The 44,104-nt window shown below is 44.3% G+C and carries 42 protein-coding genes, 1 tRNA gene, 1 rRNA gene, 1 other RNA gene and 2 riboswitches; of the genes, 32 read left to right on the top strand and 13 right to left on the bottom strand.

Features of this window, described 5'->3' with window-relative positions:
• The first annotated feature begins 484 nt into the window (after positions 1-484).
• From guaB to ACQKMP_RS30390, 9 genes are all read left to right on the top strand, one after another.
• Entirely contained in the window at positions 485-1,942 is a 1,458-nt protein-coding gene (guaB, locus tag ACQKMP_RS30430) for an IMP dehydrogenase (protein ID WP_042183912.1), read from the top strand.
• A 161-nt stretch (positions 1,943-2,103) separates the two neighbouring features.
• The gene (locus tag ACQKMP_RS30425; protein WP_379426162.1) at positions 2,104-3,450 is read left to right on the top strand and encodes a D-alanyl-D-alanine carboxypeptidase family protein; all 1,347 of its coding nucleotides are present in this window, start codon (positions 2,104-2,106) and stop codon (positions 3,448-3,450) included.
• Positions 3,451-3,561: 111 nt separating this feature from the next.
• Complete coding sequence (pdxS, locus tag ACQKMP_RS30420) at positions 3,562-4,443, top strand: pyridoxal 5'-phosphate synthase lyase subunit PdxS (protein ID WP_042123186.1); 882 nt, start codon at positions 3,562-3,564, stop codon at positions 4,441-4,443.
• Between the two features lie 18 nt (positions 4,444-4,461).
• Entirely contained in the window at positions 4,462-5,058 is a 597-nt protein-coding gene (pdxT, locus tag ACQKMP_RS30415) for a pyridoxal 5'-phosphate synthase glutaminase subunit PdxT (protein WP_042183914.1), read from the top strand.
• Positions 5,059-5,131: 73 nt separating this feature from the next.
• The gene (serS, locus tag ACQKMP_RS30410; protein WP_076301054.1) at positions 5,132-6,418 is read left to right on the top strand and encodes a serine--tRNA ligase; all 1,287 of its coding nucleotides are present in this window, start codon (positions 5,132-5,134) and stop codon (positions 6,416-6,418) included.
• A 68-nt stretch (positions 6,419-6,486) separates the two neighbouring features.
• Positions 6,487-6,575 (top strand) — tRNA-Ser (locus ACQKMP_RS30405).
• A 173-nt stretch (positions 6,576-6,748) separates the two neighbouring features.
• Positions 6,749-7,090 (top strand): hypothetical protein, encoded by a 342-nt coding sequence (locus ACQKMP_RS30400; RefSeq protein WP_042183934.1) that lies wholly within the window; start codon positions 6,749-6,751, stop codon positions 7,088-7,090.
• Positions 7,091-7,102: 12 nt separating this feature from the next.
• On the top strand, positions 7,103-7,255 hold the full coding sequence (locus ACQKMP_RS30395) for a small acid-soluble spore protein P (RefSeq protein ID WP_042183936.1): 153 nt from the start codon (positions 7,103-7,105) through the stop codon (positions 7,253-7,255).
• Positions 7,256-7,357: 102 nt separating this feature from the next.
• On the top strand, positions 7,358-8,449 hold the full coding sequence (locus ACQKMP_RS30390) for a hypothetical protein (RefSeq protein WP_042183938.1): 1,092 nt from the start codon (positions 7,358-7,360) through the stop codon (positions 8,447-8,449).
• Positions 8,450-8,557: 108 nt separating this feature from the next.
• Here ACQKMP_RS30390 and ACQKMP_RS30385 read toward each other — a convergent pair whose 3' ends face one another.
• A complete protein-coding gene (locus ACQKMP_RS30385; protein ID WP_042183940.1) occupies positions 8,558-9,127 on the bottom strand; it encodes a GNAT family N-acetyltransferase in 570 nt (189 codons plus the stop codon).
• Position 9,128: 1 nt separating this feature from the next.
• On the bottom strand, positions 9,129-9,614 hold the full coding sequence (gene tadA / locus ACQKMP_RS30380) for a tRNA adenosine(34) deaminase TadA (protein WP_427472525.1): 486 nt from the start codon (positions 9,612-9,614) through the stop codon (positions 9,129-9,131).
• A gap of 441 nt (positions 9,615-10,055) precedes the next feature.
• Here tadA and ACQKMP_RS30375 point away from each other — a divergent pair, with 441 nt between their 5' ends.
• The gene (locus ACQKMP_RS30375) at positions 10,056-12,383 is read left to right on the top strand and encodes an ATP-binding protein (protein ID WP_427472518.1); all 2,328 of its coding nucleotides are present in this window, start codon (positions 10,056-10,058) and stop codon (positions 12,381-12,383) included.
• A complete protein-coding gene (gene rluF / locus ACQKMP_RS30370; RefSeq protein ID WP_042183944.1) occupies positions 12,373-13,074 on the top strand; it encodes a 23S rRNA pseudouridine(2604) synthase RluF in 702 nt (233 codons plus the stop codon). The genes ACQKMP_RS30375 and rluF overlap by 11 nt, the downstream gene beginning before the upstream one ends.
• A 99-nt stretch (positions 13,075-13,173) precedes the next feature.
• Here the strand turns inward: rluF and motB are convergent, their stop codons facing one another.
• Both motB and motA read right to left on the bottom strand, forming a co-directional pair.
• Positions 13,174-13,992, bottom strand: coding sequence for a flagellar motor protein MotB (gene motB, locus ACQKMP_RS30365; RefSeq protein ID WP_042183946.1), 819 nt, complete (start codon positions 13,990-13,992; stop codon positions 13,174-13,176).
• Positions 13,976-14,779 carry a flagellar motor stator protein MotA gene (gene motA, locus ACQKMP_RS30360; protein ID WP_042183948.1) on the bottom strand — a complete coding sequence of 268 codons (804 nt, stop codon included), beginning with the start codon at positions 14,777-14,779 and terminating at the stop codon, positions 13,976-13,978. The genes motB and motA overlap by 17 nt, the downstream gene beginning before the upstream one ends.
• 206 nt (positions 14,780-14,985) lie before the next feature.
• On the opposite strand from motA, the gene ACQKMP_RS30355 reads away from it, so the two are divergent.
• Complete coding sequence (locus ACQKMP_RS30355; RefSeq protein WP_042131745.1) at positions 14,986-15,279, top strand: hypothetical protein; 294 nt, start codon at positions 14,986-14,988, stop codon at positions 15,277-15,279.
• A 228-nt stretch (positions 15,280-15,507) separates the two neighbouring features.
• A complete protein-coding gene (locus ACQKMP_RS30350) occupies positions 15,508-15,795 on the top strand; it encodes a 4a-hydroxytetrahydrobiopterin dehydratase (RefSeq protein ID WP_042123209.1) in 288 nt (95 codons plus the stop codon).
• Between the two features lie 91 nt (positions 15,796-15,886).
• On the opposite strand, the gene ACQKMP_RS30345 is transcribed toward ACQKMP_RS30350, so the two are convergent.
• From ACQKMP_RS30345 to ACQKMP_RS30320, 6 genes are all read right to left on the bottom strand, one after another.
• Positions 15,887-16,243, bottom strand: a complete 357-nt coding sequence (locus ACQKMP_RS30345) for a c-type cytochrome (RefSeq protein ID WP_042183950.1) — start codon at positions 16,241-16,243, stop codon at positions 15,887-15,889.
• Between the two features lie 127 nt (positions 16,244-16,370).
• A complete protein-coding gene (locus ACQKMP_RS30340) occupies positions 16,371-16,856 on the bottom strand; it encodes a GNAT family N-acetyltransferase (RefSeq protein WP_076286894.1) in 486 nt (161 codons plus the stop codon).
• A gap of 255 nt (positions 16,857-17,111) precedes the next feature.
• Positions 17,112-17,603 carry a C40 family peptidase gene (locus ACQKMP_RS30335; RefSeq protein ID WP_042183954.1) on the bottom strand — a complete coding sequence of 164 codons (492 nt, stop codon included), beginning with the start codon at positions 17,601-17,603 and terminating at the stop codon, positions 17,112-17,114.
• Positions 17,604-17,608: 5 nt separating this feature from the next.
• Positions 17,609-17,750, bottom strand: a riboswitch (cyclic di-AMP (ydaO/yuaA leader).
• A 359-nt stretch (positions 17,751-18,109) separates the two neighbouring features.
• Positions 18,110-18,538 (bottom strand): C40 family peptidase, encoded by a 429-nt coding sequence (locus tag ACQKMP_RS30330; RefSeq protein WP_042193080.1) that lies wholly within the window; start codon positions 18,536-18,538, stop codon positions 18,110-18,112.
• A 53-nt stretch (positions 18,539-18,591) separates the two neighbouring features.
• Positions 18,592-18,730, bottom strand: a riboswitch (cyclic di-AMP (ydaO/yuaA leader).
• A gap of 214 nt (positions 18,731-18,944) precedes the next feature.
• Entirely contained in the window at positions 18,945-19,775 is an 831-nt protein-coding gene (locus tag ACQKMP_RS30325) for a hypothetical protein (RefSeq protein ID WP_427472514.1), read from the bottom strand.
• An 11-nt stretch (positions 19,776-19,786) separates the two neighbouring features.
• Positions 19,787-21,793: a M1 family metallopeptidase gene (locus ACQKMP_RS30320; protein WP_427472512.1), complete on the bottom strand. Its 2,007-nt coding sequence runs from the start codon at positions 21,791-21,793 to the stop codon at positions 19,787-19,789.
• A gap of 103 nt (positions 21,794-21,896) precedes the next feature.
• Here ACQKMP_RS30320 and ACQKMP_RS30315 point away from each other — a divergent pair, with 103 nt between their 5' ends.
• Positions 21,897-22,403: a YwhD family protein gene (locus ACQKMP_RS30315; protein WP_042183958.1), complete on the top strand. Its 507-nt coding sequence runs from the start codon at positions 21,897-21,899 to the stop codon at positions 22,401-22,403.
• Positions 22,404-22,504: 101 nt separating this feature from the next.
• Here ACQKMP_RS30315 and ACQKMP_RS30310 read toward each other — a convergent pair whose 3' ends face one another.
• Both ACQKMP_RS30310 and ACQKMP_RS30305 read right to left on the bottom strand, forming a co-directional pair.
• The gene (locus ACQKMP_RS30310; protein ID WP_076286897.1) at positions 22,505-22,978 is read right to left on the bottom strand and encodes an AbrB/MazE/SpoVT family DNA-binding domain-containing protein; all 474 of its coding nucleotides are present in this window, start codon (positions 22,976-22,978) and stop codon (positions 22,505-22,507) included.
• A 202-nt stretch (positions 22,979-23,180) separates the two neighbouring features.
• A complete protein-coding gene (locus ACQKMP_RS30305) occupies positions 23,181-25,241 on the bottom strand; it encodes a transglycosylase domain-containing protein (RefSeq protein WP_427472509.1) in 2,061 nt (686 codons plus the stop codon).
• Positions 25,242-25,465: 224 nt separating this feature from the next.
• Here ACQKMP_RS30305 and ACQKMP_RS30300 point away from each other — a divergent pair, with 224 nt between their 5' ends.
• The 3 genes from ACQKMP_RS30300 to argS all read left to right on the top strand — a co-directional run bounded on the left by ACQKMP_RS30300 (position 25,466) and on the right by argS (position 29,103).
• Entirely contained in the window at positions 25,466-26,650 is a 1,185-nt protein-coding gene (locus tag ACQKMP_RS30300) for a hypothetical protein (protein ID WP_339244220.1), read from the top strand.
• Between the two features lie 327 nt (positions 26,651-26,977).
• On the top strand, positions 26,978-27,421 hold the full coding sequence (locus tag ACQKMP_RS30295; protein ID WP_339248356.1) for a DUF1934 domain-containing protein: 444 nt from the start codon (positions 26,978-26,980) through the stop codon (positions 27,419-27,421).
• Entirely contained in the window at positions 27,418-29,103 is a 1,686-nt protein-coding gene (gene argS / locus ACQKMP_RS30290; protein WP_339244222.1) for an arginine--tRNA ligase, read from the top strand. Before ACQKMP_RS30295 ends, argS begins: the two co-directional genes overlap by 4 nt.
• Before the next feature lie 127 nt (positions 29,104-29,230).
• Here argS and ACQKMP_RS30285 read toward each other — a convergent pair whose 3' ends face one another.
• Positions 29,231-30,400 carry a S8 family peptidase gene (locus ACQKMP_RS30285; protein ID WP_042183970.1) on the bottom strand — a complete coding sequence of 390 codons (1,170 nt, stop codon included), beginning with the start codon at positions 30,398-30,400 and terminating at the stop codon, positions 29,231-29,233.
• A gap of 458 nt (positions 30,401-30,858) precedes the next feature.
• On the opposite strand from ACQKMP_RS30285, the gene rpoE reads away from it, so the two are divergent.
• From rpoE to ACQKMP_RS30210, 15 genes are all read left to right on the top strand, one after another.
• Positions 30,859-31,410 carry a DNA-directed RNA polymerase subunit delta gene (rpoE, locus tag ACQKMP_RS30280; protein ID WP_042183972.1) on the top strand — a complete coding sequence of 184 codons (552 nt, stop codon included), beginning with the start codon at positions 30,859-30,861 and terminating at the stop codon, positions 31,408-31,410.
• 326 nt (positions 31,411-31,736) lie between these two features.
• On the top strand, positions 31,737-33,344 hold the full coding sequence (locus ACQKMP_RS30275) for a CTP synthase (RefSeq protein ID WP_042183974.1): 1,608 nt from the start codon (positions 31,737-31,739) through the stop codon (positions 33,342-33,344).
• A gap of 369 nt (positions 33,345-33,713) precedes the next feature.
• On the top strand, positions 33,714-34,100 hold the full coding sequence (locus ACQKMP_RS30270) for a response regulator (RefSeq protein WP_042123230.1): 387 nt from the start codon (positions 33,714-33,716) through the stop codon (positions 34,098-34,100).
• Between the two features lie 208 nt (positions 34,101-34,308).
• Positions 34,309-35,163, top strand: coding sequence for a class II fructose-1,6-bisphosphate aldolase (fba, locus tag ACQKMP_RS30265; protein ID WP_036679934.1), 855 nt, complete (start codon positions 34,309-34,311; stop codon positions 35,161-35,163).
• Between the two features lie 189 nt (positions 35,164-35,352).
• Positions 35,353-36,606, top strand: a complete 1,254-nt coding sequence (locus ACQKMP_RS30260) for a UDP-N-acetylglucosamine 1-carboxyvinyltransferase (protein WP_042183976.1) — start codon at positions 35,353-35,355, stop codon at positions 36,604-36,606.
• A 163-nt stretch (positions 36,607-36,769) separates the two neighbouring features.
• Positions 36,770-38,122: a transcription termination factor Rho gene (gene rho, locus ACQKMP_RS30255; protein ID WP_042123234.1), complete on the top strand. Its 1,353-nt coding sequence runs from the start codon at positions 36,770-36,772 to the stop codon at positions 38,120-38,122.
• Positions 38,123-38,147: 25 nt separating this feature from the next.
• Entirely contained in the window at positions 38,148-39,425 is a 1,278-nt protein-coding gene (locus ACQKMP_RS30250; protein WP_042183978.1) for a radical SAM protein, read from the top strand.
• Between the two features lie 131 nt (positions 39,426-39,556).
• Positions 39,557-39,754: a 50S ribosomal protein L31 gene (gene rpmE, locus ACQKMP_RS30245; protein ID WP_042123239.1), complete on the top strand. Its 198-nt coding sequence runs from the start codon at positions 39,557-39,559 to the stop codon at positions 39,752-39,754.
• A 116-nt stretch (positions 39,755-39,870) separates the two neighbouring features.
• An RNA gene (gene ffs / locus ACQKMP_RS30240) (signal recognition particle sRNA large type) lies at positions 39,871-40,139 on the top strand.
• A 137-nt stretch (positions 40,140-40,276) separates the two neighbouring features.
• Positions 40,277-42,052: a DNA polymerase III subunit gamma/tau gene (dnaX, locus tag ACQKMP_RS30235; protein WP_379426133.1), complete on the top strand. Its 1,776-nt coding sequence runs from the start codon at positions 40,277-40,279 to the stop codon at positions 42,050-42,052.
• 47 nt (positions 42,053-42,099) lie between these two features.
• Positions 42,100-42,411 carry a YbaB/EbfC family nucleoid-associated protein gene (locus tag ACQKMP_RS30230; RefSeq protein ID WP_042183982.1) on the top strand — a complete coding sequence of 104 codons (312 nt, stop codon included), beginning with the start codon at positions 42,100-42,102 and terminating at the stop codon, positions 42,409-42,411.
• Positions 42,412-42,450: 39 nt separating this feature from the next.
• Positions 42,451-43,050 (top strand): recombination mediator RecR, encoded by a 600-nt coding sequence (recR, locus tag ACQKMP_RS30225; RefSeq protein ID WP_042123249.1) that lies wholly within the window; start codon positions 42,451-42,453, stop codon positions 43,048-43,050.
• A gap of 136 nt (positions 43,051-43,186) precedes the next feature.
• The gene (locus ACQKMP_RS30220; protein ID WP_052404100.1) at positions 43,187-43,438 is read left to right on the top strand and encodes a DUF2508 family protein; all 252 of its coding nucleotides are present in this window, start codon (positions 43,187-43,189) and stop codon (positions 43,436-43,438) included.
• A 43-nt stretch (positions 43,439-43,481) separates the two neighbouring features.
• Positions 43,482-43,739 carry a pro-sigmaK processing inhibitor BofA family protein gene (locus tag ACQKMP_RS30215; protein ID WP_371915754.1) on the top strand — a complete coding sequence of 86 codons (258 nt, stop codon included), beginning with the start codon at positions 43,482-43,484 and terminating at the stop codon, positions 43,737-43,739.
• A gap of 303 nt (positions 43,740-44,042) precedes the next feature.
• Positions 44,043-44,104 (top strand): 16S ribosomal RNA (locus tag ACQKMP_RS30210); the annotation flags it as partial.

Below are 44,104 nucleotides of genomic sequence, written 5' to 3'. Positions count from 1 at the left end.
GCGCCGATGGTACTTGGACCGAAGGGTCCTGGGAGAGTAGGACGTTGCCAAGCACGCAAGACCACTGTTGAGTAATCGACAGTGGTCTTTTTGTTATATTATTGAAGAATTCATTAGGGTTTATTTTGAGATACTACATTAGAGATAGGTGTAAGCATTGGTGATGGGTATGGTGGATTGTATAATTTCACCACTAAATGTCCACTCTGTGCGGACAATAGTCCAATAATTCGCTTACGCGGGAGTCGTTTTTTGAATACCTACTCTGATGATGTAATGTTCTTGACAGTCCAAATGCCCTTTGCTAAGATGGCAATAATATATTTTTGGATAAGCATCTCAAACCTAAATTGAAGATATGAACTTGTTCAACTTCCAGATGTACAGAGTTGTCTGTCGTGAATGGACTTAAAGTCGAAGGTTCTTCTTTTATAAAGTTTGTAGGCGGGTATAATTTAAAAACAACCGAGGAGGAATGACCCAGGTGTGGAAAGATAAGTTTGGTAAAGAAGGTCTGACTTTTGATGATGTGCTGCTGGTTCCGCGTAAATCTGAGGTACTGCCGAAGGAAGTAGATTTGACTACAGTTCTAAGTAAGAATGTGAAGTTGAACATCCCGCTTATGAGTGCAGGTATGGACACAGTCACAGAAGCGGCTATGGCCATTGCTATTGCTCGTGAGGGTGGTATCGGGATTATTCACAAGAATATGCCTGTAGAGCAGCAAGCGGAAGAAGTGGATCGTGTAAAACGTTCCGAGAGCGGAGTTATTACTAACCCATTCTCTCTTTCTGCAGAACATCTGGTATCCGATGCTGAACTGCTGATGGGTAAATATCGTATTTCCGGAGTACCGATTGTAGACAATGACAACAAACTGGTCGGTATTCTGACTAATAGAGATTTACGTTTTATTCATGACTTTAATATTCCAATCAAAGAAGTTATGACACATGAGAATCTTGTGACTGCTGCTGTAGGAACGACACTTCAAGAAGCAGAAGGCATCTTACAACGTCATAAAATTGAGAAATTGCCGCTGGTGGACGAGAATAACGTTCTTAAGGGCCTAATCACAATTAAAGATATCGAGAAGGCGATTCAGTTCCCTAACGGAGCGAAAGATGCACAGGGTCGCTTACTGGTTGGAGCAGCTGTTGGTATCTCTAAAGATACATTTGAGCGTACTGCAGCGTTAGTGAAATCAGGTGTGGATTTGATCGTCGTCGATTCTGCACATGGGCACCACATTAATATTATTGAAGCGGTTCGCCAAATTCGTGAGTTATATCCTGATCTTACAATTGTTGCTGGTAACGTGGCTACAGGTGAAGCAACCCGTGAACTTATTGAAGCTGGAGCTTCTGTAGTTAAAGTAGGTATTGGACCTGGATCTATCTGTACAACACGAGTTATCGCTGGTATCGGTGTTCCGCAGGTTACAGCCATTTATGATTGTGCAACGGTTGCTCGTGAGTACGGAGTTCCTATCATCGCTGACGGTGGAATCAAGTACTCCGGTGAAATCACGAAGGCTATTGCCGCTGGTGCTCATGCAGTAATGATGGGAAGTATGTTTGCGGGTACAGAAGAAAGCCCAGGAGAATCGGAGCTTTATCAAGGCCGTAAATTTAAAGTATATCGTGGTATGGGCAGTATGAGTGCCATGAAACAAGGTAGTAAGGATCGTTATTTCCAGGATGACGATAAGAAGCTTGTTCCTGAAGGAATTGAGGGTCGTATCGCTTTTAAAGGGCCTCTTTCGGATACCGTTCATCAATTGATTGGCGGACTGCGTTCGGGTATGGGCTACTGTGGGACCAAGTCACTCGAAGAACTTCGGAATGACACTTCTTTCATTCGCATCACAAGTGCCGGACTTCGCGAAAGCCATCCACATGATGTGCAAATTACGAAAGAAGCGCCAAACTATTCCGTGTAATGGACTAGAAAGACTATTTTTTGGACAGACAGGACTATTTCGTCCTGTCTGTCTTTTTTTGCGTGTACCCCTGTGTTAGAATAGAACAAGCTATTGATATGAGGTTTAAAGGAGAGTAGTAATCATTGAAGCACAAACAGAAATTTAACGGTAAGCAATTTATGATTAAGACAGTCACAGTAGGTCTACTTTTAAATATGTTAGTTTCCACTCCGCTTCCGGCATTCGCTGAGGAAGGTACGACTACGACAATACAGGCTGGTACTGCAACTAAGACAACTCAGAAAGCAGTAAAGATCCCTTCTGTGGAATCACTGGGTCTAAATTTGAAATCAGCGGTTCTAATAGAACCAACAACAGGTGAAATTCTTCTATCTATGAATGCAGATGAGGCTTTGCCTCCAGCTAGTATGACTAAGATGATGACAGAGTATCTTGTAGCAGAAGCGGTGAAGACTGGACAGCTTTCATGGGATCAAAAAGTCATAGTAGGGGAAAATGCGTCTAAACAGGTTGGATCACGTATTTTTCTAGCGGAAAATGACGAGCATACGGTTGAAGAGCTGTACATAGCAATGGCTGTCGGATCTGCAAATGATGCTACAGTAGCTTTGGCAGAACTAGTTTCCGGATCAGAATTGGAATTCGTAGAGCTAATGAATCAGACTGCCCAGAAGATGGGGATGAAAACTGCCTATTTTGTTAATTCTACTGGATTAGACAAAGCTGACATGCCTAAGAAGTACCGCTCAACTGATAAGAAAGAAAACGTAATGTCAGCGATGGATGCTGCTATTCTTGCCAAATATATCGTTACTGATCATCCTGATTTTAATAGATTTACAACGGTTCAGTCGTATAAGTTCCGTGAACGTGATACCGCACCAATGATTAACTTTAACTGGATGTTGGAAGCTAACAAGAGTATCCAGAATTTTAAGGCTTATGCTTATGAGGGATTGGATGGTTTGAAAACAGGCCATACCGCTAGAGCAAAATATTGTTTTGCAGGTACAGCTGTTCGTGATGGCATGCGTCTGATAAGTGTAGTAATGGGGGCTAATACAGAGCCACACCGTTTTACAGAGACGAAGAAAGTACTTGATTTCGGATTTAATAATTTTGAAATCAAACAGGTCGTGGCCCCTAAAGCAGTGATAGCCGGCAACGAAACCGTGCCAGTTCTTAAAGGGAAAAATAAAAAGGTGTCTGTAGTTACGGATGAAGCTGTTTCGTTTATCGTCCCTAAGGGAACAACCTCCCCTCAAATTAAAACAACTGTTGAAATAAATGATCCAGCAACCTTAGTTGCTCCTATAGAACAATCTGCTAAAGTGGGTAAGGTTACTTATTCCTACCAAGTTGAAGGCATGTCTGATGTTCAGCAGAAGACAGTTAATCTGATTACTGCTGAAGAAGCGGAGAAAGCCGGTTGGTTCAGTTTATTCCTTAGAGCCATTGGAGATTTCTTCGGCGATTTATTTACAGGGATCAAGAACTTGTTCTAATGAATTTAGCATTGAAAATTGCGTTAAATCCGAGTAAGTGGATTGTATATTTCCCTTCATTGGGGTAAAATTACAAGTTAGATTAAGATAGATCATTCGGGGGGCTAGGACATGGAAACTGGAACATCGCGAGTTAAAAGAGGCATGGCAGAAATGCAAAAAGGCGGCGTCATTATGGACGTCATGAATGCAGAACAAGCAAAAATTGCTGAGGCTGCGGGTGCAGTAGCTGTTATGGCATTGGAACGCGTGCCTTCTGATATTCGCGCAGCTGGCGGTGTAGCACGGATGGCCGATCCTACAATTGTAGAAGAAGTTATCAAAGTGGTAAGTATCCCTGTTATGGCTAAGGCTCGTATTGGCCATTACGTAGAAGCAAAGGTTCTGGAATCCTTGGGTGTCGACTATTTGGATGAGAGTGAAGTTCTTACTCCTGCTGATGAAGTCTTCCATATTAATAAACGTGAGTTCACTGTTCCGTTCGTATGTGGAGCTAAAGACTTGGGTGAAGCCTTGAGACGTATTAACGAAGGTGCATCCATGATCCGTACGAAAGGTGAACCAGGAACAGGAAATATTGTTGAAGCAGTGCGTCATATGCGCTTTATCAATAGTCAAATCCGCAAAGTAACTAATTTGTCCAAGGATGAGCTATATAATGAAGCTAAGAACCTGGGAGTTCCTTACGAGCTACTGCTTGAAGTGCATGAGCTTGGTAAGCTGCCGGTTGTTAACTTTGCTGCTGGCGGTGTAGCAACTCCTGCCGATGCTGCCCTGATGATGCATCTAGGTGCGGATGGTGTGTTTGTAGGCTCAGGTATTTTTAAATCGGACAACCCTGAGAAATTTGCCCGTGCGATCGTTGAAGCCACTACACACTATACTGATTACAAACTGATTGCAGAAGTATCTAAGAACCTTGGCGCACCAATGAAGGGGATTGATATTGCAACTCTAACCCCGGCTGAACGTATGTCGGAGCGTGGCCGTTAATAGAGAGAAGGTTGCCGGATGAAAATAGGAGTGCTGGCGCTTCAAGGCGCAGTTACGGAGCATATTGTTAGTATAGAGAAGACCGGAGCAGTGGGCGTACCTATCAAGCGAGTAGAGCAGCTTGAGGAGGTTGATGGCCTAATTATTCCTGGTGGTGAGAGTACAACGATCGGTAAACTGATGCGAAAATATGGTTTCATCGAAGCGATACGTGATTTCTCCAATCAGGGTAAGCCGATTTTTGGAACATGCGCGGGTATGATTATTCTGGCCAAACAAATTGCCGGCGGCGAACCAGGGCATTTGGAGCTAATGGATATTAAGGTGGCTCGGAATGCATTCGGTCGTCAACGGGAAAGCTTTGAATGTGATCTGGAGGTTAAAGGAATTGATGAGCCGGTTCGTGCTGTTTTTATACGTGCACCGCTTATCAACGAGGTAGGCCCGGATGTAGATGTGCTTACAGTCTATAATGATGAGATTGTAACTGCACGGGAGGGTAACCTGCTGGTGTCTTCTTTTCATCCAGAATTGACCGATGATTTCAGACTGCATCAATATTTTGCTGATATGGTAGAGGCTACTAGGCAAGTGCAACAACAGAATCGCATATAAGAACATTCTGACTCTTTCAAAGCTGTAAGCAGCAATTTGAAAGAGTTTAGGCTGTTTTCAGGAGGGAAACTTTGTGTTAGACGTAAAAGTATTACGCAGTGATTACGCTCGAGTTGAACAAGCCTTAGAGAAACGGGGTAAATCACTGGATTTAATTGCTGATTTTCCACAACTTGATCTACGCAGACGTGAATTACTGCAAGAAACAGAAGGTCTTAAGAACCGTCGTAATACGGTATCTGGTGAAGTAGCGAAGAAGAAAAAGAATGGTGAGCCAGCAGATGACCTAATTGCAGAAATGCGTACGGTATCTGACCGAATTAAAGAGCTTGATGACGAAGTGCGTGAATTGGAAGTTCAGATTGCTGAACTTACTATGAGTATTCCGAATATTCCTCATGATTCAGTTCCAGTTGGTAAATCCGAGGATGATAACGTAGAATTGCGTCGCTGGTCGGAGCCAAAGGAATTCGGATTTACTCCGAAATCACATTGGGAGCTTGCGCAGCAGCTCGATATTATTGATTTTGAAGCTGCAGCGAAGGTTACGGGATCTCGGTTTGTTTTTTATAAAGGACTGGGAGCACGCTTAGAGCGGGCGCTTATTAACTTTATGATGGATCTGCACAGTGGTGAGCATAACTATGAAGAAATGCTGCCGCCATACATTGTGAATAAAGACAGCTTGTACGGAACGGGGCAACTTCCTAAGTTTGAGGAAGATCTGTTTAAGTTACGTGATACTGAATACTATTTGATTCCTACAGCGGAAGTACCTGTAACCAACTACTATCGCGAAGAGATTTTGACAGCAGCAGATCTACCTAAGTATCATGTAGCTTACAGCTCTTGTTTCCGTTCTGAGGCGGGTTCAGCTGGCCGTGATACTCGCGGTCTGATCCGTCAGCATCAATTCAACAAGGTAGAGCTGGTGAAGCTTACTACTCCTGAATCCTCTTATGAGGAGTTAGAAAAAATGACAGCAGATGCTGAGCGTGTGCTGCAGCTTCTTGGATTGCCTTATCGCGTACTTGGGCTATGTACAGCTGATATGGGCTTTACATCGGCTAAGACGTACGATTTGGAAGTATGGCTGCCTGAGAGTGGAATGTACCGTGAGATCTCTTCTTGCTCGAATACGGAGGACTTCCAAGCGCGTCGGGCAAATATTCGTTTCCGTAAAGATCCGAAATCCAAACCTGAATTTGTTCATACACTGAACGGATCTGCTTTGGCTGTTGGGCGTACTGTTGCAGCAATTCTTGAGAATTATCAGCAAGAGGATGGTAGTGTTCTGATTCCAGAATGTCTACAACCGTATATGCGCAATGTAAAATCGATCCAACCTAAAACTATTTAAGAAAATAGTTGCTTTTTCTTCGCACCATATGGTACAATTACTAATGCATGTGAAATTTATATGCATTTGGAGAGGTACCGAAGCGGTCATAACGGGGCGGTCTTGAAAACCGTTAGGGTGCAAGCCCACATGGGTTCGAATCCCATCCTCTCCGCCATTCCTTTATGAACTTTAAGAAATAAGCAGATAGAAACCGTCTCCTTTGGAGGCGGTTTTTTTGTTGTGCTTGAACTGGTACAGTTTTAGTTATTGTTTGATGAACCTAGTTCCATTGAGAATAAAAAGATTGATTTCTCCGCAATGTATTAGAGAAGGAGGATGATCATAATTATGGACAGACAATTGGAAGTAGATCAGCATAATCTTGTCTCGGCCTGGCAAGAACGCCTGCCTGCGTTAATGGAGGATGGGGACAGTTTCAATGTACTAGCGGATGATGGTGATCCGAATAGTCTGCTTATTCATTTTAATGCAGCGGGACGTCAAGGGTACTCACTTGATTTTCGTTGCAGGTATGTAGATAGCAGGGAGGTCGCTGTTGATCTGCTTGATGTGGAGCAGAGTGGAATTCATATTGATGAGCATAGTGATGCAGTACAGCTATTAGCACAGCAGTATTCACGACAAATTCACGAATGTGCTCAGGCTCTACAGAATATAACTAATCCTTAGGAGGAATGAACAATGTCAAAGCCAAAAAGTATTCCAGTTCCCGGGGCACAGCCCAACGATGGCCAGCGTAGAAAGGAGCATAATTCTTCTGCACCAGAACCACTTTCTGGCTCTAAAAAGGTGAAGCAGGCTAATCATGTAGACCATCATAATCCGCAAGGATAACAAATAAAAACAATAAGAATTATAAAGAAGTGTTTCTTGATTTTTACAAATAGTTTATGATAAGTGGGGGGAGATTTTTTTACATGGGAGAGGAGAAAAATAATGAACAAAAAATGGGGTTTATCGGCCGCGGCACTGTTGCTTACAGCAGCAGTAATTCTGCCGGGATGTGGAAGTAAACAGGAGGCACCAAAAGAGGCTTTGAAATCAGCCGCTACAAAAGCGACTACGATGTCTTCATATGAGATGAAGAGTAAATTCTCGATCAATGACCTAACCATTGAGACGGCTGATGCTGAATCTGCTGCAATGACCACACAGGTACTCAGCATGCTTAAGAACGCTGATATAACTATTGACGGTGTTTATCAGGCTGATCCAATGCAGACAGAGCTAACTATGGTTCTGAATCTCAAGGGCGATATGAGCATGAGCTTCAATGTCCCTATGGTGATGACCACTGAGAAGTTGTATGTTAAGATTCCATCGATTCCGTTCTTCCCGATTCCGGAGACAATCGTAAATAAGTTTGTAGAGGTGGATCTGAAGGCGTTGGCAGAGCAAGAGGGTGCTGAGTTTAATCCAAGTGCTCTTGATACACAGAAAATGCAAAAGTTCTCTAATGAAGTGATGGACACTGTATTAGCGGAATATGATGAAGGAAAATATTTTAATGAGCTTAGTCCAAAGGAAGCAAATTTACCGGAGGGTGTTGAAGCTAAACAGGTCGTTCAGTTCCAAGTGACGAACGATAATGTTAAAGAAGCAATCACCATCTTTGTGAATAATGCCCTGCCTAAAATCATTGATATTGTGAGCAAGGAAGAATACAAGGATATGCTGCAAATTAATGATGCTGATCTGGCTAAGGCTAAAGAAGAGATCACATCAAGTGAAACTAGAACTGAATTCGATAAGAGTTTGGCGGATCTTGATAAGTATCTTACGATTAATCAGTTCCACTACAATACAGCAATCAATAAAGACGGGTTCCCTGTGTTTCAGGATTTACTGATGGACATTAAAGTAAATGATCCTGAAGATGGCACGAACGTAGCCTTTTCTGTAAATGGAACGGGTCAATATGACAAGATTAACGAGAAGCCAGAGTTTAAGATTGGCATTCCTCAAGGTGATGATGTAATTACAATGGATCAACTAGAGGAGCAATTCGGTAGCGTGGGGACTTATTAATAAGAAGTTACGAGAGAAAGACCCGCATGTTGCGTATGATATACGCCCATGCGGGTCTTTTTTTATTAGAAGAATAAGATTTTTAATCCTGAACGAGTCAGTAGAAAGTTATTTGTGTTCATCCGGCAGCATATCTTCGGCTAATATTGCATAGGTTTGATGATCCTGCCACTGGCCGTTTATTTTGAGATACCGGCGGGCGATACCTTCAGGTTTAAATCCGCTCTTCTCCAGCACCCTCCGAGAAGCCTCGTTATGCAATAAGATGGCTGCTTGAACCCTATGAAGACCTAAGGCTCGAAAAGCGTAGCCGAGAACTAATCCGACCGCAGCGGTCATGTAACCTTTTGCCTGCATCCGATGATCCATTAAATAGCCTAAATCAGCATACTGAGCTACACCTCTTGAGACATTAGATAGCGTGATTTGACCTATTAGTTGTCCATCAAGCAGATAGACACCGAACATATAGGCTTTGTCCTCCAGAGCATCCTCCAGACGCTGATTGATGATCCGTTGTTGGCTCTCCAAAGTGTAGAATTGCTCATCGCGTTTTGGTTCAAATGGTTCATGTGTTAATCGATTATTCAAACGCAGCTCCAGTAAGTTCTCTGTATCCTTTAGCTCTAGAGGAGAAATATAGATACCATGTGAGGTATGATATAAAGTAAGGGTCATTTCAGATCTCTCCTTTTTCTTCTTTCGATGGTTTTTGACGTAAACGACGAAAGAATGAGGTCAGTAGGTCTGCACATTCTTCTTGTAAAATCCCCTGAATCACTTCGGTGCGATGGTTAAAACGCGGTTCTTCAAGCAAATTCATGAGGGTCCCAGCACATCCAGCCTTAGGATCAGGAGTGCCATATACAGTGAGGGGTACTCTTGATTGTACAATCGCTCCCGCACACATAGGACAAGGCTCTAAAGTAACATACAGCTGGCAATCCAGCAGTCGCCATGAGTTCATGACATTGCTGGCCTCACGAATGGCAACCATTTCTGCATGAGCTGTAGAATCCATTGTAGTTTCTCTTAAATTGTATCCACGTCCGATAATTTCACCATGCCGTACGATGACCGCCCCAATGGGAACCTCCCCTAATGCTTCAGCCTTGCGGGCTTCTGCTATCGCCTGCCTCATCCAGTGTTCATGAACCGCTCGCATATCATCTAGCGGTTCACCTGCTTTAATATTCAAGATCATCTTCCCTTCCTTTATATCCATTGTACAACGAACAAATATTCGTTCTTAACAAAATGTGCATAACTCTGTGGATAACCGCCTACTTATGCACATTTTTGTACACATCGTTTTATAATAAAATGTTTATATGTGCATAAGCTGTGGATGGTTTCTTGAAATATAAGAAAGTATAAGTTTCACGCTATACTTTGTCCTTATATTTCGCGCTTAAACGCTTCCCGTCTGTATAAGGACGCCGAAGGCATTTATACTTGTATATTGTAGAGAAAGACCTTTTGAATTTCAATATTCTTGAATTGGAACGCTACATTGAAATGTCTTTTCAAATGTGAGGGCAAAAGGTATGATGTTTATTGTAGGCCCCGCAAGGATTTACCAGTGGATAAGAGGTGAACAAACAGTTTGTCCATAAAGACAAAACTATCTGCTATTATTTTTGGGGCGGTGTTGCTAATTTTAGCACTGAACCTGACATTTAACCTTTATGCCGCCCAAAATAATCTACGGAATGAAAGCATTAATAATATGCAACTAACCGCTATGCAAATGGCCGTTTCTGTAGAACAAAGTAACTATAGCTCTAACTATGTAGAATATCAAATTGCGCATAATTTAAGGATGGCGGCTATCTTTGCCTCCGAAGAGCTGGACCCCGACTATAGGAATGTGACGAATGAAGAACTTAAGGCCCTAACTTCCAAGGTGGGCGTGTCTAATATTTCAATTCTGGTAAAGACTGATAACGATATTGTAATAGCGAGGTCTTCGGTGCCTAGTGATATTGGGGTGTCCACAAAGGACTGGGGGTACTGGTATCTGGCCTTTTTGGAGTTGTTCGATAATCAGGAGGTATCCGTGGGTCAGGGGCAGGCCATGGACCATTTTTGGTCAGGCCCTTTTGATTATTCAACCTACAATCTCGATTTCATTGAAAAGTGGGGATATTACCATGATGAAGAGAGCAACTACATCATAAATCCTGTTATTCTCAATACTGCAGCCAGCGACTATGTCAAGATTACCAATCCCGATCAAATCGCAGCGCAGACTAAAGAAGCTAATCCAGGGATCTTAGAACTCACAGGATTTAACCCGGTAACATTTGGTTCAGCAAGTATGAAGGCTGACGGAACTGACACATTGAATAAGAATCTTGGTAACCGTCCCATTAAGTACGGCACCTATACTTATGGTAATGTGGAGCAGGATAGAACAGCGATGCTATTGGCTCAGGAGAAGCAGAAGCCGGTTACACTGGAGACGAAAGTGCTTGGAAAAAGAGTGCTCAAAAGCTTCATTCCTATCCAATCTCCTGGACTGAAAGCTTATGTGATTGGAGTCGTTTTGGATTACTCCGTGATTTCATCTGTGGTTCATGAACAATTAATTAATAATCTGACAACCTCACTGTTATTACTTACATTATTCTTGTTATGTAGTTACATACTGTCTGGATTTGTTACTCGTCCTATTCAGGCGATACTTGCCAAAGTCAACGATGTAGCCAAAGGGAAATTCGAGCCTCCACTTAAGGTAACTAGCCGGGATGAGTTAGGGCAACTGGCACTACGAATCAACGCTATGACGGCTCATCTCATGCAGCGCACTAATCGACTCAAACAGACACTGGAAGAGAACCGAGCAGTTAAGGAGCATTTGGAATCGGTTATTAATGGAACCTCTGATGCGATACATACGATCGATATGGACGGCCGAATTACTAGTACGAACAGAGCCTTCGAAGAGCTGTATGGATGGAGTGCCAAAGAGGTGCTAGGGAATAAGCCTTACCTTGTGCCTGCGACAGCGCTTAAGCAGGAGGAAGAGCGGCTTGATGCGTTAAAGAGTGGTGCGGTTCTACCACCAATTGAAACCGTAAGACTTAAACGTGATGGAACAATTGTTGAAGTGAGTGTTAGTACCTCAGTGATTCGTGATGAAGACGGGTATCCGCATTCCTTTATTCACGTCTCACGTGATATGACAGAACGTAACCGAATGGAGGAACTGCTTAGACGCTCTGAGAAGCTGACTACAGTTGGCCAATTAGCCGCGGGAGTAGCTCATGAGATTCGTAATCCTCTTACGACGCTAAAAGGATTTCTGCAGCTTCAACAAGAAAAGCAGATTTTGGTTCCCCTCCATATTGAACTGATGTTGTCCGAGCTCGAGCGGATTAATCTGATCGTAAGTGAATTTTTGATTTTGGCTAAGCCTCAAGCTGTTCATTTCCAGGAAAAAGATGTGCGGGATATCCTTGGTGATGTGGTTTCTCTATTAGACAGTCAAGCTCATTTGTTTGGGATTCAGTTTAGTGCGACATTCTCTGAATATCCATCCACCGTACATTGTGAAGTGAACCAGCTAAAGCAGGTGTTTATTAACATCGTCAAAAATGCTATTGAAGCTATGCCTGATGGTGGTGTAATTTCAATGGAGTTAAGAAATACCTTGGATTCTGTCTTCATTCTTATTTCAGATCAAGGCGAAGGAATTCCTAAGGATATGCTGCCTAAGCTGGGCGAGCCCTTCTTCACCAATAAGGAGTCGGGAACAGGCTTAGGGCTAATGATTAGCCAACGTATTATTCAGGCTCATAAGGGTCATTTGGAAATACAAAGTGAAGTGGGTCAAGGGACAACTGTTATGATTAAGCTGCCTGCAGCTGGTACGGATACCCCTTGGCTTAATATTAAGGATGAACGGAGTGAAGGACAACGTGAGAATTAATAAATTCATCAGTGAGACAGGGTACTGTTCACGCCGTGAAGCAGATAAGCTGGTGGAAGGTGGTAGAGTTACGATCAACGGACAACCTGCTGTGCTTGGCAGTCAGGCCGTTCCAGGCGATGATGTGAGAATAGATGGTGTTGCGCTTGAATCATCAAGCCAGACGGTTTACATTGCGTTAAACAAGCCAGTGGGTATCACTTCAACTACAGAGCAGCATATTAAGGGGAATATTGTTGATTTTGTAGGTCATCATGAGCGAATCTTCCCGATTGGGCGACTCGATAAGGATTCAGAAGGATTGATTTTGCTTACCAACGATGGGGACATCGTTAACAAGATTTTAAGGTCCGAAGGTCGGCATGAAAAAGAGTATGTTGTTACTGTAGACAGACCGATCACGCCATCATTTATTACCGGCATGTCCAGCGGCGTAAAGATATTAGGTGAGAAGACGCTACCTTGTGAGGTCACTCGTATTACAGAGCGTGTATTCCGTATTATTTTGACGGAGGGTAAGAATCGTCAGATCCGCCGTATGTGCAGCGCTTTTGGCTACGAGGTTAGAAAGCTTCAACGCATTCGGATTATGAATATTCGTCTAGGGGCATTACAAACAGGAGAATGGCGTGAGCTGTCTGCTGAAGAGAAGCAAGAACTTGGAGCTACACTGAACTACGAACTTCTATAACCTAGAAGAGTCTTTATTTGAATACAATGTATCAAAAAAGAGCTGTTCCATCGGTCTAAGACCTTGGGACAGCTCTTTATGCTTGTAATAGGATAACCATTATTCATCGGAAGGAGCAATACCTGAGAACTCTTTGGTTTCTTGATATTTACGAATAATGGATACTTCAACCCGGCGGTTCTTACTTCGTCCAACAGCTGTAGTATTTTCAGAAATGGGGTGGTATTCCCCGTATCCAATCGCACTAAATTTCCGTGGATTCAGGTTCGTATTTGTTAGCAAAATCTTCATGAACTGAAGGGCGCGATCGGCGCTCAGGTCCCAGTTGGAAGAATAGTCGCTATTAGAGATAGGGATGTTATCGGTATGTCCTTGCACGACTACATCATAATCCGGGAATTGCTGCAGCATAGTTGAGATGGACTTTGCTAATTGCCGAGAATCATCTTTAACTACTGCCTGTCCGGATGCGAACAACGCGTTATCACTTATCGTAATCATAAGTTGGGATTGATTGAGCTTAGTACTGAGTAGATCGGTAAGGCCGTTCTTACTGATATATTGATCAAACTGCTTCTTAAGCTTCTCTAAATCCTCTTGCTCCTTTTGCCGCAGCTTAGCCATTTCTGTTTGTTCATTTTTCTTGGTTACTGATTTATCCATTTGATCATTTTTTCCTAAATCCTCTTGACTCTTAGATGGCATTGCCGCCCGTTCTTCAAGAACACCTGTACCGCCATTAAGAGCGGAACTGAAGGCTTGACTCATCTCTTCGAATTTTTTGGCATCCGTTGCACTCATAGAATACATTACGATGAACAAGGCTACCAGAAGGGTCATAAGATCAGAATAAGGCAGTAGCCACGATTCATCGGCGTGTTCTTCATGCTCTTCGTGTCGTCTAGTCTTTTTGCTCACCCGATCCACTCTCCTTCTCATCATTTAACTTAGCTCGTTCCGAAGGTGTCAGGAAGACAGCAAGCTTCTGATTGATGGCAATAGTGGATACACCGGATTGTATGGACAAAAGACCTTCGACCATCATCATTCGAACTTCAATTTCACGTTTGGAAAGTCGTTTCAGCTTATTGGCAATAGGATGCCATAATACGTAACCTGTAAAGATACCGAGTAGTGTTGCGATGAAGGCAGCCCCGATTGCTGCAGCCAATTTGTTCATATCACTCATATCAGCCAGAGCGGCGATAAGTCCGATAACGGCCCCGAGTACGCCAAGTGTAGGAGCATACATACCTGCTTGTGAGAAAATGAGTGCGCCTGCTTTATGTCTATCCTCTGTGGCGTGGATGTCCTCCATGAGAACATCGCGGACAAAATCCTGATCATTTCCATCAATAATCATCCGCATGCCATTTCTGAGGAAGTTATCTTCTATTTCATCGACTTTCGACTCAAGAGCCAGCAGACCTTCACGCCGTGTAATAGAAGCCCACTCCATGAACATAGTAATTAATTCGGGTTTACTGATTAATTTCTTTTTGACAAAAATCATTTTAAACAGACTTGGAATCTTCTTGACCTCCGAGAACGGAAAGGCCATAAAGATGGAAGCTGCCGTACCCACTAAGATAATAACGTAAGCAGCAGGTGTGGCTAAAGCGTGAAGAGGAGCGTGCTTGAGGATCATACCCCAAATAACTGCAACTAGACCAAAAATTAAACCAAGTATTGTTGAAATTTCCATTATGCACCTCGTCCATGAGATTATAAGATGTGTTCCGACAAAGCCGCGTATATCATCCTTGAAACAGCGGCAAGGCACTCTGTTCGAAACCGAATAACGTATATTCTTATTTATCGACATCATTCCGTTTTTTGTGAAGTCATTTTTTCGGCTATAATGGATAAGGTAAGTAATTATTCATCTGTGGAGAAAACGGAGTGATACATGTGGGCGTAAAGCATGGTAGAGATTACGGTGAAATCCTAACGGATTTGACTGAGGCTGTCGGAAGAATTTCCGATGGGTACTTATTTTTTGAAATGGATCCAGAAGAGTGGCAAGAATTGCCGCAGGAATCCAAGATGGAGGTATGGGAGGCACTGGCTGAGGATCTTTTCTTCGCGCTGGGTAATGAACCTATGATTGAGGTGGGGAGCGGCGTTATCATCTACGATAAGGACACGCACCGCATTAATATTTTAGTCGGAGAAGAGGATTTAGCCTCTGTTGTTTTGATTTAAGAAGAGGGGGCGGCGGGGCGTAATTTGCCCGTAGTTAGTAGCCCGTGTTAAAATTGGTGTAGCCGAGTTATAATCGCTGGGATTCTTGAATACATTTAATCGAAAATATTGCCTTTATCCTGGCACATCCCTTGGACCTCAGAAGCTAAGGGATGTTTTGTTTAACGAATATGACGAGTAAAGGGACCTGCGGATTTTACTGCAATTTTTAGTAAGGGAGGAAACGAATTGTTATTTACGGAAGAAGAACTGCGTGAGCAGATCAGCAAGCTGGAAGGTTGGAAGCTGGAAGAGAATACCATGGTGCGAAAATATATGTTCAGCCAATATATGAAGGGTATTGCTTTCGTTGATGAAGTAGCCACCATTTCAGAAGCCTTTGATCACCATCCACATATTACGATTGATTATAAGACAGTGACTTTACGACTGAAATCAAATGAGGAAGACGGTATTACAGCTCTAGATATTCGAGAGGCACATGAATTTAATGAAGCCTTTGAGAAAAATCGTTAGTGTCACCCAAACTCATAAATAAACGCCCGTGCGCAGATAGTGAACTATCTTCCGGCACGGGCGTTTTTAGTTGCTTAGGTAGTAGTTACTGTTACTTTTTCTCTGAGAGCCAGAGGGCGACGTTTGCAATCTCCTCAGGGGCTAGCTTTTCTTTAAAGGAAGGCATTTGACCGCGTCCTTTAGTGACGATACTGTAGATTTCTTCAGCATCATGCTGACCGCCTTCATTTTGAAGACTGGGTCCAACTCCACCTTGAAGCTGATCGCCGTGACAGGTGATACAGCTGGCTTTCACGGTTGCTTCGGCCTTTGCCGCATCCAATTGGACTTCCGGCATCGTCGGCTTATTCTGTTCAGCTACCTCTTCTTTACCTGGAAGTGTAAACATAAGTACTACCGCAAAGGCACAGGCGGCAAAAAACAAACCGCTCATGATCCATTTCTGCATCCCAGTTCGTCCCTTCTATGTAAGCTGCTCCCTACATTATAGCTCAAGGTGAAGCGTTATCATAGGGTTTGTGACAAAAAAATGAACGATAATGCCATCAAATCATTGAAAAATATGGAATTTAATATTATTTATCATAGACCATGCAATAAAAAGGTTTGTTTCCTGTGGGGGTTAGGCGTTCATACGTATCGGTAATCGTAAATCCACACTTTTGGTAAGTTCGGATCGCCCGCTGGTTCCAGGTCAAAACCTCTAGATCAATCTCACGCTCAGGATAACGAAGCAAGGCTGCTTGCACGATTGCATCCATGAATATTTTTCCTAGACCTTGACCGCATAGATCAGGGCGCATACCAATCCCCAAGCGAACAACACCTTCCATTGGAAACAACTGCGCGAATCCACACAAAATCCCTTGCCCATTTAGTATGGAGACATATTGCTCATTCCGTAGCTGAGGGTCACCGAACTCGATTCCAAGAGCCTGCATTTGCTCCCACGGCATCCAGCCGTAAATATTATAAGGGGCAGTGTAATCCCAGTTGCAAATCTCTTCCGCGTGACTGGTCTCCATAGGCGCTACATGAAAAGTAACAGAGGGATTTATCATAAGGTCAAGGACCTCCTTTCACGGGGGGACTTTAAATGTCTTATATTTCTAGCTTTAAATACTTATGGTCCTTATAAGGACATCGAAGGCGTTTATGCTTGTAACTAATTATATACAAAAAGAGGCATGGTCGACTCAGAAATTTATGAGGATTATTGTTTTACAAATTCTGAGAGGGGTAAATACTAAATAAGACAAAAAACAAGCTCCTCCCCAAGAATCAACATCTTGGAAAAGAGCCTATGTACGATTTACTTATTGAACATCATCATTATCTTCTGTCTCAGAAGCAACAGAATGATAAGCATCTGTGCTCATAATTCGTTTAGCACCGATGTAGCGTTTCACGTAGTAGCTATCACTCAGGGAGCTAATCGTTACACCGCGGGAGGAAGATGCGTGTGCAAACTTGCCTTCACCGACATAAATACCGACATGGGAGACACCCTTACCACTTGTATTGAAGAATACAAGATCTCCAGATCTTAAATCATCTTGGGAGATAGCAGTACCCATTTGATACTGGGAACCTGATTGGTGTGGTAGGTTTATACCAATTTTATCAAATACATACATTGTAAATCCGGAGCAATCAAATCCATTTGTGGAGATGCCGCCGGATACGTACTTAGTTCCGATGGTCTTGTCGATCACTTTATCCATTTTGGAATCCGCGAAAGCGCTTCCTGCTCCGATGGTGAAAATAATGGAAAAGCTAAGTACTGCTGCTGCTAGCTTCTTCTTCAAAAGTTTATACCCCTTCCGGATGCCTACGAGGTTAGCTTAAGGGTTCGGTTGAAGGTCCCCTATGACCCCTCTAAAAATGGAGGTCAATTCACCCAAAGTTGGTTCCCCCGTTTTCCTAATAGTTAGGAAACTCGGCTGATACTGTTGATTAGGAATAGCTTGTAATCAATACATGACAAAACCTTTGTAAATAACAACTTAATGATTACAAAAATGTTACTAAAATCTTACTGCAGTTATTGTAACAAACAGAGTGCCGCTTGGCAATCGTTTTTAACATAATCATGCAGAAAAATTCGTTTTTTTAAAGACAAAATGTATATGTAAGCGATAATATTAAACTAATTTTTATATTTATTGAAATTTTTATCAAATAAAAGTGTTTAAAGTCCGTTCAAGAGGTGTAAAGAATATAATAAGGCAAAAGAAAACCTGGATTCGATTAAGTCAATAATCAAACCCAGGTCTATATAATGTAATTGTGAGGTTATAGTTGTGGGGAAGTATTAATCGTAGGCTATAGCTTGATATGAGGAAGTACTCATTACTCTTTTAGCACCAACGTAGCGATTGGCCCAGTAGGATTGGCTAAGTGAAGTGATGGTCACGCCATATGAAGATGATGATTGTGCGAATTTTCCGTTTCCAACATAAATGCCGACATGGGATACGCCGTTGCCCAATGTGTTAAAGAAAACTAGGTCACCTGAACGTAATTTACTTTTAGCTACAGGAGTTCCGACATTATATTGAGCTTTTGAAGTACGGGGCAAAGAAAGACCCACCTTCTTGAATACATACGTAGTAAATCCAGAACAGTCAAACCCGGCAGTGCTAGTGCCTCCGGTTTTATAGGCAACTCCAATTGTCTTTGAAATAACACTGTCCATCTTAGAATCTGCAAAGGCACTTCCTCCACCAATAGAGAACGCCATCACAAGTCCTAGCGCCGCAGCGACGCATGCTTTTCTTAAATTCTTCAAAAAAATTGTACCCCTTCCAATGCCTGTGAGGTTAGCTTAAGGATTCGGTAGAAGGTTCCCCTATGATCACTGCAAAGCGAGATCAATTCACCCAAAATATGGTTCCCCCACTTCCCGGTGCAAGGAATTCGGCGTTTTATGCACCAGATAGTGAATTATCGACATGACTACGACAAATACATGAAGTTATGTAGAAATCGTTTCAAATGATTACAAACTTGTTACCAATGGAACAGGACTTATTGTAACAAAGTCTTTACGATTTTGCAAATCCTCATAATTTGTCTATAACGCGAAAGAGTCCCAGCTCCTGATTTAGGAACCGGGACTCTTATATTATGTTCTGTAAAGCTTCAAATTATTGTGGAAATGCTTTACTGTGCCATAGATGATATTGAGCTGAAATTCCCCACATTTTGAAGAGTGTTGAGGGCAGTGATGAAAGTTGACGAATAAGAAGTGCTGGTAGGCCAGGACAGAAGATACCCGTTATTCCGCACACTAGCAAAAGGATCAGGCCTGCTGCACCAAGTATGGTTGAAATTCCTATTGCCGGAATCAGCGACTTCAAGCAAATGAATAAGGAGGAGAACATCCCCGTGCCGCTGGTATACCCAAACTGCATATATAGAAGGAACAGGCGCACGATAAAGATGTATATAAGCCATGCCAATACGTATGGAACTAGATGAAGTAACAAAGAGTAGTTCAGAAAGGAGGACAAGAATAGCCCGTACATTTTTGGAGCAAGCCAGTATAACGGAAGTAGAGCCAGCGCCCATTCGATTAGACTGAAGATAAACACTGGAAATCCATAAAGCTTCATACCTGGAAAAAAGAACAGGCCACGCTCTCCTTTTCGCTCCTGATGGAGTTCATGCAGTAATCCTGCCCTTATGAAGGGGGAGAGTAGCAGTCGTAAGACAACAAGCCCTAGGAACATCCATAACCAAGTACGTATCGCAGGATCTGTGTTCAAGTTGAACTGCCCTTCGACATAATAGAGTAGTCTGCCCATTCCGCTGCCTCCAGCGTCTTTATCTGGATAACGCAGTAGAATTGGAACGATAGCAGACCGGATGAAGCCGTACATAAAGTAGCCCCAGAGCAGTCGGTAGATGAAGAGCAGAATCAGAATATAAAATTGCTCCTTCATGCTTTGCCAGCCGCGGGTTATCGATGTTCTCACAATCATTCACCTCACCAGACAAGAGTTCCGAGCACGGTTTCAACTAGTTTAGTTACACTTAATGTCCAGCGGGAGAGCGTTTTCGGCTCTATTTCCGCCAGTCTGAAGTTATTAAGATGCTTGTTTTCTAACAGAATGGTATGCTCAGGATCAACCTCAGCAGAGAGAAGAAGCTTATCGCTTAACAATTGGAATGTAGTCTCTGCTCCTTCACCGCTCCAGACCCGCTCTGTAGCAGAGCCATCGGCGAATGTGAATTTAATGGGAACGTCAACGTAATGGCTCCCTTTGTTTGTAATCTTTACTATGGATTCATAGCTCTGAGCATCGCTGTTGCCATTCTTTTTAATCGTAATCGTATCTACTGAGAAATCAGGAGCACCACCACCATAAATATAATCTTCGAAATAAGGCTGCCATGATTTTTTGGTTACCTTCTCAACGACTTTTTGAAAATCAGACGTAGTGGGGTGCTGGAAACGGAATTTACGTGCGTAAGTGGACATGATGCTGTTCATTGCCTTAGTGCCTACTTGGCGCTCAATATCCTTAAGTACTAGCTTTCCGCGAATATACACATTCCGGCTATAGGATTCTGCCCCGGCATATTTCCATGTTTCTAAATTTAGCGGCTCTGATTTGGTCACCAAGCTGGACTGAAGAGGGAGATTCGTTTTGATGCCATATTCTTGCTCCATGAGTCTGTCTTCAGCATAAGAAGTGAAGCTTTCATCTAGCCAAGCCTCTTCGAATTCATTGCTGGCTACCATGCCGTAAAAGTATTGATGGCCAATTTCATGAACGACGGTTCTTTCAAGTGAGGTGTCAGGAGAAGAGTCTGTGGCTCCAAATGCTGTAATGAGTGTTGGATACTCCATTCCTCCAGCCCCATTCCCCTCCTTAGGCGGAACGATAATAGACAGAGTCGAGTAGGGATAAGGACCATACCATTTGCTGAAGTAGGTCAGAGCTGCCTTAGCGGCCTGAAGGTATCGTTCCTTTAAGTCTTTGTGTAATGGATCGAGATACACCTTAATCCGTACACCAGGCACTTCTGGCGTAGAGAAGGCTTCTTCGGCTACTGTAAAATCAGGGGATGCCGCCCACGCAAAGTCATGGACATCGTCAGCGTAGAACTGATATATTTTTTGATCTTGCTTTAGCTTGGCATTCTTCACAGGAAATCCGGTCGCAGCTACCGTGTAATCGGAAGGAACCGCAATCGTTACATTAAAGATGCCAAAATCGCTGTAAAACTCAGAGGTGCCGTGATACTGATGCAAATCCCAGCCTTCCTCCTTAACCCCACGTGTGCCCATAGGCTCGTATACACTAAGTTTAGGGAACCATTGCCCAGCCATCACGAAATTGCCTGATGCGCCCATACGGGCAAATATTTTGGGGAGCTGGACCTCGTACTGGAGTTTAAGCGTGACACTTTCTCCACCATTAACCGGCTGTGGGAGATGCACCTTTAGGAGTGTCTTATCGTTGACGTTACCATCATCGGGTTGTACAAATTGCACTCTTTGCATTAGTGATGTTCCTTCTGTTGTGCGCAAATCGGTTAAAGTCATACTTCCGAAGCCGTTCTCTGGCATGGTGTCACCTCTGAGCGTTCCCCCGGACTCCTTCATAAAGGTAGTATCTGGTGAAGCAAAAGCATTTGGATACATATGAAAATATAGATCACTTACCGGTTTTACACCGGGGTGTGTCCAGGTTACCGTCTCAGAAGCGATTAAGGTTTCTGTATCAGGAACAAGCTGAACATCGATGTGATACTCGACAACTCGTTGACTTAATGCCTCTTCTGCTGGAACGGGGGCGCTTTCAGGCAGTGTCTGTTGTGGTGCAGCTGCAGGAGCTGTGCCGCTTGAGGACTTGGCCTCTTTTGAAACAAAGCTAGTAACAGAAGATGTGGAGTTATCCCCCGAATAGACCCATATGCCTCCTAATAGCACGAGGGTGGCCAGGGTCGCAAAGATGATGATGTACCTTAATGACAGTGACTTCATAGTGTGATTCCTCCCGTGACAAGCATCTACGGGATGTATATGTTTGCAATCGCCGCATTATTAGCTAAAATTAAATTATTCGTAAGAGGAAGGGTGTGCACTCGTGGACAACATACAACCGGAGGGCAAGAAACAGATTGCCTTAAATATTGTGAATGCCAAAAGTAAACATAAAGGCTTTGGAGCGGGCTCTATAGAGCTCAATAACGTATCGCCTGTCATTATTGATGGCGGTGAAGCAGTCATTGATATTGGTGCCATGCATGCCAAGAGTAAGGTTGAAAAGGGGATTAAATTCTCCATGAACCGTGAAGATGTACCTAATGGTAGACAGGTTTGGGTAGTATGGGTAGCAGTGGACCGTACACAGGATAGTCAATTCTATGGTGGAATAACGGCCTGCGAAATGTGGATCGATACGGAAGCACGTCGCGGTTGGAAAATTCTCGCCGAGCATGTCAATAAGTTGGATGCTGCTCTAAAACGTAAAATCGATGTGGGAGGGCTTGGCGCAGTTGAAAAAGCTGCCCTCAAATCCCTCTTGATCTCTCATAATGAGGCATGGTGGACTGCGTCCTCCGATGAGCTTAAGGCTGCACTGACCGAGTAGGAACGAATTATCCGGTCAAGGTTACCTGATACAGAAAAAAGGCTTCGACATCCTGAAATAGGAGAGTCGAAGCCTTTTTGAATTGAACACAATGAATTAGTTTACGATTTGCCTGCCGTACTAAGTTTGCGTTTGAGTTGACTTACTCTGGCTTGACTGATCCCAAGAATTTCAGCAAGCTCTTTCTGATTGGCATATGGATGTTCTTCTATGGCCCGCTCCAGGCGTTGGCACATATCCTCTGTCTTCGTCTTCCGGATCGTGCTGCTGTGTTCTGACACTTCGCCTGCAAAATCTTGGCGCGCCTCAGGCACTTGAGACATGCGTTCAGGGTCGGCAATTTCTTTTAGACAGCTACTGCAAATAAATTGCTCTTTATAGTAGGTGACATGGTCGTGGCTTCTGCAAAACGTACATTCTGTCGAGGTGTACTTCCTGAGTATGATGGTGTTATCGTTTAATATAAAAAATTCGATAGGATCACCAATGTCGATATTACGAGTCATACGGATTTCTGCGGGAACCACAATTCTCCCAAGACTGTCTAAACTCCGGATCATGCCTGTATCCTTCATCCCATGTCCCTCATTTACATCTTTATATTTTGGTTGCTACTAACTATTATAGCAGTAATTGTGAGTTAAGAGAATGGGGTGAATATAATTAATGAAGCGGTTACATCCTTTGTGGGAGAAGTGAAAATCGAGTTTGGCCATCTTATGGATTCTACAATAAATAAGTAATAAAAAAGAAAAACCTCTTCAATTAATGAAGAGGTTAATTCAACCACCAGCGTTTAATATTGTTCCACAGGGAACGACTTTCTTCAGCAGGATCTACTTTGCTTTGTACATCATCGACAGCGGGAACTTTGCCATGTTGATCACAGTATTCGGTGGGCTCAGTTCCACTAATGAAAGTCTCCAGTTCTTTTTCGGGACAGGCTGCTGTAGCTAGCTTACCGGATTGCGGATTGATGTATACACTGACTACGCCATCTGGAATGGGAAAAATCTTAGGCGGGATATTTTCCAACGCTTTTTCAGTAAACTCCGCGAAAATTGGAGCTGCCCGTCGGCCATCGGTAGTTGTGATGTCGCGCCCCTTGTCATATCCAACCCAAACTGCAGTGGACAGCTCGGGGGTGAAGCCTACCATCCAGCCGTCTGTATCCGTAGTTCCAGTCTTGCCGGCTACCGGACGTTTGATTATAGAAGCTACACGGTTTCCTGTCCCCCCAGTCTCAAATACTCCCTCCATTAAACGGGTCAACACATAGGCGGCAGAAGGCTCTACAATGGCTTCACCCTTTGGCTGTGGTGCTTCATACAGCACCATACCATTGGAATCCGTTATTTTTAGAATGGCTGTGGTTGGCATTTTCTGACCACTGTTTCCAATAACAGCGAATGCCGCAGCCATTTCTAGCGGACTGATCGGTGAGGTACCGAGTGCCAGTGACGGCACGCTTTGAAGCGGACTATCAATGCCCATCTTGCCTGCCATCTCGCTCACCTTATCTGCGCCGATCTTCATGATCGTATTCACAGCATAGATATTGTCGGATGCTGCAATGGCTTGTCGCATATTGATTTCGCCCAGATACTTATCCCCGAAGTTCCGAGGCTGGTAGGTTTTGCGATTGTTATCATAATGGAACATCGTTGGCTGGCTTTTGAAAACGGAAAGACTAGTCATCTCTTTAGAAGAGAGTGCTGCTAAATACATGATCGGCTTAAAGGACGAGCCAGGCTGACGTGTGGTGGCTAGAGCATGATTGTATTGGTTGGTACGATAATTTTTTCCGCCGACCATAGCTTTAATGTAGCCAGTGCGAGGATCGATGGAAACAAGGGCGGTCTCCAGATCACTCTTTTGATCCATCTCTTTGTCGACTGCTTGTTCTGCGGCATGCTGCATGTCAGGGTCCAGGGTGGTGTAAACATTTAGTCCCCCTTGTTCCAACTCATCACTGCTGATGTTAAGAGATTCTGTGGCCAGATTGCGAATATAATCTCTGAAATAGGGTGCAACCACAGTTGTATCCTTCTGGCCTTGTGGTTTTAAGTTCAAGTCCTCCTGAACAGCTTGTCCCGCTTCTTCTTGTGTGATTTCTCCTAAATTAGCCATGACAGTCAAAATGATTTTTTGTCGTTTTTTAGCGTTGTCTAAATGATTGTACGGCGAATAATAGGTTGGTCCTTTTGGAATCCCAGCTAGCATGGTACTCTCTGCCAAGTCTAAGTCTGCTGCAGATTTACCAAAATACATTTGAGAGGCTGCTTCAATGCCATAGGCACCATGGCCATAGTAGATGTTATTTAAATACATGTTCAAGATTTCATCTTTGCTGTATTTCATCTCGAGCTGCATCGTATACAAGGCTTCTTTAGCTTTACGCGTCCACGTCTTCTCGTGGGATAGATAAAGATTTCTCGCGAGCTGCTGAGTTAGCGTGCTAGCCCCCTGCGTTCGGTTTCCCTCTTCCAGATTGACGAGCACTGCCCGAGCCATCCCCTTCATGTCAAATCCGGAATGCTCGTAAAACTTACGGTCCTCGACGGCTAGTGTGGCTTCAATGAGCAGGGGAGAAATTTGACTTAATTTGACCGGTTCACGGCTACGCCCGTCTGAGGTAAAGGTGGCAAGAATATTGCCTCTGGAGTCGAGTAGCTTGGAGCGCACATCGTCGCCAATGGGAGGGAGATCTTTTTGGTATAGGTAACCGAGCAGAGCTCCCGTGGTCAGTAGAAACAATATAATCATGGCTACCAGCAGCCGGAATAAACGGCGGAAGCGGCTTTTTCGTTTGGGTGGACTCGTTGATTCACGTGACATGACACCAGACTCCCTTCTCCTTGTATTATGGGAAAGGAACTGGAAGGATATTCATTGTATAACTAGGTGATCTGTTAAAGGGACTATCACCGGAGGAGATTTAAACAGGAGATGACAAACTGTTTCCATTTTGTGACTATTCAATGGTGGATCATGCGTGCTTCAGGAGGTATAAAAGAGTAGAGATTGAAAGCGAGGGTATATATACAATAGGAGGTGTCATTATGAACTGGACGAAAAAGATTCACAGATCGACAATAACCGCCCTTTCGGCGACGCTAATAATGGTTTCAGGCTGGGGTGCATCAGCTTCTTCTGTACATGCTGCGGCATCGGCTACACCAGCGGCGTGCGGCACTGGAGATCATGGGCTACTACAGTCTCTGCAAAACAAGCATTCAGGAGACGTATCCACACCGCTTACCTTTTCTGATGTTCAGTTTCTGAATGGAGATATCGGACGGGCAGCAGGCAATGGATTTATGATTGGTACTTCTGATGGAGGCTGCAATTTTCAAGAAATTTATGAAGGGCAATGGAGCTTTAAACAGATTGATTTTCCCGATAACGTGCATGGTTTTGCCCTTGCTTCTGTAGAAGACGGTCAAGCTCGATATTTAATCAGTACCTCTAATGGCGGCTCAGAATGGAAAAGACTTTCGAATAAAGCTGTTAGCTTTGAAAGAATCGATTTTTTCGACAGTAAGATTGGTTTCGGGTATAACAGGGCATCAACGTATTACACCAAGGACGGGGGACTTAGCTGGAGTAAGATTTCAACCCCATCCAATACACGTGGTGCTTATTTCAGTGATCGTAATACCGGCTGGGCTGTTGTAACTGTGCCTGGAACCGGCTACCGAATAATGAAGACTACAGATGGTGGGAAAACTTGGAGTTTATCGTTGAAGGCAGCCTTTTCTGATCCTGAGTATGGCCAAATCACCGCGAAGGGAGATCAAGTTGATGTGGTTCTCTTTGGCGGCTCAGGGATGAGTCAAACCTCATACTCCCTATATACAAGTACGAATAAGGGGAAAAGCTGGAATAGAGTGATCGCCCAGGAAACTGCTGGGGGTGGACCTTCCCCGGGTAGTGGAAAAGCTGTAGTAAATAAAGGGCCTGCGTCTGGCAGACCGGGAAATTTGGAGCTGATAGGGAACAATACGACCTTCTTGGTGGGTTATTCCGACGCAGCAGAAAAAGTAGCGGTAGGACGCACATATAACGGTGGCAAGCAGTGGACCAATCTTCCGGCGATTGCTGGGTATGCAGGAGTAATCTCGTTCACTAGTAATAAAGAAGGCTGGCTAGCCGTTCGCGAACGCGATTATTCATCGTTATATGTAACTAAAGATGGCGGCGCTTCTTGGCAACTTAGATTTTCGTTGAAAATTTTGTCCTTGTAACAGGCGGGTTAGTAAAGGTAGCGAGCATAGCTTTTAGTTTTCTAAACGGTTCCTAAGGGAACCGTTTTTTTTGTGATTATGAAGTTGGTTGCACTTGTGTACAGTTTTACTACATGTTCCAAGTGTGCTTTTATCCATTAATATGGTAAAATTTTATGAGCTAAGCTAGATCTACTGGATTCTGAGATTGAAATGCTTCTTTGAACTGGATATAGTGTACAATGGGAAAGCGAATAGGCCTTTGAATGAATATAAAAATGTTTAAGTTTTACGACAGGCGTTTTTCTTATGCAAATTGCAGAGGCTTGCAGAATGGAGGAACGTGTGATGCCCGAACTACAGTCTAACAAATATGACGTCTCTATTACGCTCGTGAGCCTTCAAGATGGTCAGCGGAATGTTATGAAAGCGAATGGAGAGGTAGTATCCAAAGGACCGCATCTATATATTCAATATGAAGAGTTAGAGCAAGGCCCTCGAGGAGAGGAAATTTCTGTTCGTACAACAATAAAGATTGCAGGCAATCAGCTAAAGTTAATCCGCCACGGTGGGATACAGTCGGAACAGAGCTTTCAATCCGGACGGCGTCTGCCGGGATTCTATCGTTCACCATATACACAGTTTAATCTTTCTACAGAAACGAACAAGCTGGACGTGGTGCGCGAAGGGCGCTCCCTAACGGTTGCATGGGAATATGATTTGTACGTATACGAGGAATTGTCAGGAAAGTTTGCTATTAGTTTGCATATACAGGAGGAACCGAAATTATGACACAGAGAAAGAATCCGTTGGAGCTAGTGAATGAACGGGTAAAAGAAGCCGTTGCCGATGCAATTGTAAATGCAGGAATTGTTGCACCGGAAGAGGTTCCGGATATCGTACTGGAAGTACCAAGAGATAAGGCACACGGTGATTTGGCTACGAACGCTGCTATGCAGCTGACCAAAATCGCAAAACGTAACCCGCGCCAGATTGCTGAGGCAATTATAGAACATTTGGATACAAGCAGCGCTTCTATTGAAAAAGCTGAGATTGCCGGACCAGGCTTTATTAACTTTACGTTGTCCAAGAATTATTTGTACCCAATTATCAGCCTTGTTGCTGAGCAGGGTGATGATTATGGCCGTATTAACATCGGTCAAGGTCAGAAGGTTGAAATGGAGTTCGTCAGCGCTAATCCAACGGGTAGCCTTCATTTAGGACATGCTCGTGGTGCTGCTGTCGGCGATGCGCTTTGCAACGTACTCGATTATGCAGGCTATCAGGTGACACGGGAATATTATATTAATGATGCCGGTAACCAGGTGGTCAACCTGTGCAAATCCATTGAAACTCGTTACCTGCAGGAGCTGGGCCAAGAAGCAGAAATGCCTGAAGACGGTTACCATGGCGAGGATATTAAGGGATTTGCTAAAGAGCTTGTGGCTGAAAAGGGTGATACACTACTCGAAATGAGCCCGAGTGACCGCGCAGCTTTTTTCCGGACTTATGGACTTAATAAAGAGCTCGATAAAATCAAACGTGATTTGGGACTATTCCGCGTAAACTTCGATATCTGGTTCAGTGAGACTTCCCTGTACGAGAACGGAGAAGTGTTACGCTCGCTAGACGAGCTTCGTGATCGTGGAGAAGTTTATGAGCAGGATGGGGCAACCTGGCTGCAAACGACTAAGTATGGCGATGATAAAGACCGCGTTCTGATTAAGAACGATGGCACATACACCTACCTTACACCGGACATTGCATATCACAGCGATAAGTATGGCCGTGGTTACGATAAAATGATCAACATTTGGGGTGCGGATCATCATGGCTATATTCCGCGGATGAAAGCGGCGATGTCAGCACTTGGCAATGATCCTGAGAAGCTAGTGGTTCTGATTGCTCAGATGGTCAGCCTGTTCCAGAATGGTGAAAAGGTTAAAATGTCGAAACGTACCGGCAAAGCGGTTACGATGGAAGATTTGATGGAAGAAGTAGGAATCGATGCGATTCGTTATTTCTTCACCATGCGTAGCATGGATTCCCATCTCGATTTCGATATGGACTTGGCGATCTCTACTTCTAATGAGAACCCTGTATTCTACGTTCAATATGCGCATGCGCGTATCTGCAGCATCTTCCGTCAGGCAGAGGAGCAAGGGATCTCCATTCCTGATTACGCTGAGATTGACTTCTCCAAGCTGACAGCAGTGCATGAATATGACCTGCTGCGCAAAATTGGTGAGCTCCCAGCAGAAATTGCTGTTGCGGCTGAAGGTTATGCTCCACATCGCCTCATCCGTTATGTATATGAGCTGGCTGCGATGTTCCACAGTTATTACAAAGCTGAACGTGTAATCACTGAGGATGCCGCTCAAACCGTGGCACGACTTGCACTGCTTGGTGCTGCGCGTACCACCATTGCTAATGTCCTGCGTCTTGTTGGTGTTTCCGCACCGGATCGCATGTAATTCAACATCAAACGACAAAAAATCCGCCTTCCGGTTCCCTGGGAGGCGGATTCTATTTTGTGCCGTTCTTCGCACCGGCACAAGCTGCGCTCACGTCAGAGTGACCCACCCGGTGCCCGGGCAGGGTCTATACGTTCGCGGATACCGCCCGCTTGGCCCTCACTCCTGCTTTCAGCAGGCGTAGGGCATCGGCAGCACCGCCGCCAAGGGATGCGCGTCGCTGCCCCTTGCGCAGCCGCACCGGGGACGCGGTGCGGCGCAAGAGCAGCTTCAGCTCCCTTGGCGAGAGCCCCGGTCGCACCGAGAGCAGCAGTGCAGCGGCTCCCGTGACATGAGAGGTCGCCATGGAGGTGCCGCTCATCTCTTTGTAGCCCTCCTTCAGCCAACAGGAGGTCACGCCTTCGCCGGGACCATAGACATCGATATAAGAACCGCGGTTGCTGAAGCCGGCAACACGATGTCTTTTATCGATGGCGCCCACGGCAATCGTCTCAGGATAACGTGCGGGATAGTCCCCGCCACGTTTGCCGTCATTGCCGGAGGAGGCGATGATAGCGATTCCGGCTCGGTACGCTTTAATAACCACATTGTGAAGCGCTTTGCTTCTAGTTTTCATTCCGAAGCTCATATTGATGATATCTATTCTGTTCTGCACGCACCAATCAATACCCAGCACAATATCAGACACATAGGCTGATCCACTATGATCAAAAGCCTTGACTGGATATAGTAGTGCCCGTGGTGCTACACCCATCATCCCACGATTTCCCCCTGCTGCCGCTAAGGTCCCGGCGATATGAGTTCCGTGACCGTTATCATCCAGCGGCAACATTCCGCGGTGTAGTAGGTTGACCCCTGAGGCTAATGAATGCTTCAGATCGGGATGGCGGTAATCAGCTCCTGTATCGATTACGCCGATTTTGACGTGAACTCCAGTTGATTTGGACCATGCCTGAGGAGCATGAATGGCTTTTACTCCCCAAGGGAGTGTAGCGGTTCCGCTTTTTTCGTTAGCTATAGAATGGATTTGTATTTGTAGATCCTCTTCGACATTTAGGAGATCTGCAAATCGGTTCATTAGTTTTCCAGCTCCGGCAGCAGGCACAAAAAAGGCCCGAATCAGCGGAGATACCTGCACTTGCCGCAGCTCAGGCTGCTTCGCTTTCAGCGCCTTCCATTGTGTAAATGCTCCGGCATACTGGCGGGGATCATTGAAGGTAAGAATACGCCGCTCACCATTGTTGGGGGCAACCGATATTTCTTCAAGAAGCATGTGCCAAAATTTGTAATAGTCCATAGGTTTCGCTGTCCCCTCCTCGGTGCCCTGCTGCCATATTGTATGAGTGGAAGAGGGGGTCCGAATGGGAACTTGCCCTTTTTTAACGAAATGGGCTGCCCATCGTGTCAAAAGACGGCGCTTTACATAAAATAGACAGAAGAGATTAACACTCTCTTTGTAACATCACGTAAGGAGCCGATCCTTGGCGTGGATACAGTCATGCGCGGAGGGTTTCCTCCGCCTTTTTTTATTTAAAAGGAATTATAAGTTTCACACAGGTACATATGTTATGGGCTTATCCTTCTTCAAGATGGAGACAGGTTTCTGCTATGGATAACAGCCTGAAGGCTCTTTCTGTCAGCTGTTACCGCTTTTGACTTGCAATTTGTTGTCAAATAGGTTTTACTTAGTTTTGTTAATGGATATTATTGAAATAAACCGTAATGTGAACAATGCGTGAGAGGAAGTGTCCTTTAGTGAGTACGCCACTCAATTTAAAGCTAGACCCTGAGAAAGTTAAAGAAATGCCGATGGTGGATTTGGCCTTTCTAGTGCTTAAGGCAGCCAATACACCGTATTATTACCGTGATCTGATGGTCGAGGTAGCCAAGTTGCGCGGCATGACCGATCAACAAAGCCAAGATACTATTGCCCAGTTATATACCGAGATTAACATTGATGGGCGTTTTGCCTGTGTCGGAACCAACCTTTGGGGATTGAAACGCTGGTATCCTCTAGAGCGCTCTGATGATCCGGTTGGTAACACCAAACGCGTGCGTATCATCAACGATGAAGACGATGATTTGGAAGATGACGACTTTGCTGAAGAAGAAGAAAACTACGCTGCTGAAGAAGAGGATTTCGACGCTATCGACGAAGATCGCGACGACCTCTATTCCGACGACGACAGCGAAGAAGAAGTCGACGAAGATGTCGTGATCGATGAAGATGACATAGACGAAGATGACTCAGATGAAGACGATGCAGAAGATGACTCAGATGAAGACGATGCAGAAGCTGACAAGTAAGATAAATAATTTCAAAGAGTCTTGCTGATGGTATAATTCCTCCCTTGACAGTGGGGGAACGTCAGAGTAAACTATTGCATGGGCTTATCATGTAAGTTAATAAACGCGTTTCTTAAAATAAAAAGTGCCCCGGTTCTACGGGTGTCACTTTTTTGTTTTTTTAGATGCAAAGTAGCTTTAGTTTTATGTAATTTGCGGGATGACGTTTTATGTTTTCCCCGGTGAATCAAACTTTTGATTTCCCCTGTTTTGATGATAGTAAAACGGGTTACGATAAACACCATGCGCCGCTTTTATGTCTGGACTTTATTTAGGAGGGTTTTACAGTGACAAAGTATATTTTTGTAACGGGTGGCGTTGTGTCTTCCCTGGGCAAGGGCATTACCGCCGCTTCGCTGGGCAGGCTGCTCAAAAACAGAGGTCTAAAGGTAACGATTCAGAAATTTGATCCGTATCTTAACGTAGACCCTGGAACGATGAGTCCTTATCAGCACGGTGAAGTATTCGTAACCGATGACGGTGCGGAGACTGACCTTGACCTTGGACACTATGAACGGTTTATTGATATTAATCTGTCAAAGAACAACAATGTGACGACAGGTAAGATCTATTCATCCGTAATCAGCAAGGAACGTCGTGGAGAGTATTTGGGCGGAACTGTACAAGTTATCCCACACATTACGAATGAGATCAAAGAACGCGTGTTCCGTGCAGGCCGCGAGACCAACTCTGATGTTGTAATCACAGAGATTGGTGGAACCGTAGGTGATATTGAAAGTCTTCCGTTCCTGGAAGCCATTCGTCAGATCAAGAGTGATATCGGACGGGAAAATGTGATGTATATCCACGTAACCTTGATTCCTTATATCAAGGCTGCTGGAGAAGTGAAGACAAAGCCGACACAACACAGTGTTAAAGAGCTGCGCAGTATCGGTATTCAACCGAATGTCATCGTGTGCCGTACGGAATATGAGCTTTCCGCAGATATGAAAGCGAAGATCGCACTCTTTTGCGATATTGATGCTAATGCTGTTGTGGAATGCCGCGATGCTTCAACGTTGTATGAAGTTCCATTGAATCTTCGTGATGAAGGATTGGACGAGATTGTTGTTAATCATTTGAAGCTTACAACACCTGCACCAGATATGCGTGAATGGGAAAGTATGCTTGAACGGATTCAGAAGCTTGAAAAAACAGTAGAAATTGCGATTGTTGGTAAGTACGTAGCCCTGCATGACGCTTATTTGAGCGTTGTTGAATCACTTTCACACGCAGGCTTTGCTGCTAATGCAGAGGTTAAGATTCGCTGGGTGAATGCAGAGGAAATTACGGATGAGAACGTGGATGAAATGCTGCGTGGTATTGGTGGTATTCTTGTTCCTGGTGGTTTCGGTGATCGGGGAATTGAAGGTAAAATCTCCGCGATTCGTTATGCCCGTGAGAAATTGATACCTTTCTTCGGAATTTGCTTAGGTATGCAAGTTTCCGTAATCGAATATGGCCGTTCTGTTCTAGGTCTACAAGGTGCAAATAGCTCCGAAATCGATCCGAACACACCATATCCACTGATCGATCTGCTTCCTGAGCAGAAGGATATTGAAGATATGGGCGGTACTATGCGTCTTGGCTTGTATCCTTGTAAGATTGCTGAGGGTTCCCTGGCAATGTCTTGCTACGATGATGAACTGGTTTATGAGCGTCACCGTCACCGGTATGAGTTCAACAATACGTACCGTGATGAGATTGAAAAAGCAGGTCTGGTTATTTCCGGAACCTCTCCAGATGGCCGTTTAGTTGAGATCGTAGAGCTTCCGGGACATCCTTGGTTCTTGTCGGTTCAATTCCATCCGGAATTCACTTCACGTCCGAACCGTCCACAACCGTTGTTCCGTGATTTCGTCAAAGCTTCTTTGACTCATTCCGAACAGCAGTAATTTTGTAAATATAATCGGAACCTGCGGGTTCTGTATCAAACCTGAAGAGCCTCCCATAGGAGGCTCTTTTTTTTAACTATTCGAAAGTATAAGTTGTTCATCTATTCTTTATGTCTAATATTTCTCACTTAAACGCTTACCGTCCTTATAGGGACGCCGAAGGTGTTTATGCCTGTTTGTCCATTTTGAAGAGCTCCGTAAATGACATCACTGTAATTCAGACTCTTTATTTACCCATTTTATCCAATTAGCAGGATTTGAGCAGTGAAGCACGAATAATAGGTTTCGTATGGGTTAGTTTCTGAAGGGGCCGTTAGCTGTGGAGAGCGCGGTATAGTCAATCTGGCTTAATCTCTGGGAGGGTATTATATGGAAAAAAAGAAAGTGTTAATTGTCGATGATCAGAATGGGATTCGGATTCTTCTTATGGAAGTGTTCAATAGCGAAGGATATACGACATTTCAAGCAGCTAACGGAAAATTGGCCTTAGACATTGTTCGCAGTGAGTCTCCTGACTTGGTTTTGCTCGATATGAAAATACCGGGAATGGATGGACTCGAGATTTTGAAGCATCTGAAGGAACTAAATCCATCCATTAAGGTCATAATGATGACCGCTTATGGGGAGCTGGATATGATTAAGGAAGCAACCAAGCTAGGCGCATTGATGCATTTCACAAAGCCATTTGACATCGATGAAATGCGGGTAGCGGTCAATATGCATCTTCATAATAAGTCTGTAGATCAATGCAGTTAAAGTGATATTTTCTGTATCGATTCTATTTGGTTATGGTGATTATAAACAGTTTGAGTGCAAATGCTATACGGGCTGGATAAAAATCGTCCCACCGGGACATTTTTTTGTTTATCCTATTTAGTATTTGACTCAGGATGTGTTATAATAAGCCTGTATGTGATGTCGGTTTAAAAACATAGCCAACCAACATTCTTAGGAGGATGAAACCATGCCATTAGTATCTATGACAGACATGTTGAACAAAGCACTTGAAGGAAAATACGCAGTAGGTCAGTACAACATTAACAACTTGGAGTGGACACAAGCTATTCTTGGTGCCGCTGAACAAGAGAAATCACCAGTAATCCTTGGTGTATCCGAAGGCGCAGCACGTCACATGGGCGGCTTCACTACTGTTGTTAAAATGGTAGAAGGTCTAATTATCGATATGAATATCACAGTTCCTGTAGCGATCCACCTTGACCATGGATCTAGCTTTGATAAATGTAAAGCAGCAATTGATGCTGGATTTACATCCGTAATGATCGACGGTTCCCACCACCCAATCGATGAGAACATTGATATGACTAAAAAAGTCGTTGAATATGCTCACGCTAAAGGTGTTTCTGTAGAAGCAGAAGTAGGTACTGTTGGTGGACAAGAAGACGACGTTATCGGCGGCATCATGTATGCTAAGCTTGATGAGTGCGTACGTATTGTTAAAGAAACAGGTATCGACACTTTGGCTCCTGCACTAGGTTCCGTTCATGGACCTTACCATGGCGAGCCTAACCTCGGATTTAAAGAAATGGAAGAAATCCGCGACGCTACTAACATCCCAATGGTTCTTCATGGTGGTACAGGTATTCCTGAACATGACATCAAGAAAGCTATCTCCTTGGGTACTTCCAAAATCAACGTAAACACTGAGAACCAAATCGTGTTCGCAAAAGTTGTTCGTGAAGTTCTAGCTGCTAAACCTGATGCTTACGATCCACGTACATTCATCGCACCAGGTCGCGATGCGATCAAAGAAACCGTTATCGGTAAAATCCGCGAATTTGGATCCAACAACAAAGCCTAATCATTGTTAGCTTCCGCCACAGGTGGACAAGCAATTTGTAAAGGGCAGGGTGTAGCTCTGCCCAGTTGAATAGTTTGATGAGGAAAGCACACCGCTTAGCCGGTGTCTTTCCATTTTCATCACTAAAAAAGTCCACAGCACGTATTGCCCACACAGCTGCAATACACGTAGGGGGAAATTGATAAATCTATGGAAAAATTAATGATTGGCGGTGGACGTCCGCTAGAGGGCGTTGTAACCATCAGTGGAGCAAAGAATAGTGCTATTGCACTTATTCCTGCGGCGATTTTGGCCGAATCTGAAGTTGTTCTTGATAATTTACCGTCCCTTAGTGATGTAGCCGTTTACTCCGAAATCTTGCAAGAGCTTGGCGCAAGTGTATCTTGGTCAGGCAACCAGATGAAAATTGATCCTTCGCGTATTGTATCTATACCTATGCCTAATGGTCCGGTTAAGAAACTTCGAGCTTCGTATTATATGATGGGAGCTCTACTTGGAAGATTCAAAGAAGCGACAATAGGTCTACCCGGTGGTTGTAACTTCGAACCTCGTCCAATCGATCAGCATATCAAAGGATTCGAGGCACTGGGAGCAACAGTTACCAACGAACATGGTTCTATCCACTTATATGCTAAAGAGCTACGCGGTGCGAAGATTTATTTAGACGTATCAAGCGTAGGTGCCACTATTAACATCATGCTGGCGGCTTCACGTGCCAAAGGCTCCACAATTATTGAAAATGCGGCTAAAGAGCCTGAGATTATAGATGTAGCAACCCTATTGAACTCTATGGGCGCTGTTATTAAAGGCGCCGGTACAGAAACCATCAGAATCGAAGGGGTATCGGAGATGCACGGTTGCCGTCACTCCATTATTCCCGATCGGATTCAAGCAGGAACTTATATGATTGCCGCTGCGGCTACGCGTGGTAATGTGTTGATAGATAACGTTATTCCTAAGCACTTGGAAGCTTTAACGGCCAAGCTTTTAGAGATGGGCGTTGAGATTGAAGAGCTTGACGAAAGTATTCGCGTTATAGGTAGAGCTAAATATGAGCACGCAGATGTCAAAGCGTTGACCTATCCTGGCTTTCCTACAGATTTACAATCTCCTATGACAAGTATGTTGACACAGGCGGAAGGCGTTAGTGTACTTAGCGATTTCGTCTACAGCAACCGTTTTAAACATGTGCCAGAATTGGTACGGATGGGCGCGAAAATACGCGTTGAAGGCCGTTCTGCAATTATTGAGGGTGGTAAGCTTAACGCTGCAAAGGTGAAAGCGACCGATTTACGGGCAGGTGCTGCTCTTGTCATTGCTGGATTGACAGTAGGGGATGGGATCACCGAGGTGACCGGGGTAGAATATATTGACCGTGGTTATGATAATTTAGTGAGCAACCTTCGACAACTTGGTGCTCATGTTTGGCGTGAGAACGAATAAAATTAGGATATCCCGTTTGGAAGGAGGTTTATTTGCTTATTTACCGCATATATCCTTCCAAATTGGGTATTAATATCCTAATGGGCATTTTAATAGACTCATCATTTTGCCTAGTAGATAGACTAGGGCGAACTCATTTAAAAATTGAATAGGTGGTTATTACATGGATCTTCAAATTTCCGATTTGGAAGAAATGAAGCTGACCGAGTTGTATAAGCTGGCCAAGAAATACCAGATCCCTTATTACGGACAGCTGAAGAAACGGGAACTAATCTTTGCGATCCTTCGGGCACAGGCAGAGCAAAGCGGTCTTATGTTTATGGAAGGCGTACTGGAAATTCTACCCGAGGGCTATGGATTTCTAAGGCCGATTAACTATTTGCCTAGCGCTGAAGATATTTATATCTCAGCCTCACAAATTCGGAAGTTTGATCTCAGAAGCGGAGATCTTGTATCTGGGAAATGCCGGACGCCGAAAGAAAATGAACGATATTTTGGCCTGCTTCAAGTCAATGCCGTTAATGGCGAGAACCCTGCTAGCGCAGCGGAGCGACTACATTTTCCAGCATTAACACCACTTTATCCGCAAGACAAGCTACCGCTTGAAACATCCCCTACTCATTTGTCTACCCGAATAATGGATTTGCTCGCTCCTGTAGGTTTGGGGCAGCGGGGTTTGATTGTAGCACCTCCTAAAGCAGGAAAAACGCTCCTCTTGAAAGAAATTGCCAATAGTATTTCCACTAATAATCCTGAGATTGAACTCTTTGTATTGCTAATAGATGAGCGTCCCGAAGAAGTAACTGATATGCAGCGTTCAGTAAAAGGCGAAGTGGTTGCATCGACGTTTGATGAGCTTCCAGAGAATCATATTAAAGTGGCCGAACTTGTGTTGCAAAGAGCTCTTCGTTTAGTTGAGCACAAGAAGGATGTAGTTATTCTTTTAGATAGCATTACCCGTCTTGCACGTGCGTATAATCTTGTGGTTCCACCATCTGGGCGCACGCTTAGTGGGGGGATCGACCCAGCAGCCTTTCATCGGCCGAAACGGTTTTTTGGCTCTGCACGGAATGTAGAAGAGGGCGGTTCACTGACTATTTTAGCAACTGCTTTAATTGATACCGGATCACGTATGGATGATATTATTTATGAAGAGTTTAAGGGTACTGGTAATATGGAGCTTCATTTGGACCGCAAATTGGCGGAACGCCGTATATTCCCTGCTATTGATATTCGTCGTTCAGGTACACGTCGTGAAGAAGTGCTCTTGAGCAAAGAAGAGCTTGATACGATCTGGGCGATTCGCAAAAATATGAATGAATCCTACGATTTTGTGGAGGGATTCATCAAAAAGCTGCGTGATACAAAGACTAATGCTGAATTCTTAGCATCATTTGACGTTGCGGGAGCTAAACAATCGCCAAATGGAACTGCGAGTAGCGGAGGAACTTCCAACAGTGGTACGGCTGCTCGTCGCACAACACGGGCAAAGACTTCTTCAGTGCCTACAACTTGAGAATTGATAATAAGAGGAGACTAACATGTATTTGGTATATGCCGACGGGCAAGGAAACGTATATGATCATCCAGAACTGTACGGGTTAGCCCGTAGTGGAGATATGATCGTTGAAATGTTGGAGGAAGAGTTGATACCGCTGCCTGAAGGCGCTACTCTTGTGGGCTTGCCTAGTACGCGGGCTGTGGGTATGGATCCTGAGACAGGTGAAATGATGGCGTTGCCGGATGGCTCACAGGCTGTAGGCGCGCTGCTGCCTCAGGGCTATACTCGCTTGTGTCTTCCTGGGTATGTAAAGACAGATAAGTCTTACAAGCTTCCTCTGTTTGGGTATTCGGCTGTAGTGTGGAAGGATGGCGGGTTCTATGTTGCGGCAGATCCAACCGATAATCCGGAGAAGTGGAACCCACTGAACTGTGATAAACAGGATCTTGAGGTAAGTGTTGGCGAGTTGACTGCCAAATATCCTGATAACCGTCTCTATGAGCATCTTTCTAACTGTGCGCTTGGTTATGAATGCCTGACTTCCTCCAACACCTTCTTAGGGCGCTGGGAGGGCGGTGTGCCTGTCTCTTATTCATGTAATGCTGGATGTTTTGGCTGTATTTCTGAGCAACCTGATGATAGTGGTTTTGTGTCTCCGCAGACTCGTATGAATTTCCGGCCAACGGTTAATGAAATTTCACAAGTTATGTTGGAGCACTTGAAGACGCCTGAATCGATTATCAGTTTTGGACAAGGCTGTGAAGGTGAGCCTTCTACGCAGGCAAAACTTATTATAGAAGCAATCCGTGAAGTGCGCTCGATTACTGACATGGGCTACATTAATATCAACACCAATGCTGGCTTAAGCGATCATATTCGTGGAATCGTCGATGCTGGGCTGGATTTGATGCGTGTCAGCACGATTAGTGCTCTAGATGATCATTACAATGCTTATTACAAACCACGTGGCTACACATTGGCTAATGTAGAGAAGTCTTTGAAATATGCTGCCTCGCAAGGTGTTTACACATCGATCAACTATCTGATTTTCCCTGGAGTAACTGATCGCGAAGAAGAGATTGAGGCGATGGTGGAGTTTGTAAGACGTACGGATCTGAAGCTTATTCAGATGCGTAATCTGAACATTGATCCAGAGAGTTATCTGGAGTTAATTCCTCCTGCTAAGGGTGAAATTCTCGGCATGAAGACAATGCTGGAAATTTTCCGGGACGAATTGCCGGATGTTGTTATTGGTTCTTACACACATGTACCACCAGCAAATATGGCTCGGGTAAAGCAACGGCAACTCAACATTTAATAGATTAAATGTACCAATGAATTACCAATGAAACATATTGATCAATTGAATTTTTCGTGCTAAAATACCACAGTGTAATCATATAACTCTGGGTCCGCATGAGGCTTAGGGCATGAGAGGTGAAATTCAAAATGCAAGCAGCAATTCAACCAAAGTATAACTTAACTAAGGTAACCTGCGCATGTGGCAACTCTTTCGAAGCTGGCTCTGTTAAACAAGAGCTTCGTGTTGAAATTTGCTCCAGCTGCCATCCTTTCTTCACTGGCAAGCAGAAGTTCCTGGATGCCGGCGGTCGCGTTGATAAATTCAAGAAGAAATACGGTATCTAATTGGAATAGCCGCTTAGCGGCTTAATGGTTAGATCGAGCTCCCAGCTTTCTCGCTGGGGGCTCATTTTATGTCTTGGAGTTGATTTTTGTCCGAGCGTGAGCTATACTTATCTTCGCCGTGCTAGACGGGGAGGTAGCGGTGCCCTGTAACTCGCAATCCGCTGTAGCGAGGTTGAATTCCTGTTAGAGGTGCTATCGATGTGAGGCCTTGGTTCCTACGGGCTGTGTTGACGGTTGGGTCCTCCGCAATGAGTGCTTATGAACCTGGTCAGGTCCGGAAGGAAGCAGCCATAAGTAAGTTTACTCTTGTGCCGGAGGGTGGCCTAGCCCGAGCAGTCATGTAGGGTTGCCGCTTGGATCGTAGTCATCAATAACAGGTGCACGGTTTATAATTCTGTTTATAACAGCATCTTTGCCACAAGCAAAGATGCTTTTTGTTTTTGGTCAATAGCCGATGAATATAGTATAATAAATTTGCGACAAATGCCGGGAAAGAGGCAGCCTAAGAGAGGGTAATGCATAGTGGAACATATCGCGCTGTACCGTGCTTGGCGGCCGCAGTCGTTTCAAGACATGGTTGGACAACAGCACATTATCCAAACGCTGCAGAACGCAATTCGTGAACAGCGGGTTTCGCATGCCTATCTGTTCAGTGGTCCGCGGGGAACTGGTAAGACAAGTGCTGCTAAAGTCTTAGCGAAAGCGGTCAATTGTGAACGTGGGCCAGGTCCGGAGCCTTGCAACGAGTGTCCTTCCTGCTTGCGAATCACTGCGGGTAATGTGATGGATGTGCAGGAAATAGACGCGGCATCTAACCGGGGCGTAGAAGAGATTCGCGACCTCCGGGACAAGGTGAAATATGCACCTACCGAGGTGCGCCGTAAAGTGTATATTATTGATGAAGTGCATATGCTGACAACAGAAGCATTTAATGCGCTATTAAAGACATTGGAAGAACCGCCGTCACATGCAATGTTCATCCTTGCGACTACGGAACCTCATAAATTGCCAGCGACGATCATTTCTCGTTGTCAGCGTTTTGACTTCCGCAGAGTAGCTTTGGAAGAGCAGACAGCACATCTAAGTGCTATCTGTGAGAAGGAAGGGATTACAGCTGATGTTAACGCATTGCAGTATATTGCCCGCCTTTCTGATGGAGGTATGCGCGATGCAGTGAGTTTGCTGGATCAGATTTCATCTTTTACAGATGGCAAAGTTACGTACGAACAAGTCCTGGGGATGACCGGAGGGATACCCTCTGAGCAATTTGCACGTCTTGCCACTGCCATATTGGAAGGTGATATGGGTCTTCTGCTGGAGCTTGTTGAACAGCTTATGCATGAAGGTAAGAGTGCTGATAAATGTCTAGAGAATCTTATGTATTATTTCCGTGATTTATTGATGATTAAGATGGTACCTGGGGCCGATCAACTGACGGAGCGAGTGCTTAATCCCGCCGAGTTTAAAGATATGGCCACCGCATTTTCCCGGGATCGTCTGTTTCAGATCGTAGATACACTTAATAAGTACCTGGGTGAAATGAAATATGCTACTCATCCACAGACTTTGTTTGAAGTCGCGCTGATGAAGCTTTGTAGCTTGCAGCAAGAGGAAAGTGAGACCGCATCAGCTGCTCCGTTAGGTGCATTACAGGCTGGGTCAGGGGTGAATGCTCCTGTAGTCCACTCTGGTGAACTGGATCTGCTCAAGAGACAGATTACTGCGCTGGAGAAAAAGCTGGAGCAGGCATTGCAGGCCGGTGGTATTTCCGGAGGTGGGCGAGATGGTGCCTCTTCTGCGAAATCGAATCCGACTCCAAGTTCTGCGCCTAGAATCTCTGCAACCTCCAAAATGCCTCCAAATGTTGATAAGTTTATTGCTGGTAAGGATAGTCCTGATTTTGCAGCTATCTACAAACAGTGGAGTCTTGTCTTGCAAGGGGTAAAAGAGGAGAAGGTAACGGTTCATGCGTGGTTTGTAGACGGAGAACCTGTATCTGTAATGGACGATGCTGTGCTTGTTGCGTTTAAGAACACGATTCATCGTGATACAACGGAGAAGCCAGCAAACAGACAGGTCATTGAGAATGTGTTTGCAGCGCGTCTTGGTAAACCTTATAGACTGGTAACTATAATGCAGCGCGATTGGAACGAAGCCGCTCAGAAGTCAGTGGGACAGCCTAGCAAGGAAGAGTTGCGGCTAGAGCATGAACATGATACTGCAGATGCGAAATCTGAACCTTGGATTGATGAGGCTATCCAGCTTTTTGGAGAAGACCTTGTTGTCATAAAAGAGTAATGTAAGCATACTAGCGCAAATTGCGCATTCCAAAGGAGAGATGATGTATGAATAATATGAACCAAATGATGAAGCAAGTTAAGAAAATGCAGGAGCAAATGCTTAAAGCTCAAGAAGAACTAGGTGGCAAGGTAATTGAAGGCTCATCAGGTGGCGGTGTAGTTACAGTTCAAGTTAATGGCCACAAAAAGTTGCTTTCTATCCAAATCAAGCCAGAAGCTGTTGATCCGGAAGATGTTGAAATGCTACAGGATTTGGTAATCACTGCAGTTAATGATGCTTTGACTCAAGCTGAAGACCTTGCGAACAATGATATGGGTAAATTTACTGGTGGAATGAAGATCCCAGGCTTGTTCTAATTCACTCACTCCACTTTCGTCTAAAGGAGAATTATTAATTTGTATTATCCCGAACCGCTAGCCAAGCTGATCGATGCTTTTACGCGCTTGCCCGGGATTGGGCCGAAGACAGCCGCCCGGTTAGCTTTTCATGTGCTTAACATGAAAGAGGATGACGTCATTGATTTTGCTAAAGCGCTAGTAAGTGTCAAGCGTAATCTTCATTATTGCTCCGTCTGCTGTAATATTACGGATACGGACCCGTGTAAGATATGTCAGGACAAAACTAGAGATCCTTCAGTAATCTGTGTGATCCAAGACTCCAAGGATTTGGTGGCAATAGAACGAACCAAAGAGTTTAATGGGTATTATCACGTTCTTCAGGGTGCGATTTCACCTATGGAAGGTATAGGCCCTGATGATATTCGCTTGAAGGAATTATTGACTCGTTTGAGTGATGAAAGAGTGAGTGAGCTTATCATGGCGACTAACCCCAACATTGAGGGTGAGGCAACGGCGATGTATATTTCTCGTTTAGTTCGGCCTTTTGAGATTAAAATCACCAGAATAGCCCATGGCTTGCCTGTTGGTGGCGATCTTGAATATGCCGACGAGGTTACCTTGTCCAAAGCGTTGGAAGGTCGTCGTGAGCTATTCTAGTAGCTCTAAAGTCGTGTTTTTCAAAAGGAGGCCCCCTGGGCCTCCTTTTTTTGTTCTAAGTTTGTCCCTATCCCGATATGAATGAGAATAACGAGATGTAATTTTGCATCGAAATTATTCTGAGGAGGAATGAGTAATGGGATGGTGGACCTCATTGTGGCGGGGAGCAGATGAAGAACAGGGTAGAAAAGATACGGAGGGCTGGGAAACGTTGCTGGAGGTTCGTAAGGCGCAATCTGAGTGGGAGAGAGCGTACCTAATGTTTGATGAAGCGTTGGGTCAAGATCAAATTGATTATGCTATTTATATTTTAGAGGCAGCAGAGCGCAAGTATCAGATACATCTCAAACATGCAAAGAGCATTGGATTAAATAGCAGTCAGATGTAGGCGCTAGTCAAAAGGAAATATAGGAGGGATCAACATGCTAAGAATGTTAGCTATAGGAGTACTAGTCATATCGGTTGTGTTGTTGAGTGTAATTGTATTCCGAAAAAAACTTGGCTTTGGATGGCTTAGTCTGTTCGGAGCTCATTTGGTACTGGCTGCGCTCGCGATATATGTAGTGAATTTCTCGGGTTTAATCACACAAGTTCATATTCCCTTGAATCCCGCAACCATAGGCGCAGTAACGGTTCTTGGCCTTCCAGGCGTAGTAATGTTAATAGGATTAAGAATTATTTTGTTTTAATGCTTGACGTGAGTTTGAAAAATATGATACATTAAGTCTCGCCCCTTTGGACAAGATGTTGATTAACAACTTGCTGAAACGGTAAGCGAAAAAAAGAAATTAAAAAAAACGCTTGACGAAAACAAAGGTGCTGTGATATATTATAAAGGTCGCTGCTGACAAGCAACGACAACGAAAGATGAGACATTGATCTTTGAAAACTGAACAACGAGTGAGTGGGAAATCACGAAAGTGAAATCCAAAATTAGAGAATTAATTTTCTCGTCAGATGTTTCAAAATGAGCATATCGCTCTTTTCAATACTAATTGGAGAGTTTGATCCTGGCTCAGGACGAACGCTGGCGGCGTGCCTAATACATGCAAGT

Source organism: Paenibacillus sp. NPDC101420 (assembly GCF_050277435.1).
Lineage (GTDB): Bacteria > Bacillota > Bacilli > Paenibacillales > Paenibacillaceae > Paenibacillus_AQ.
This window is presented reverse-complemented; position numbering and strand designations above follow the sequence as displayed.

Coding starts and splice junctions, on each gene's coding strand:
- ACQKMP_RS30425 (WP_379426162.1), top strand. CDS start 2,104: ATGATTAAGACAGTCACAGTAGGTCTACTTTTAAATATGTTAGTTTCC.
- pdxS (WP_042123186.1), top strand. CDS start 3,562: ATGGAAACTGGAACATCGCGAGTTAAAAGAGGCATGGCAGAAATGCAA.
- pdxT (WP_042183914.1), top strand. CDS start 4,462: ATGAAAATAGGAGTGCTGGCGCTTCAAGGCGCAGTTACGGAGCATATT.
- ACQKMP_RS30400 (WP_042183934.1), top strand. CDS start 6,749: ATGGACAGACAATTGGAAGTAGATCAGCATAATCTTGTCTCGGCCTGG.
- ACQKMP_RS30395 (WP_042183936.1), top strand. CDS start 7,103: ATGTCAAAGCCAAAAAGTATTCCAGTTCCCGGGGCACAGCCCAACGAT.
- ACQKMP_RS30390 (WP_042183938.1), top strand. CDS start 7,358: ATGAACAAAAAATGGGGTTTATCGGCCGCGGCACTGTTGCTTACAGCA.
- ACQKMP_RS30385 (WP_042183940.1), bottom strand. CDS start 9,127: ATGACCCTTACTTTATATCATACCTCACATGGTATCTATATTTCTCCT.
- tadA (WP_427472525.1), bottom strand. CDS start 9,614: ATGCGAGCGGTTCATGAACACTGGATGAGGCAGGCGATAGCAGAAGCC.
- motA (WP_042183948.1), bottom strand. CDS start 14,779: ATGGAAATTTCAACAATACTTGGTTTAATTTTTGGTCTAGTTGCAGTT.
- ACQKMP_RS30345 (WP_042183950.1), bottom strand. CDS start 16,243: ATGCAGAAATGGATCATGAGCGGTTTGTTTTTTGCCGCCTGTGCCTTT.
- ACQKMP_RS30340 (WP_076286894.1), bottom strand. CDS start 16,856: ATGATAAATCCCTCTGTTACTTTTCATGTAGCGCCTATGGAGACCAGT.
- ACQKMP_RS30330 (WP_042193080.1), bottom strand. CDS start 18,538: ATGGCGTTCTCTATTGGTGGAGGAAGTGCCTTTGCAGATTCTAAGATG.
- ACQKMP_RS30320 (WP_427472512.1), bottom strand. CDS start 21,793: ATGAAGTCACTGTCATTAAGGTACATCATCATCTTTGCGACCCTGGCC.
- ACQKMP_RS30310 (WP_076286897.1), bottom strand. CDS start 22,978: ATGAAGGATACAGGCATGATCCGGAGTTTAGACAGTCTTGGGAGAATT.
- ACQKMP_RS30305 (WP_427472509.1), bottom strand. CDS start 25,241: ATGTCACGTGAATCAACGAGTCCACCCAAACGAAAAAGCCGCTTCCGC.
- ACQKMP_RS30300 (WP_339244220.1), top strand. CDS start 25,466: ATGAACTGGACGAAAAAGATTCACAGATCGACAATAACCGCCCTTTCG.
- ACQKMP_RS30295 (WP_339248356.1), top strand. CDS start 26,978: ATGCCCGAACTACAGTCTAACAAATATGACGTCTCTATTACGCTCGTG.
- argS (WP_339244222.1), top strand. CDS start 27,418: ATGACACAGAGAAAGAATCCGTTGGAGCTAGTGAATGAACGGGTAAAA.
- ACQKMP_RS30285 (WP_042183970.1), bottom strand. CDS start 30,400: ATGGACTATTACAAATTTTGGCACATGCTTCTTGAAGAAATATCGGTT.
- ACQKMP_RS30270 (WP_042123230.1), top strand. CDS start 33,714: ATGGAAAAAAAGAAAGTGTTAATTGTCGATGATCAGAATGGGATTCGG.
- fba (WP_036679934.1), top strand. CDS start 34,309: ATGCCATTAGTATCTATGACAGACATGTTGAACAAAGCACTTGAAGGA.
- ACQKMP_RS30260 (WP_042183976.1), top strand. CDS start 35,353: ATGGAAAAATTAATGATTGGCGGTGGACGTCCGCTAGAGGGCGTTGTA.
- rho (WP_042123234.1), top strand. CDS start 36,770: ATGGATCTTCAAATTTCCGATTTGGAAGAAATGAAGCTGACCGAGTTG.
- ACQKMP_RS30250 (WP_042183978.1), top strand. CDS start 38,148: ATGTATTTGGTATATGCCGACGGGCAAGGAAACGTATATGATCATCCA.
- rpmE (WP_042123239.1), top strand. CDS start 39,557: ATGCAAGCAGCAATTCAACCAAAGTATAACTTAACTAAGGTAACCTGC.
- ACQKMP_RS30230 (WP_042183982.1), top strand. CDS start 42,100: ATGAATAATATGAACCAAATGATGAAGCAAGTTAAGAAAATGCAGGAG.
- ACQKMP_RS30220 (WP_052404100.1), top strand. CDS start 43,187: ATGGGATGGTGGACCTCATTGTGGCGGGGAGCAGATGAAGAACAGGGT.
- ACQKMP_RS30215 (WP_371915754.1), top strand. CDS start 43,482: ATGTTAGCTATAGGAGTACTAGTCATATCGGTTGTGTTGTTGAGTGTA.